A 57,671-nucleotide genomic window follows, 5' to 3' on the forward strand; every position below is an offset into this window, starting at 1 on the left:
GGCACCGCGTGAATGGGTGAACCGGGTAACGCCACTTACAGCCGCTGCCCAGCAGGTCGTGGTATCCTTTGCCGTTGCCGGTATGACCGGTTACCTGACCAGTCAAATTGCAGTTCATATGGGAAAAATGGCCGCAGGCGCTAACCCTCTGTCCGTTATGGTTCTCGGATTCAATGATGTGTTCTTCTTCTCAGCCTGCATCGCTGTGGCAGGTGTGGTGATCAGCCTGATTCTCCGCAAACCAAAGGTAGCTGCGACTCCGGCCTCACCGGATGCTGAAGCTGCTGCTGATCCAGCGATGATGATGGGACACTAAACGTATATGATTGAAATTCGTTAGTGGGTAGTATCAAAAGCCGCTACAGCTTTTCGCTGAGCGGCTTTTGCTGTTGATTTAGATTGTTTTATAAATTGACTCGCCGTTTCTTATGCAGCTTGTAGGTGACAGAAGTAAAGTGTGCTTTGCTGAGGAGTTCGGAGGCTACGATTCCCAGAAGCACCAGAGCCGCACCAGTGTAGCCCTGTATCGACAGCTGCTCGCCGGCAAACCAATAACCGAACAGGGCTGCGAAAACTGGCTCCATAGAGAAGATCAATCCGGTACGGGTAGGTGTTGTGTATTTTTGGGCCACGGGTTGCAGGATAAAGCCGCAAGCGCTACAGAAGATGCCAAGTGCCAGAATCGCGATCCAACTGGACAGAGTAGAGGGCAGAGAAGGGGTCTCGAACAAGAATGACAATACCAGTGCGAAACCTCCGGCGAAACCAAGTTGAAGAATGCCGATAGATAGACTGTCACAGGCTTTAACCGCTTTGGATGTAACCAGAATCTGTACGGCATAGAATACAGCGGACAGAATGCATAACAGATCGCCCGGCTGCATGTGCAGGGAAGAATTCAAGGTGAGCAGACCGATCCCGGCTATGGCCAGAACCGCTCCGAAGACTTGAGAGGGAGCGACTTTTTTTCTAAATACAAGCACATCGATCATCGGCACAAAAATAACAGTCAACGCCACAAGAAATCCGGCATTTGAGGTGGTCGTGGTCTTCAAGCCAAAGGTGATGCAGGTGAATACACCCAGCAGTAAAAATCCGAGCAATGCTCCATACTTCAGTGTTCTTACATCTACAGCTCTAAGGCGTTTGTGAAATAGGGTGGCTGCCAGGATAAAGGCAAGTCCGAAGCGCAATGCAATCAGATTGAATTCCCCGAGCGAACCTAGTCCCATCTTCATGAACATATAGGAGGAACCCCAGAACATGGTTACTATAAAGAGCATCAGCTCAGCCTTGAGCGGCTTCATACTGTCATCATCCTTCATCATTTCAAGTGGCGAACCACTATAGTATAATATGGTGAAATACATAAGTTAACTGAATGTTTATCATAGAATACATGAGTATTACTAATGTAAATCCGGAGGTGGCAGGCATTTGAGCATCAGTAAGTATGAAGTGTTCCTCAAAGTCGTTGAGCTGGGCAGTCTGACCCGGGCCGCAGAGGTGATGGGCTTCACCCAATCAGGCATCAGTCATACGATCTCCAGCCTGGAGACGGAATTCGGCTTCACTCTGCTGGTCAGGAACCGTTCCGGAGTCAAACTAACGGTGAACGGTGAGCAGGTGATTCAACCGATCCGTGAAATGATTAAATGGAACGAGCAACTGAAGCAGCAGGTTGCCGATATTCATGGACTGGAGACTGGAACGATCACCATCGGTACATTCACCAGCGTTTCTGTACACTGGCTGCCGGGAATGATCAAGCAGTTCCGCAAGGAGTACCCCTATATCGAGTTTAAGCTGATGGAAGGCGGCTATCTGGAAATTGAGCAGTGGATTGAAGCCGGAGTGGTCGATTGCGGTTTTTTGTCGCTTCCTACCCGGGAGAAATTCGAGGTTATTCCGCTCAAGCAGGACCGTATGCTGGCTATCCTCTCCAAGGAGCACCCCCTAAGCCAGGCACCGTATATGCCGCTAGCTCAAATCGCATATGAGGACTTCATCATCCCGAAGGCGGGTTCGGATTACGATGTCAGACGGGTGCTCGAAAAGGCGGCCATTAAGCCAAATATCAAATTCTCTGCCGGAGATGATTACGCCATTATTGCCATGGTAGAAAACGGACTTGGCATCAGCATTCTGCCGGAGCTGGTCATTCAGCGTCAAAAGCATAATGTTGCTATGCTGGAGCTCGAAGAGCGAAGCTTCCGTTCATTAGGCATCGCCGTTCATTCGCTGAAATATGCTTCTCCGGCGACCAAGCGTTTTTTGAAGCATGTCCAGTCCTGGCTAAAATAAGCTGCCTGATTGTGAAATCTTAGTTTATGGAATCTTATCGAATTACGGTTTTGGTGATTGACGCCAGCCGTTCTTCATGAGAAAATGTACGCGTGTACATTCGACAAAAGGCTATAGAAAGGATGATTGCTATCGCAAGCCGCAAAGAGGTTGCCGAGCTTGCCGGGGTTTCAGAAGCAACGGTCTCCCGTGTACTGAACAATGTCGGTCCGCTCAAAGAAAAGACCAAGGAGCGTGTGATTGCCGCCGCACGGGAGCTTGGTTACACCCCAAGCTCGCTTGCCCGCAGCTTTGCCCGCAAGCGCAGCGGAAATCTGGGTGTCGTCATGCCTTATCTGCCCAAAGCCCGGTTGTTCTCCGCGTACTATTTCTCTGAAATTCTAAGCGGAATTGGAAGCCGGGCAAGAGAAGAGGGCTATGATCTGCTGATGATCTTCCGGGAAGCCGATGAGCCGCTGGATTATTGCGGGCTCTTCCGGATGCGCAAGGTAGATGCGTGTATAGTGCTGGGGGCCAAAGAGGAGGCTGGAGAGCTTGAAGCACTGCGGCAGCTGAAGAAGGACGGGCATCCTTACTGCCTGATTAACCAGCATTATGAAGGGGAATCGTTCCATGAGGTGGATGCCGACCACGTCGAAGGCTGCCAGCTGGCGGTGAAGCATCTGCTTAGTCAAGGCTTCACCCGTATAGCCTTTCTGAATGGTCCGCAGGCTTATTCCAACAGCCGCGACCGGCTGGAGGGGTATATGCAGGCGCTTCAGGAAGAGGGGATTCCTGCAGATGCTTCGCTCATGTTCGAAGGGAATTTCAGCCGCAGAAGCGGAATGGCAGCCGCGCAGGCCATATTGCCTCAACTAGAGCATATCGAGGCGGTGGTGGTAGCCAATGACCGGATGGCTATTGGACTTCAGCAAGGCCTGCGTGAGCTGGGAGTCAACATGGACCGGATGCCTGCGATTGTCGGCTATGACGATTCGGATGCCGCAGAGCTTACAACTCCGGCACTCAGCAGTGTTCGGGTCCCCTTTTATCAGCTGGGGGAAATCGCTGCGGCCAAGGTCCTGGAGCTTCTGGAGAACGGGGGAGTGAATTCCGGAATTGAGATGATCCGCGAGAAGCTTCCTGCCAAGCTTGTGGTTCGTGCTTCATCATTAAGATCAGGAGGGATTCAATGAAACAGCTTCGCATTGGAATGATTGGATACAAGTTCATGGGCAAGGCCCATAGCAATGCTTACCGCAGTCTGCCCATGTTCTTCCCAAAGGCGCTGAAGCCGGAGATGTCTGTGCTATGCGGACGGAATGCCGACGCACTGAAGGAAGCCGCTGACCAGCTTGGCTGGAAGGAGACTGTAACGGATTGGAGAGAACTGGTAGGCCGTGACGATATCGATTGGATCGATATTAACGCCCCCAGTGATGCTCATAAAGAGATTGCGCTGGCTGCCGTGAAAGCAGGCAAGCATGTCTTTTGCGAGAAGCCTCTGGCCTTGACTCTTGCGGATTCCCGCGAAATGCTGAAGGCGGCAGAGGATGCCGAGGTTATGCATATGGTGGGTTTCAACTACCGGTTCTCGCCGGCGGTGCGGCTGGCCAAACGGCTGGTAGAGAGTGGACGGCTGGGTCAAATCTATCATTTCCGTGCCTGGTTTCTGCAGGACTGGATTCTGGACCCCGAGTTTCCGCTGGTATGGAGGCTGCAGAAGGAGATTGCCGGTTCCGGATCACACGGCGATCTCGGAGCTCATCTGATCGATCTTGCCCATTATTTGGTAGGTGACTTGAAAGAGGTTATCGGGATGAGTGAGACCTTCATCAAGGAACGCCCTTTGGCTGCAGAAATGACGGGTCTTAGTGCAAAAGCAAGTGCCGGCGGCCCTAGAGGTCCTGTAACTGTAGATGATGCCACATTGTTTCTGGCGCGTTTTGCAAACGGTGCCATGGGCAGTTTTGAGGCCACACGTTTTGCTGCGGGTCACCGTTCGACCAATTCTTTTGAAATTAACGGCAGTCTCGGGAGTGTGAAGTTTGATTTCGAACGGATGAACGAGCTGGAAGTATATCTGACCTCTGACGATGAGGATGTGCAAGGTTTCCGGCGGGTTCTCGCCACTGATCCGGCTCATGATTATGCTGAGGCCTGGTGGCCGCCGGGGCATACGATAGGTTTTGAGCATACCTTCATTCATGAAATCCTGGAGTTGTCATCCGCAGCAGCTGAAGGCCGTCAGCCCGTGCCGAATTTTCACGATGGGGTGAAATGCCAGGCGGTGCTGGAAGCTGTGGAACGTTCGGTGCAGGAGCGGCGCTGGGTAGAGTTATCCGAAATGTAATGATTCTGTGACTATGATGTTGGAGAAGGAGTGACAATGATGAAGAAAGCATTAATCGTATGGGGCGGCTGGGATGGACATGAGCCGGAGCAGGTCGCCGGAATATTTGCGGAGATTTTGCGTGAAGCACAGTTCGAGATCGAGGTATCCAATACGCTGGAAGCATTCGCTGATAAAGAGAAGCTGCTGGGACTGGATCTGATCGTACCGGTCTGGACCATGGGAGAAATTACTCAGGAGCTGGTTAATAATGTATCGGCTGCTGTTCAGAACGGGACCGGACTTGCGGGATGCCATGGCGGCATGTGCGACTCTTTCCGGACCAATGTAGACTGGCAGTTCATGACAGGCGGGCAATGGGTTGCCCATCCGGGCAATGACGGTGTCCAGTATACCGTTGAAATCAGCCAAGGCTCCAGCCCGCTGACAGCAGGTATTATGGATTTCGAAGTTACCTCAGAGCAGTATTACCTGCATATTGATCCGGCGGTGGAGGTGCTGGCGACAACAAGATTTCCGGTTGTGCAAGGGCCACACGCAACGAACAAAGCGGTAGATATGCCTGTAGTATGGACCAAGCGCTGGGGACACGGTCGGGTCTATTACAATTCGCTTGGCCACCATGCTGATATTGTAGAGCTTCTCCCGGTAAAAGAATTGATGCGCCGGGGACTCCTGTGGGCGGCAGAGGGCAAGGCTGAAGCAGCGGTAAATCTGGAGCAAACGGCAGGCGCCGGATACAGTGGCATGGCGGACAGCCAATTCTAGTGTGGGAGCGATCGTGACATGGATAAAGTAAAGGTTGGCATTATCGGCTGCGGCAAGATCAGCGGCATCTATATGGAGAATTGTCAGAAGTTCGAGATTCTGGAGCTTGCTGCTTGTGCGGATATGGACCCGGACAGAGCAGCAGAGCAGGCGGCCAAATATGGAATTCCTCTCATCTATACCGTGGAGCAGCTTCTGGAAGACCCAGAGATTGAAATCGTAATTAATTTAACTATCCCTGCTGCTCATGCTGCAATTACCTTGCGTGCACTGGAGGCCGGTAAGCATGTCTATGCCGAGAAGCCGCTCACGGTTACCAGAGAGGAAGGACGTAAGGTGCTGGAGGTGGCAAAAGTTAAAGGGCTCCTGGTTGGCAGCGCTCCCGAAACCTTCCTCGGTGCCGGAATTCAGACGGCGCTTAAGCTGATTGAGGATGGAGTGATTGGCCGCCCGGTTGCGGCGACAGCGTTCATGTTAGGCAGGGGGCATGAGCATTGGCATCCCGACCCGGAATTCTATTATGCTGCGGGTGGTGGCCCTATGTTCGATATGGGTCCGTATTATTTAACCGCACTGGTGCAGATCCTGGGGCCTATCCGCACAGTAGCCGGAATGACCGGGAAGGCACTGGAGGAACGTACCATCACAAGCGAGAAGAAGGCGGGACAAAAGATTCCGGTCGATATCCCGACGCATGTTGCCGGAACGCTGCAATTCAGCAGCGGCGCGATTGCTACTCTAATTACCAGCTTTGATGTGTTTGGCGGCAGCGAATTACCGCCGATTGAAATCTATGGCACGGAGGGAACCCTTCAGGTCCCGGATCCGAACACATTCGGCGGCATTGTCAGATACCGTAAGACGGGTGAAAATGAATGGCGCGAGCAGCCGCTCCTGCCGGGCTATGACCAGAATACCCGGGGAATCGGTCCGGCGGATATGGCTTATGCTATCCGCAGCGGACGCCCGCACCGGGCCAGTGGAGAATTGGCGTACCATGTGCTGGAAGCCATGTGGGCTTTTCATGACTCCTCCGATTCGCAGCGGTTCTATGAAATGGAGAGCACCTGTGTTCGTCCGGCACCCCTGCCTCAGGGCCTTGAACCCTATACCCTTGATTAATTTCGATAGCCTTTGTACGGCACCGTTCTCTGAACATGAACGGTGCTTTTTTCTGCAGCCTGATTCGTGAAAACCTGACAGCTGTGAGCTCAGCAATCCCTATTTTCTCGCGGCTGATGGGGTAAGCCCCTTGTACTGCTTGTAGAGTTTCGTGAAGTAATTGGGATTGTCACAGCCGACTTTGCCGGAGATTTCCGTAACCGTGAAGTCCGTTTCCAGCAGGAGCCGTTCGGCCTCATTCACCCGGCAGAGGTTTACGTATTCGACAAAGGTTCGTCCGGTCAGTTTTTTGAAGGTTTTGCAGAAATGATACGGATTGAGATTCACGAATCTGGCGGCATACTCAATCGATATTTTCTCATCATAATGCAGTTCCAGATATTCCAGCAGCGGTTTGAAGCGTTCCTGGTTAATGGATTGGCGTTCACTGTGATACCTGCCTAACATCTGCCGGGGCGGAAAAGTCCGTGAGAGCAGGGTGAAGAACAGATGCAGCTGGTTTTTGACAACCAATTGAAACGCAGGGCCCTTCTCCTGAACCTCTTGTATAACGGAGGCCAGCAAGGGGTAATAGGTGCCGCACACCGGGTTCTGTTCTACAGGCTTGACCGGGAAATGATACAAATTATTCAAGTAGGGGGCCACAAATAACTCATGCTGCGAATCCTGATTCCGGTCTTTGAATAATGAACTATGGAACACTATGGACACGTACTCGATATCCCCTCTGCTCAAACTGTAGCCGACATGAAGACCGCCGGAAGGCACAAGGATCACATCACCCGGTCCGGCTTCATAAGGCTTACTGTCAATATGGAAGATCGCTCTGCCTTGCTGCATCACAATAATCTCGAAATGCTCATGCCAATGTAAAAAAAGAATGTTCTGCTCTGCTTTGGCATCCCGGCATTGATTGAAAAACACGCGGAACGGGTAGGTCTTTTCTTCAAGCTGGGGATATTCCTTCAATTCCTTCGGGTAGGTCACAGCCACGTCAACTCCCACAATATTCAGCTATTATCGCACAAGATAAGAAGAGATTTCGCTACAGATGCGCTATATACTTGGGTTGCTGAACTTACTATAAACCAATATTGGAGTGGTATACAAGATGCATGAAGACATTAGAATCGGAACACTTGTCGGGGCAACGGATGCAGTCCGTGTGATTCCCCAAATCGTTAAGCATGGCTTTGAATCCTTCAGCCTGACATTCTGGCAGACTACAGGAGAAACGGATCTGGTGGAGACGGCAGCACGGGTGCGTGAACTGGCCGCTGAACATCATTTTATGATTTCCTCGGTAGGCATCTTCGGGAATCCGCTGACGGGAACAGGCGACAATGCCGACACCCTGGCGAGCTGGGAACGTCTGATTGACCATGCCCATTTATTCGGTACGGATATGGTCTCCGGATTCACAGGCAGACTGACCGGGCTGCCGATTGATGCATCGATTCCGAAATTCACAGAAGTGTTCGGTGAGCTATCGAAGCGGGCTGCTGACAAAGGGCTCCGAATTGCTTTTGAGAATTGCTCCATGGACGGAAACTGGCAGACGGGAGACTGGAACATCGCCCACAACCCAACAGCCTGGGAAAAAATGTTCAACGCCGTTCCCGCAGATAATCTCGGTCTGGAATGGGAACCGTGCCATCAGATGGTCGCGCTGATTGATCCGATTCCACAGCTGCGTAAATGGACTGACAAAATCTTCCACGTGCATGGCAAGGATGCAACGATTGCTTGGGATATCATCAAAGAATATGGGATTCATGGCCCCAAGTCATATGTATGGCATCGGACTCCTGGTTTCGGAGATACGAATTGGACGGATGTCATCACCATTTTGCGGCAGGCCGGTTACAGGGGCACCATTGACATCGAGGGGTGGCATGATCCCGTGTACCGCGATGAGCTGGAAATGACTGGTCAGGTCCATGCGCTCAATTATTTGAAGCATTGCCGCGGGGGGAGTATCATCCCAAATCCGGTCTAATGCAGAAAGCGGGGAAGCTTCTATGACAGCAACATATCGCGTAGCCGTCGCCGGCTGCGGAGGAATGGCCAATGAGTGGATCAGTTATGCTGTGAGGCGCACAGATGTCCGAATTGTCGCACTGGTGGATATCCGGCTGGAAGCTGCGGCGGCGATGGCGGACAAATATGGTTTGGACTGTCCTGTATTTATGGATATTGAACAGGCGATTGAGGATACTAGGGCAAACTTGGTATTTGATGTGACCATACCGTCCAGCCATTATAGGGTTGCCAGCACAGCACTCACACGTCAATGCGATGTATTCAGTGAAAAACCGCTGGCTGAGACCATGGAACAATGCAATGCCATTGTTGCTTTAGCGGAACGCACCGGCCGGAGTCATTCCGTCATGCAGAACCGGCGGTATGATTCGCGTATACGTTCCCTGCGCCAGCTGATAGAAGATGGGGAAATTGGCCGGATAGGCTATATCGGAGCGAGTTTTTTCCTGGCACCGCATTTTGGCGGCTTCCGGGATGTGATGGAGAGCCCGCTGCTGCTTGATATGGCGATCCACACCTTCGACCAGGCCCGGTTCATCAGTGGTGCTGATCCAGTAAGTGTATACTGTCAGGAGTTCAACCCGGCAGGGTCCTGGTATGCGGGGAATGCCTCAGCAGTATGCATTTTTGAAATGTCGGATGGTTCTGTCTTTTGCTATCAAGGTTCTTGGTGTGCTGAGGGAGCTCCAACTTCCTGGGAAGCCTCATGGCGGATACAGGGAGAACTGGGAACTGCGATCTGGGATGGCGAAGGAATGCCCTATGCCGAAAAGGTAGCAGACGGTGTTGCGGACGGTAAATTCATTCGTGACTATGAACGGGTTGAAGGAGTAGCTGTAGAAATGAAGGATACCTTCCATCACGGATGTCTTGAGGAAATGTTCCAGGCTCTGGCAGAACACCGTCCTGCAGAAACCGATTGCCGGGACAACCGCAACAGTATGTCGATGGTGTTCGGTGCACTGGAGAGTGTGCGGACGGGGAGAAAGGTGGAACTCGCCGGTTTTTTATCCAGTGACGAAGAACACCTCCAGCATAAATAGGGTGACAATACTTAGCGGGTACTGAAACCAACGGATGTATCAAATGCGCTTTGGACAGGAAGCTATTCCTCGCCAAGGCGTTTTTTACTATTGAAATAAAGTCATATAAATCTATGTTTTGTTGATTTCATTCCATTCCAGATAAATATAAAATAGATACAATACATAGGAGGAGGGAATTCCATGTCAAAGAATATAAGAGTCGTGATCGGCAGTGGCGGCGGTACGCATAACAAAGGTTGGCTACATACGGAGGAAGCGAATTTGAACCTGCTGAGGCCAGAGGATTGGGCAAAAAGCTTCACTCCAGGCTCCGTTCAAGCCGTTCTGGCAGAACATGTCTGGGAGCATCTTGATTACGAGGAGGGCATTCGGGCGGCACAAATCTGTTATCCATATTTAACACCTGGCGGGTATATCCGCTGTGCAGTTCCCGATGGGTATTTTCCAGATGAGGCTTATCAGAAGATCGTCCAAATCGGGGGACCGGGTCCACTTAGCCATCCCGCTGCTTCCCACAAAATTGTGCATAATTATGCTACGTTAAAAGCGATGTTTGAGACTGCCGGATATCAGGTCCGACTATTGGAATATTGCGATGAAACCGGCGAGTTTCATGATAACGATTGGGATGAAACCGAAGGCTTCATTTACAGATCCAAACGTTTTGACCACCGGAATCACGATGGGAAGCTAGGGTTTGTCTCCTTGATTGTGGATGCGGTCAAGCCCCAGTGATTGAGGTGACAGCCAGTGTATAAGCTTATCAGATTTCTCAGGCCTTACAGGTTCGTGGCCCTGCTCGCACCACTGTTTATGCTGCTTGAAGTGACCATGGACCTGCTGCAGCCCCGGTTGATGGCAAGTATTGTGAATGATGGTGTAACTGCAGGCAATCTGGGTCATATCACGCATACCGGCATACTGATGCTGTCCGCTGCGGCTGTCGGTTTATTTGGCGGGGTATGCAGTACGATTTTTTCTACTATTGCTTCGCAGAATTTTGGCGGGGATTTGCGGCAGGAGCTCTTTGAAAAAGTGCAATCCTTCTCGATCCGCAGCCTGGAACGCTTCGAATCAGGCTCCATCGTAACCAGACTGACTGGAGATATAGTACAGCTGCAGAATATGGTGATGATGTCGCTGCGCATGTTCCCCAGGCAGATATTTCAGTTCGCCGGCAGTTTGATTATGGCACTGTTGATCAGCCCGAGACTCACTGTGATTTTGCTGGTGATGATACCTGTGGTGCTCCTGCTTTTGGTGGTGTTTACCCGGATGTCCATTCCGCTGTATGGCAATGTTCAGGAGAAGCTGGACCGGGTGAACCTGGCGATGCAGGAGAACCTGTCTGGAATCCGGGTCGTCAAAGCATTTGTGCGCAGTGATTATGAAGAGCAGCGGTTCGGGAGCAGTAATACGCATTTTCTTCAGGCCAGCCTGAAGGCAGCAAGGCTAATGGCGCTGAATACACCACTCATGGCGATGATTCTTAACTTCAGTGTGGTTGCCGCTTTATGGTATGGCGGTATTCTCTCGGAGAAGGGACTGCTATCCGTCGGGGATCTGGCAGCGTTCCTGACCTATATCACCAAGCTGCTCTTCGCCACACTGGGTATGGGCAGCCAGCTGATGACGATTTCCCGTGCCAAGGCTTCGGCTGACCGCATTAATGAAGTGCTTGATACTCCCTCGGATAGTGGGGATAGAGAAATAACAATAAGTCATTCACAGCCACAGATAATTGACGCTATTAATGGCAGATTGGCTTTTGAGGATGTTAGCTTCAGCTATGACAGCAATCTGCGACATGCGGTATTGCGGGATATTGACTTCATCGCAGAGCCTGGGCAGACGGTAGGTATAATCGGTGTAAATGGTGCATGCAAATCAACGTTGGTGAGTCTGATACCAGGGTTTTACCAAGTGACCAAAGGCCGCATTACCATTGACCATGTGGATATTAACAAGCTGGCCCCAGAAAAACTGCATCAGGTGGTGGGGATGGTGCTCCAGCAGGCACTTCTTTTCAGCGGGTCTGTTCTGGATAACATCAGGTATGGCAAACCCGGGGCAACCATGGAAGAGGTCATTGAGGCTGCACGTTTGGCGGAGGCCCATGATTTCATCAGCAGGTTGCCGCAGGGTTACGATACCATTCTGGGGCAACGGGGGGTAAATCTGTCAGGTGGACAAAAGCAGCGGATTTCCATTGCCCGGACTCTGCTGCTGAAACCCGGTATCATTATACTGGATGACTGCACCAGCGCAGTGGATCTGCAGACGGATTACCGGATTCGATCCTCGCTGAAGCACGTGATGAAGAACAGTACCTGCCTGATTATAGCCCAGCGGATCACTTCCATACAGCATGCCGATCTTATTCTCGTATTGGAGGATGGGCAGATTACGGCGCGGGGTAACCACGATTCACTGCTGGCTGCAAGCCGGCTCTACCGGGATATTGCCGCATCCCAGCAGGGAGCGTGACATGAAGACGACTACTTCTACACTCGGAAAATTATCGCGCTACTTGTCCAGACAGCCGCTTCGGCTCATCTCCGTTCTGTTGCTGACGGTTGCTGCTTCAGGGCTAACACTTTTCGGTCCCTATCTGACCGGAGCTGCACTTGACCGATATATTATTCCCGGCCGTTATGCGGGGCTACTGCAGCTCTGTCTGCTTCTGCTGGGCATTTATCTGCTTGGTAGTTTAGTCAGCTGGCTGCAAAGCTATATACTTGCTGATATTTCTCAGCGGACAGTGTGGAGCCTGCGTAGGGACCTGTTCCGGCATTTGCAGCGGTTGCCGGTTCCTTTTTTTGCCGGTAAAAGCCATGGTGAACTCATGAGCCGTACCACCAATGACATTGACAATATCGCAAACTCTCTGAATCAGAGCCTGGTACAGATTATCTCCAGCATCATCATGCTTGGCGGATCCTTGACAATGATGCTGCTGTTGAATGGATGGCTTACACTTATCGCCCTGATTACAGCTCCGCTGATTACCTTGTTCGCCAAGACGGTGGCACGCCGGACCGGTGCCCAATTTAAAGCGCAGCAGCAGGAACTGGGCAAGCTTAACGGATTTATTGAAGAGACTGTATCCGGACACCGGGTGGTAACCCTGTTCAATCAGGAGCAGCGGATCGCTGCACAGTTCAGTGAAACCAACAGCAGGTTGAAGAAATCCGGAATCCGTGCGCAAATCTTCTCCGGAATGATGGGACCTTTTATGAATATGTTCAGTCACATTACGTATTTGCTTATAGCGGTGGTAGGTGGCTGGTTGGCCCTGCGGGATCTTACGACAGTGGGCGTAATTGTCAGCTTTCTGGGTTATTCCAGACAGTTCAGTGATCCTCTGAATGAGGTGGCGAATCAATATAATATGATTCAGGCGGGTGTAGCCGGGGCAGAGCGGGTATTCGAAGTGATGGATGTTCCTTCTGAATACGAAGGGGAGGAATCCCTGCCATCGCTGCGGCCGATCACCGGTAAGGTGGAATTCAGAGAAGTCGGATTTCACTATGACACAGGTAAAGAAATCTTGAAGCAAATTAGTTTTACAGCGAACACAGGAGACACGATAGCTTTGGTAGGACCAACTGGGGCAGGAAAAACGACGATTGTGAATTTGCTGGGCCATTTCTTTGATATTGACTCCGGCCAAATCCTCATCGATGATACGGATATCCGCACAGTGAACAAGAATAGTCTGAGGAAACAGCTCAGTTTAGTGTTGCAGGATGCTCATCTGTTCTCCGGCTCGATAAGTGACAATATCCGCTATGGCCGGTTGGAGGCTACAGATGAAGAGGTGAAGCAGGCAGCGGTGCAGGCGTATGCCCATCCTTTCATTTCCAGACTGCCGCAAGGGTATGAAACGGAGCTGGCTGCAGAGGGCGGTAACCTCAGCCAGGGACAGAAGCAGCTGATTACCATTGCCCGGGCGATCCTTGCCGATCGTGCGATTCTGATTCTGGATGAAGCGACGAGTAGTGTGGACACTCTTGCGGAGATACAGATCCAGAAGGCAATCAGACAACTAATCTCCGGCAGAACAAGTTTTGTCATTGCCCATAGACTAAGCACCATCCGTCATGCCGATACGATTCTGTTTATTCAGGATGGACGGATTGCCGAGCAGGGCACTCATGAACAACTTATCCTTCATAGAGGCCTCTATTATGAGCTGTTGAACAGCGGCAGCGATTTTGCTGAGAACGGTGAGTAACTTTAGGTCAGCAGCTTGTCTCTCTGCGGATCATAGAAATGCAAGACTTAATTAAAAGATGAAAAAGCTGTCACTTAAGTAGCTATTCCTACACAGAGACAGGAATTTATCATCATAATGTGTAAAAGGCAGTAAAACAGCGATCTTCCAAGAACCGGAGGATCGCTGTTTTGCGTTTTTGGTGGTACTTCCATATTACCAAAACGGGCGTTTTCTTTTTAAACGAGTGGATCGATGGGAACAACGTTCCGTTCCCGGAGCGTCCACCCAAGCGATAACAAACCTCTTGTTCCAAAAACTAAGGGGAATCCCAAGCACCATTTCATGACATTTGGGACTCCCACTTTTGCGGATTTCTGAAAAATTAACTTAAAAACCTTTATATTGCGGTTCCTCGTTCTCCAGCTCAGTTACCCGGGATTCTACCTGATTTACGATCTGCTGGGTTTGCTGAGCTGCATTGGTGAACAAGGTCTTGGCTTCCTTATTCTGTGTTTCCATGGCAAACTGCTCCAGGCTGGCCTGGGCACTCTTCAAGGAAGATACACAGGTTTTCACTTGTGAGGCTACTGTCATTTCTTTTCCCTCCTTCGAATGGTGGTGCGTATTACCGCGACATAGTATCTGCTGCGCTCTGATATTGTATTCCTGTTCAAAGGACCAGAAAATATTTCATGGTTAATCCCGCACCTTATGACAAATAATGAAGGTCGACAGACGTGAATAAAGGTGAAACGGGGAGGTTGCAAAATGCCGGAATGGATTGAGGTCATTTGGCGTACAGCTTTTGCTGTGGTCATACTTTTCTTTTTGACGAAGCTGCTCGGTAAAAGACAGGTTTCACAGCTCTCGTTCTTTGAATATATCACAGGGATCACTGTAGGCAGTATTGCCGCGTATATTTCCTTGGACACTGACAAAACATGGCATTTGGGATTGATAGCGCTGGCGGTGTGGGTCTCTTTCTCACTGGGGATTGAATTCCTGCAGATCAAGAGCAAAAAAGCCAGAGACTTCATCGATTTCAAATCGACCGTGCTAATCAAGGACGGGAAAATCCTTGAGGATAATATGAAAAAAGAACGGTTGTCGACTGACGAATTATTGGAGGAACTGAGGAAAAAGGATGTATTCAAGGTCGCTGATGTGGAGTTCGCCATTATGGAATCGGACGGGGCGATTAATGTCCTGCTTACACGGGAGAATCAGCCGTTAACACCTAAGCATTTGGGTGTGAAGGTAGCACCGGAGCAAGTGACTCAAGCCGTTATTATGGATGGCAAGATCATGGATGAGCCGCTGGATACCTTGGGATTGACGCGCGGTTGGCTTCAAGGGGAGCTGGAAAAGCTGAACCTGACAGCGGAAAATGTGTTTCTGGGACAGGTCGATTCGTATGGAGAACTCACCGTGGACTTGTACACAGACAATGTTGAGGTTCCACAGACGCAGGAAAAACCTCAGCTCTACGCACTGCTAAAGAAATGTGAAGCGGATCTTGAGCTGTTCAGCCTGTCTACCCAAAATGAACAGGCAAAGAAGATGTATGGTCAGTGCTCCGAGCAGCTGCAGAGTCTTTTGCAGAAGCTGAAGCCATTTGTCCAAAGCTGAGGTTGGGGTGATAGGATTATGAGAAAAGACCCGATAAAAACATTTTTTGTTTTTGCGGGTCTTTTCCCCGTTTAGCCATGCAAAGTCCGAATAGAATACAGGAAATCTCATGAAAACTTCAACAATTCACATATTTGTAATAATAAACTTAAAAAATATCTATACATTTACAAATATTTACTTATAGTGGAGATTAGATTGGTTACTGCAAAAAAATGAGTTTTGCAGTAATCTGCATATTATTGGTCAAGGGGGAGTGCGATGATCACTATAAGCTGTAGTATGTAAGAGCAGCAACAAGTATACGAGAATGCAATAGCTACAACTTGTTCAAAAAAAATAAAACACTCTGGAGGTAAATGTTAACGTGAAAATTAAAAAGAGATTTTCTTTCACCGCATGGATTGGTCTTTCTGCTGTCCTTGCTTTTGGCGGCTTGCAATGGGGTATTCCTTCTGTACAGGCAGCAAGCATCTTCAGTGATGATTTTGAGTCCGGCAGCGCCGGCAATTGGAACCATACGACAGGCACATGGTCTGTAGTACAGGATGGCAGCTCTCATCTATATTTTCATTCCGGCAGTTCCGAAGGACGTACCTCCGCAGGCAGCAGCTCATGGAGCGATTATAGTGTTCAGGCTGACATAAAGGTCGATAATTTCAACGGCAGTAACCGAACTTATATATGCGGGCGCTATGCGGACGGGAATAACTATTATGCCGCTTCGATCTCCAACTCGAATGGCGGTACACTCGAAATCCGCAAAAAGTCCGGTGGTGTAAGTACTACACTCGCAATGAAAACCGGTTATGCCATCACAACAGGAACCGTATATACGGTCAAACTAGAACTTAGCGGAGATTCGATTAACATGTATGTGAACAATGCTCTGCAACTAAATGCACACGATAACAATTTGGTATCTGGTGGTATCGGATTAATAGCATATAAGACCAATGCAAAGTTCGATAATATTATTGTAAGCGGTACCACTTCAACACCTACCGCTACACCCGTCGTTACAGCTACTGTTGCACCAACAACTAATCCTACAGCAGCACCGACGTCAACGGTAACGCCTTCGCCATCAGCTACGGTAGTACCTACCGCTACACCGACGGCAACACCAACTTCACCACCGGTTTCAGGCACGTTTTATGTTGCGCCTAACGGTTCGGAAGGTAATCCGGGAACGATTGGAAGCCCGACCACCCTCGGATCAGCGCTGACCAAAGTCGCTGCAGGCGGTACAATTTACTTGCGGGGCGGTACGTATTCCTTTGCTTCATCGGTTACTGTTGAGCGGGACAACAGCGGTACTTCCAGCTCTCGCAAAACTATTGCTGCTTACGGAAGTGAAAAGCCGGTGCTCGATTTCTCAGGTGAAAGCTTTGCTTCTACCGAGCGCGGACTGCAAATCTTTGGCCACTATTGGTCTGTAAAAGGTCTTGAAATCAAAGGAGCCGGCGATAACGGAATCTTCATCGGGGGGAACTATAACATCATTGAGAATGTCGAGACTCACCATAACCGGGATTCCGGACTGCAAATCAGCCGCTATGCCTCAACAGCTTCCAGTATGAGCGACTGGCCAAGTTACAACCAAATCATCGGCGTCTATTCTCATGACAATTTCGACCCGGACAACGGGGAAGATGCAGACGGTTTCGCCGCCAAGTTGACCATCGGACCCGGCAATGTATTCGATAAGTGTATTTCGGCCTGGAATACGGATGATGGATGGGATTTGTATGCCAAATCAGAGACAGGTCCTATTGGTGTTGTAACAATAAAGAACAGTGTCGCCTACAAGAATGGCCAAACTTCAGATGGCAATACAACCACCAACAGTGATGGTAACGGCTTCAAGCTGGGTGGGGATAAAATTGCGGTGAATCATATTGTAATGAACAGTGTAGCCTTCCAGAACAAAAAACACGGCTTTACTTATAACAGCAATCCAGGTTCGATTCAATTATCGAATAACACCTCATGGAATAATGGGGAGAGCAACTTTACTTTTGATTCGGGAACCCATGTATTTACGAATAACTTAAGTTTTGCCGGAACCTCTAGTGACAAAACAAGCGGCACCGATGTTTCCAGCACCAATGTATGGTGGAAGAGCAACGCCAGCACCAATGCCAAGGGCCTCGTCGCCAGCAGCGCTGACTTCTTGAGTCTGACTCCTTCGGTTGTCCGGAACTCCGACGGCTCCTTCAGCCTTGGTAATTTCCTTAAGCTTGCCACCGGCAGCGATCTGTTGGGTTCCGGTACTCCGAGCGGCACCAATATTGGCGCCACCAATCATTAGTAAAAGCGGTATACTTGAATAGATTGGTAATTATTATCTTTTCTATTTGGGAGGCGGCTGTCATCTATGGAATATGTAAAGCTTGGTTCTACCGGACTTGAGGTTTCAAGAATTTGCCTGGGCTGTATGAGTTACGGGATTCCAGAACGGGGAAATCACTCATGGACGCTGAATGAGGAAGAGAGCCGGCCTTTTATCCAAAAGGCGCTGGATCTGGGCATTAACTTCTTTGACACGGCCAATGTGTATTCTGACGGAACGAGTGAGGAGATTGTAGGCAGGGCGCTGAAAGATTTCACTGCACGTGATGAGATTGTGCTTGCAACCAAAGTACACGGAACTATGCGTCCGGGTCCCAACGGTGGTGGACTGTCTCGTAAAGCGATTATGAGTGAAATTGACCATAGCCTAAAGCGGCTGAGGACGGATTATGTCGATCTGTATCAGATTCACCGCTGGGACCCGGCCACGCCAATCGAGGAAACCATGGAGGCACTGCATGATGTAGTTAAAGCCGGCAAGGCGCGTTACATTGGGGCATCCTCCATGTACTCCTGGCAATTTCTGAAGGCGCTGCATGTCGCTGAACGCCATGGCTGGACCCGGTTCGTATCCATGCAGAATTACGTGAATCTGCTGTACCGGGAAGAGGAACGTGAAATGCTGCCGCTCTGTGAAGCTGAAGGGATCGGTGTGATTCCCTGGAGTCCGCTTGCCAGGGGACGCCTGACCCGGGATTGGGAAGATACCAGCACCCGGTCGGCATCCGATGAATTCGGCAAGCTCCTATACACCAAGACCGAAGAGGCGGACCGTGCTGTCGCGCTAAGAGTCAAAGAAATCGCCGAAGAACGCGGGATTCCGCGGGCCCAGGTTGCATTGGCCTGGGTGTTGCAGAAGAAGCCGGTAACGGCACCTATTGTAGGAGCGACCAAGATGACACATCTGGAGGATGCGGCTGCGGCGGTCTCGATCCGGCTGACCGAGTCTGAGGTGAAGCGGCTGGAAGAACCGTACATTCCGCATCCGGTAATGGGATTCAGCTGAATTCCAGGACCCTAAATAAAATAACAGAGCAGCGATTCCCCGTTTCATTGGAGAATCGCTGTTTTGCGTTTTGGCATACTTGGCACTCATCCGAGGGGTGTCGCGCATAACTATCCGAATCATTGGCAAACTAACTTGGATTCCCCAGGAGATTTTAGGAGGTGTGTGCGGTGACAGAGCAAAGAATATTGGAGGCTATAAAGGAGCAGCTTACTGACTGCAGCGATGCAGTATATCAGTCTATTCATGTGTACGGCCATGCCTGTATGCTGATCTACATTCCTTCTATTGTCGATACTCTAAGCCTGCAGGAATTTGTCTCCACACCGCTAAAAGCAGAGGCGAATGCAGAACCGGATTGGCCGGGGTTTCTGGAACGGCTGGATCACGGATCGGCTTTTGCTATTCCTTATATAAAGGCATATCAGGTGAACCGGGCAGTTGAGCTCATTGTCAGCGGCAATGCCGTGCTCTCGATCGAAGATCTTCCCTATGTATATTATTTTGAGATCACTCATTATCAGAAAAGAACGGTCTCCGAATCGCAGAATGAGCTGGTGGTTATAGGCCCTCAGGAGGCTTTTATCGAAGATGTGCAGACGAATCTGTCACTGCTGCGGCATAAGATCAAACATTCAGATTTGAAGACCCTCCATTTCTCCATAGGCAGGTATACAAAAACCGATGTGTATCTGGTCTATATTGAAGGGCTGTGTAAGCCGGAAATTGTGGAAGAGTTCAAGAAAAAGCTGGAAGACATCACAGTGGACGGTGTACTGGGGATCAGCGGAATCGCGGATCAAATAAAGAAGGGCCAGTACTCGCCCTTTCCTATATTTCAGTATACAGAACGCCCCGATTCGGTAGCGGCATCCCTGATGGAAGGACGGGTAGGGTTGCTGCAGGACGGGACGCCCTCGGCTTTACTGACGCCGGTAACCTTTTTTTCCATGCTGCAATCCTCGGAAGACTACTATCAGAGCTTTTATGCAGGAAGCTGGATTCGATTAGTCCGTTTCTTTTTCTCTATCGTATCTATGCTGCTCCCGGCATTATATGTGGCCATCACTACTTTTCACAGCCAGATCATTCCCTCTGACCTTTTAATAACCATTGCTGCTGCGAGAGAAAACATCCCATTTTCCGCCTTGACGGAGGCCTTGATTATGGAGCTTACGTTCGAGGCGCTTCGAGAGGCCGGGACCCGGATTCCCAAGCCCGTTGGGCAAACCGTATCCATCATTGGCGGGATCGTAATCGGGCAGGCTGCTGTACAAGCGGGAATTGTTTCGGCTCCCATGGTGATCGTAGTCTCTATTACAGGCATTGCTTCTTATATAATCCCTCACCTTGAGCTCGGTCTGACGTTTCGGCTGCTCCGCTTTGTGCTGTTGATTCTCGGCGGAACGATGGGGCTGCTTGGTGTAATAGTCGCGGCCTTTGCCATTTACGCACATCTGGCCAATCTCAGATCCTTCGGGACTCCTTATCTGCAGCCGGTCGCTCCACTAATATTCCAGGATTGGAAGGACACCCTGCTTCGTGTACCTTCTCCTTTTATGATGAAAAGAAGCACTTCGTTCACGAACACTAAAAATGAAATGAGGCAGAAATCAAAATGAAGCCCTTGAAGCTGGTTCTGAGCGTTCTGCTGCTACTGAATCTGGCCGGCTGCGGGTCCAAAATAGAGCTGGATGAACTTACCTTCATCTTTGGTATTTATATCGATGCCGGGAAAAAACCGGGAACGGTTGAAGTGTCGATCAGCTCCCCACTGCCCAACCGTCTGCTCTCCAGCTCACAGGCGGGGGGCAGGGACGGCAAATCCTATTCCATGGTATCCAAAACGGCCTCAAACATTACGGATGCGATTATTTTAATACAAAAAGACTTGTCCCGGAGGCTGGAAATCTCCCATATCAAGGTGATTGTCCTGGGAGAGGCGTATGCCCGTCAGGGAATAGATGAGGCGCTGGATTGGTTCAAACGGCAGCCGGAATTCCCTCTGGGGACTTATGTGATGACGACTCCGGGCAAAGCGAAGGAGGTCTCCCAACTCTCGGCAATATTTGAACAGCTGCCCGATCAGGTGCTGATGAATTTTTCAGAGGAGAATCTTCTATTTGCGACTACGGTAAGAGATTGCTTGCTGGCAGAGTCATCAAAAATGGGCTATGCCATGAATTATTTGTCATTTGGGCAGAAGAGCGACCTCTCCGATGAAGGTAAGCCAGTTCATTGGGCCGGTATCCAGGGAGCTGCTCTGTTTCAGCAAGCCAGACTTCGCCGTACATTGCATTTTCGCGAGAGCAGGGCGCTCGCTTGGGCTGCCGGACATTTGGCGGGTCATTTGGCATTGCCTGAATACACGATCACTTGGGACGAAGAAGGCTCGGGTAAAGCCACGGGACTATTTTTAAGCAATAAATCTTCAATTCGGTCGGAACTAACGGACGATGGACCTGTTTTCCATGTCAAGCTGAAGGGCAAGATAAGCATCACTAATTACCATGATTCCATGGGAAGGAAGGCTGTCCAACTCAGCTCTGTTATTCTCGAAAAGCTTCAAGCAGCGGTGGTCAAGGATGTTACCAATGCACTTTTAGCTACACAGGAGGCGGGAACAGATATTCTGCAGCTGGGTATGCGTGTGGAATGGAATTATCCAGCAGAATGGAAGAAACTTAAGGGGCGCTGGGAGGATTACTATGCGCATGAAGCAAAGATAAAGGTAACGTCTGCTTTTAACATTCAGGACTTGGGTTCAGTAAAATGAGGATGGGAGGTACTGGAGAATATATGCATACCACAAAATGGCAGTTGTTCAGATTCAGTCTGATCTATTTCAGTTCCCAGACCACTATTTTCCTGATTCCTATTCTCGTGGAAACTTCCGCCTACCAAGGATGGATCGCGCTGATAGGTGGCGGTTTTTTAAGTTTGTGCATTTTGTTCTTTACCATACAAGTAGGCAGATTAAAGCCAGACCAGGGTTGGGTTGACTTTGGCAAAGAGATTATGGGGACGTGGCTGCACCGGCTGATGGTACTCTTACTGCTGTGCTGGTGTATTTATTATGCTTCGTTTGATATTGAGAACTTTGTCCTTTTTTTTGGATCGAACTACATGCGGGGAACTCCCCCCATCTTCATACAAATCGTTATTGGACTGGTTATCATGTATACTGCGACGTTAGGAATAACTACTATCATTTATATGGCCGATGGGATTTTCCTGATTTTTTTCATAGCATCACTGGTTTCCGTATATATGTTTATGCCGTATGCGGATTTTTCGATGCTTCCTGCATTTCTGCATTACCATGATCCCAGGATTGCATTCAAGGACTCTATCTCGGTAACCGCATGGTTTGCGGAATGGATTGTTTTTCTCTTCCTGGCACCGGAGCTTCGAATGGGAAGCAAAATGCTGAAAATACTGGCAGTTTCCAGTATCTCTATCCTTCTGATTGTATTGACAGGCTGGATAATGACTATGCTTAACTTCGGTCCGCATCTGGGCAAAGAACTCCAATACCCGTTTCTGGAGATGATCCGCAGTTCTTCACACCACAATATTCTTGGCAATCTGGACCCTCTTCTTATCGGCATCTGGTCAGCCTCGATGTTTATTCATGCAGCCTTTCTCATCTATATCGCCTGTAAATGCGCTTTGCACTTGAGCAAGCAGAAGGGGAAAAGGCTGATGATCCCGATGTTGACGGTTTGCTCCACGATAATTGCTTATCTGTTTTCGCGCAATATTGTATTGTACTATAGTAATTTCAAATCGGAAATAATTATCGGCTTCTGGTTGTTTATCGAGTGCATTCCCGTATATTACTTCATTGCCGCATTCATCCGCTCCAAAACCGGTCGGGCTCTCAAATGACGGCTGCGACTTATCTATTATAAATTGGATGCGCTTTCTGGTATGATTAAGCTTTAGTACATACCTAAATATGGAACGGATGGTGTTATTCTTCATGATGCTTCAGGAAGCAAACGCACTAATACAAGCAATAAGAGTCAATCTTGGTAAAGTTATTGTCGGCAAAGAGGAAGGGGTGGATCTGCTGTTGACCGCCCTGTTGGCGAATGGGCATGTCCTTCTGGAGGATGTACCCGGCACCGGGAAAACAATGCTAGCCAAAACATTGGCTCGCTCACTGGATTGTTCCTTCAAGCGCATTCAGTTTACGCCGGACCTGTTGCCTTCAGATCTTAGCGGAATCAACTACTATAATCAGAAAACAGGCGAGTTCCAGTTCCGGCCCGGTCCGGTATTTGCCAGTATTCTCCTGGCAGATGAGATCAACCGTGCGACTCCCCGCACTCAGTCCAGCCTGCTGGAATGCATGGAGGAACGCCAGATTACCATTGACGGTCATACGCATGAACTGGAAGCGCCATTTCTTGTCATTGCTACACAGAATCCTATTGACAGCCAGGGGACCTTTCCACTGCCGGAAGCACAGCTGGACCGGTTCCTGATGAGGATCACCACAGGGTATCCAACCTTTGAAGAGGGAGTCCATATTCTTCAAAGATTCCGCGGGAATAATCCTTTACAAGATACAGCTGCAGTGGCTACCGGACGAGATATTCAAGACCTGCAGCGGCTTACCGCAGCCGTCACTGTCAGTGATGACCTTCTGGGCTATATGATTAGCATAGTTGAAGCGACGCGCAAAGCTCCTGCAGTCAAATTAGGCGCAAGCCCCCGTGCAGGCTTCGGGCTGCTTCGTGCTGCCCAGGGCTACGCACTTCTGCGGGAACGGGATTATGTATTGCCTGATGATATCAAGGCAGTAGCGGTTCCTGTACTTGCCCACCGCCTGCTTATGCAGCGCGGACCCGGTTCTCGTGAAGGGCAGGCAGCAGAGCTTGTGCAGCAGGTACTGCGCGAGGTTGAGGTTCCGGCTGAGCCGGTAACACCCGCCAGAGGTGGAAGGGTGGACTAGATCATGACACTGCCCTGGTTTATCATCAGCACGTTTCTGCTGATGCTGTTCATCTCGACGCTGTATCAGCGGAACGCTCTGAAGAAGGTGAACTATACCCGTTATTTCTCTTCGCAAGCGGTGTTTGAGGGGGAATCAGTGGAGATGGTGGAAGAGATCAGCAATGGCAAGCTGCTGCCGCTGCCCTGGCTTCGTCTGGAGTCCAGCATCGCCCAAGGGCTTGAATTTGGAAGTCAGGAGAATCTGGGTATCAGCAGTGGCGAAATCTATCAGAATCATTTGAGCCTGTTCTACCTTCGGGCTTACCGCCATATCAAACGGACACACAAGGTCCGCTGTATGAAGCGGGGGCTGTTCCGGCTGGATACAGCAACCATGACCACCGGTGATTTATTCGGACTCAGCCGCAGCACCCAAACCTTTCCCTTGCAGCTGGAACTGATGGTATATCCGATGATCGTAGACTTATACGATCTGCCGCTTCCTATACACAGCTGGCTGGGCGAGCTGCCCGTCAAGCGTTGGATCGTTCACGACCCGTTCCTAACGGCTGGCACACGTGAATACAGTCCTGGCGATTCGCTTGGGTCATTGAACTGGAAGGCCACGGCCCGTACCGGCCGGATGCAGGTTCACAAGAAGGACTTTACGGCTGATTCCAGACTTGTCATCTGCCTGAACATGGAGATCAGTGATTCCATGTGGAGAACGGTAACGGATGTGGAACGGATTGAGCTCGGCATTCGCTATGCTGCTACAGTAGCGGATTACGCGGTTGGGCATGGCATTGAAACGGGTTTTCTCAGTAACGGTAGGCTGGACGGAGAGGGTGCGAATGATCCGGTAGATGCTAATCCCATGGGACGGCTGGATGACATTCTAGGATTGCTGGCAAGGCTCCATCTGGATCGGACTATGCCAATGAGCAGATTACTGGAGCAGGAAGCGGAGAAAGGAAACACCGATACTGATTACCTGATTATTTCCTGTCACCTCGGCCCAGAACTACAGCAGGCAGCCGAACAACTGCGGCTGTCCGGGAACGGTGTAGAGTGGCTGGAAATTCCGGCCTCAGGGAGGAATAGTGCATGAAACTGCAAGCATCGGAACTCTTGAAATCGACGTATCGTCTCTGGTTGATTTGTATTGTGGAGTGGTTATTATTCCTCCCTGTGTGGATTGTGCTGCAGATGTACTTGCAGTCCGGTGCTGCCGCGCTGCCCTGGATCTATACCCTGCCGTTAATATCCATGGCGGGGGTAATGCTAAGGCAGAGCTGCAACCGGAAGTGGAAGCAGCTCCTGGCGGCACTTCTACTGGGGGGGCTGGCAGGAATTCTGGCTGGTGCATTTTCATTAAGAGAAATCCCATTGTATGCAGGTGCTGTCATATCTGCATATCTGGGTATAACTTCCGGTGGCCACAGCAACAGGCTCAGAATATATATTGCCGGGATTGCTGTATATTTTGTAGCCACTATTGCATTCGCCAGAATTCCGCTGCTTCAGCCTAGTGTTGCTGTATTGACCTGGAGCGGCAGTCTCTGCCTAATTCTGGCCCTTCTGGACTCCAACACCAGCCACTTGCATTACAGCTCATTCACGGGGGACGGTTCTCCGCTTCCGAGGGGAATTCGGCGGCATAACCGTCTGTTTGTGCTGTTGTTCATCGCGGTGGCGGCTTTGCTTGCGGCTGGTGCAGGCCGGGCATTGGGACTGTTTTTCTGGCATGCCGCGCAGGCCTTCTTCGGCTGGGTGAGCCGGCTGTTCTCCGATTCAAGTAGGCCAGAGCCACCGCAGGAAGCTCCACCGCAGGCGATGCCTGAGATGCCGCCGGCTGAAACCCATGAGCCGGGGCTGCTGGCGATGATCCTGGATGTTGCGTTTTATGCCATCGGAGCGGCGGCGCTGATCGTAATCCTGTATTATGGCCTTCGTTGGTTGTATCGCAATTCAGGTGGAGTATGGCGGAGATTCATCGACTCTCTGTTATCCTTGCTCCGCAGAGAATCACCGCAGAACAATACCGCTTATCAGGACGAGGAGAAAAGTATTTTCACCTGGGAGAAGACGGTTCAAGGCGTAAGAGAGTACTGGCGGAGCCGTACAACCTCTGCTTCCAGACGGGACCGCTGGGAAGGAATGAACGGGGGGCGTGAGCAGACCCGCTGGCTGTACCGCCATTGGTTGAAGAACAAACGTGCCCAAGGATACTTGCAGAGGAGCTATCTTACCCCTCAAGAGACTGCGGTGGATGTTGCAGAATGGAATGAGAGCAGGAAACGCCAGCGTAAGACTCAAGTGACTGATGCAGACGCCGCGTCCGCTCAGCTTCTCCGGGTCTATAATCAGGCAAGGTATGGAGGGACTGAGCCTTCGGAAGCTGAAGTCGGGCAGTTGAAGGAAAAGCTGAAATTATAGCCGTTATAGGTTCAGCAAGAGGAGAAGAAGTACATGGTTACCTATTTACGAGGAGAACTGGCAAAGGAAGCGAAAGTCAATATTGAAACGCTGCGGTACTATGAGAAGCATGGCTTGCTTCCCCAGCCGCTGCGGACGACCTCGGGTTACCGTATGTATACAGAGGAGGCACTCACCCGGATCGCTTTTATACAAAACGCCAAAAAATGTGGATTCACCCTGCGTGAAATTAAAAAAGCGTTGGTTAAGTCGGAGAACGGAAGTATAGGCATTTCTGATTTCATTATGGCAATTGAGCGTAAGATGATCGCTGTAGATCTGGAAATAGCGAAACGCGAGACTACCAGACAGCTTCTGAAGGATCTGAAAATAAATCTCGAATCCGCAGAACGGCATCCTGGGGTGAAGGAGACATTACAAATTCTCAGGATGGAAAAATAAACTTTGGCAATGTTCCAAATGCGTTATGGTGTTGTTCCTGCCTTGACTCTGTACCGTAGTACAGGGTTTAGAATACAGGTGTCAAGCCAATACCGGGAGGAATGAAAGATGCCGAGTTCAAAGGAAATGCTTCAAGCGATCAGACAACATTTGCAGCAAAATAATCAGACCGCAGGGAAAACAGCAGCACAAATCCGTCTGGAGATGGCGGAATCCGCCAAACGATTGCCGCTGCTTCCTGAAGTATCCGCCGAAAGGGTTGATATGGACGGGGTGGAAGGAGAATGGCTGAATGTTAAAGGGGAACGCTCCGAAAAGGGGAAGAGGAAGGCCATACTCTATGTGCATGGTGGAGGTTTTATCTCCGGCAATTGTGAGATCTACCGTGATCTGGCAGCAAGAATAGCTGTTGCCAGCGGTGTGAGGGTGTTTACCTTAGAGTATCGTCTTGCACCCGAGTATGTATATCCTGCTGCCAATGAAGATTGTCTTGCTGCATACCGCTGGCTGCTGCGAACAGGCTTCCAACCGGAAGACATCATACTGGGCGGCGATTCTGTAGGTGCCTCTCTTGTACTAATGACGCTGATCACACTGAGGGATGTTGGGGATAAACTGCCCGCAGCTGCATTTCTTCTATCCCCGCATAGTGATCTCATCCATCTGGACGGCGAGTCCTATGACAGCAGGGCTGAACTGGACCCTACGGGAAGCCGGGAGAGGAATCAGAGAATCCTGCGGGATTACCTGGGCGGCTATAACGGTAATATGCCTGTGCTGCTCTCGCCGCTAAGGCTCCGGCTGGATGGACTACCACCCTTATTGATACAGGCCGGAGATCAGGAAGTGCTGCTGAGTGATGCCGAACGGCTCGCAGAGCGTGTACGTGCTGACGGAGGTGAAGCCACACTTGAAATTTGGGAGAACCTGTGGAGCGTCTTTCAGTTGATGTCCGCGTTGCTCCCGGAAGGGCAGGAAGCGATCGGGAATATTGGGAGCTTTGTCAAAAGGATCTGGAGCTTATAGGTGAAAGTTAAGTGAATATGCAGAATATCCAAGGGATAAATTCCCTTATTCCCTAAAATAATGATTTTCAAAAACCGATAATTAATATACTTACTCTTCTGAATCGAGATAGTGATCAATAGAGTAGAATTTATACTGGGGGAATCATTATGCCTTACACAATGGAAGTAAATGTAGCCAAAAATCAAGTGGTTGTAAAAGCATTTGGTCTGACTGAAACGGATGTGCCTGCTTATATTTCTGATTTTGAAGCAGCTATGGAGAAACTGAAACCTGGCTTTACTGGAGTCACCGATGTAACCGAGTCTAAATCGATCCTTACTCCCGAGGTGGCTGCCATGCTCGCACCTACAGGTGATATTGCGGTTGCACATGGAGTGGGCGGATGGGTGTATGTTGCAAACTCTCCCGTGTGGAAGATGCAGATGAACAGACTTTTCGGGAAGTTTGCTGTACACTATCCGACGTATGAAGAAGCAGATGCATATCTGAATAGCTTGGTGAAGTAGTCACTGACATATGATTATTAGAGACGGTTCTTCGGAACGGTCTTTTTTTGATTATTTTATCCAAATAGCAACCGCAGAAGCATCAACGATAGGATTCCCGCAACAACGGTTCCCAGCAGACTGCGGGTTTTGATGGCAATCCATAGGGTTGGCAAAGCTGCTATCCATTCTACATTGGTGGATAAAGTGGTGAAATGACCATCCGTGGTGAACAGTTCCTGGGCGACCAGTGCAGACATGACCGCTACGGGTACATGATTCAGCCAGCGCATGCCCCATTCCGGAAGCGTAATCCGGCTAAGCAGCATCAGCGGCAGCACCCTGGGAATGAAAGTAACCAGAGCCGCTCCTATAACAATGATGAAGATATCCAGCCTTATTTCCATTTCTCGATTAACACTCCTATCGTAGCGGCTGCTGCCGTTGCGAAAATCACACCCATACTGGGTGACCAGAGAACCGATATACCGACGGCAATGAGCATAGCGGCAGCTCCAACGAGAATATCCGTCAGCAGCTTGTTTCTGCTCTGGATGGTGAGTACGAGCAGACCAATGAACATCGCCGGGAGGGCGAAATCAAGCCCCCATTGCTCGGGGTCAGCGATCCATTGGCCCAGAAAAGCACCGGCGATATTGGCCAGAATCCAATTGAGATAAGCGGTAAGGTTCAGACCGTGCATCCATTTTTCACTGATAGCAGAGGAACCCGTACTTCTCTGAATCGCTACTCCAAAGGTTTCATCCGTTAGCAGCGCCCCGATAAGCATGTTGCGAAGCGGGTTTAAATGACGGAAGTAAGGTGAAACCGCCGCGCTGAGCAGCAAATGCCGTAAATTCACAAGCAGGATGGTAACCACAATACTGGTGATTGTACTTCCGGCAGTGATCATGCCGGCAGCGATAAACTGGGCAGAGCCGGCATATAGGATAACAGAGATCATGGCGATTTCGGCAATCGACAGCCCGGCTGTCTTTTCTACAACTCCGGCAGCAAAGCCGATGCTCAAATAACCCAGCAACGTTGGCAGACAGTCTCTAACCCCTTGCAAAAAAGTATCTTGTGTATGCTCCCCGTCTGATTCAACGAATGTTTCGGCCGGGGCATGTTCAAGCTTCAAGAATGATTCCTCCTTGCCCAAAATATAGATTAGCTAAATATCCTACAATTCACAGTGAAGTGCAAGGGGGATTTTTAGAATTGAAGGATCCTATGACTATTAAAGAAACCTTAGAATTAGGCTCTGTTAAGGGTTAATGTTGATAAACAGAGGGATTAGCAACGAACAGGTTTGTGTTCTCGTTGCCAGAGACCGAACAATAGCAACCGTCTCCAAAGTTGCTTGTATGGGGTGTATTATGTAAAGTCAAAAGTGGATAGTATGTCTAACTATTTTAAGGGAGGCGTTAATATGGATGAAAGATTAATTTTGAATTATGAAGAACGACTTCGAGAAGCGATGCTAAATGGCGATATTAATAGCCTTAACAATCTGATTAGTGATAACCTTATCTTTGTGAATCACTTGGGACAAATATTAACGAAGGAAGCCGATATTGAAGCACATCGTTCTGGAGTATTGAATTTTACTGGTATCAAAATTTTAGACCAAAAAGTGATTCTATTAGAAAATTCTGCTGTAACTGTAACACGAACTGCTCTAGAAGGGGTATTTGGTATAGAGCCGATTGATGGTGAAATGTGTTATTCACGAGTTTGGCAAATGAATGGAGATAAATTAACAATCGTGTCAGGTCATTGTAGTTCAGTTCAGAAATAATTTTTTTACGGGTAAGTTTCTTCAAGATGAAGGTCGCCTTTCTTCTTATCCCACTTGAAGGATTGTGAACTATTATACTTCAACTATCGTTAGTTGAAGGAGTATGGGGAACCTAGACAAATGAAGGTTCCCCTAATTACTATATAAAATCAACATTTAAATTGAACAGAGCCTAGTCTTAAAAAGACTCCTCATACGCAGATAACTGCGGTATGTAGGAGTCTTTACTGTCTAAATAAAAGTTGTATGAGCCACTGAAGTAAGATCAGTTACTATACAGCTGTATCCTCAGTAGAGTACCAGTACCCCAAAACCTTCGAGTGTGTACGAACCGGAGAGAGTCGCGCCGGTCAGCAGATCGGTTCTTTGCTCATTGAGCTGGATGGTCGCAGGTTCTTCACTGAAATTCAGCAGGAACGTATAGCTGTTATTCTCATCTTTGCGGACTTGCAGCTCTACTTCTGAAGGAAGCTCCAGCCACTCTGCTACAGGGGAGTGAAGGTGAAGCCTGTCGATGATTTTAAGAGCTGCATCTGCATTAAATACAGCTCCGAAGTACCATACCTCGCCTTTGCCGCGTTTATTTCGGGTGACTGCCGGTTTGCCGGCATAATAATCGGTTGCATAAGTCCCCATAACCTCGACAGTGTCCTCTTCGACATGAAGAATATCATTGAACGCATCAGCACCGGTAAGAGCCTCAGGATCACTGCCCCAGCGGATGGATGTGGGAAGACGGGTGCCTTTGACCATAGTGAATTCCTCAACGCTGATGCCACACAGGTCCCTCGCAGCACCAGGAAAAGGCCGCATATAGCATTGTCCGCGAGTATCCTTGTATCCGGTCCTGCAGCCGAAAATCAGCGTTCCGCCTTGCTGCACATATTGGTCCAGAAGCTCTGCAGTCTCATCGCTCATAATGGCCGGATGCGGATAGACTAGAACCTGATAAGGAATCAGGTCATCTAGAGTGGTTTTGCTGCGCATGTATAGGATGTCGTTCGGGATTTGACGCTTCTGCAGTGCCTTGAACCATTCCTTGTTGCTCTGCCACATAAAAGGTCCGTGCCAGACATCGTATTCACCATCCCATTCATTGTCGTAATCACGCAGAATGGCGATGTCCGCCTTTGAGCGGGTACCCACAATATGTTTGCCTGCTACAGCCAGTTCCCGTCCAATCTGTTCTGCTTCCCTGACTCTGCGGTTCGGTTGATTATGATAGTCATTGAGGCCATGCCAATATATTTCATTGCCCATCGTTGCCGTCCGCCAGCGGAAGTAGAGCAGCTTGTCCGCACCATGTGCAATGGACTGATATGTCCAGAGCCTCATCTGACCAGGCTTGGGTGAAGGCATATCCATGCGGTTCACCCAGCCACCCGGTCCGGATTGCTGCTCCATGATACAGAAATTAGGGCTAATCGAACGAATTGCTGACAACGAGAGACTCCAGCTCCGGTCCAAGAGTGGCTCTGCTTCTTGTGGATCGGTACTTATGCTTGCGAACTGCGGATAGGAGTCATAGCTGAAGAAATCAAGAAGCTGGTCATTCAGCTCATGGCTGTCGAGATGTCCGAACAATCCATTGGTAGTTACCCATTGGGAAGGAGCCAGTTCCCGGATAATATCAGCCTGGATTCTGGCAAAAGATATGGTATTGTCGGAAATGAACCTCTTCTCATCCAGCGCCTGATGCGGATTAGGCTGCATGGGTGACGGCGTGGGACGTGGCAGAAAGATCTGTGACCAGCTATTATAGGACTGATTCCAGAAGACAGTTCCCCAAGCTTCATTCAGCTTCTCCAGCGTTTCATATTTGGCTTGTACCCACTCCCGGAAGGCCCGATGATCGCTCTCCGAATAGAACACATTAATTTCACAATTCAGTTCATTGTCAATTTGCCAGCCAGCCACACCCGGGTGATTACCATAATGCTGCGCAAGCTGCCTGGTGATTCTGGCGCAGAGCTCCCGGTACTTCGGACTGCTGTAATTATAGTGACGGCGCATGCCGTGCTGTAGCGTCACTCCGTCATAGGTAACATTCAACACTTCAGGGTAACGCTCGGTGAGCCAAGCGGGAGGTGTAGCCGTGGGTGTTCCCAGAATCACCTTAAGACCGTAGCTGTGGGCCAGATTGATGGCTCTGTCGAACAGATCGAACTGGAAGACACCTTCCTCAGGCTCAAAAAGGGTCCAGGCAAATTCAGCCATCCGGACAATCGTGAATCCGGTTTCAACCATACGCCGGTAATCGTCGGCCCAGAGTTCCTCCGGCCAGTGCTCAGGATAGTAGCACACGCCAAGCTCAAAGGATTCAGTAGGGGATATAGTATTCATTTTCAACCTCCAAGTGTAAAAATATGCTTTAGGATCGTTATGAATCTATTGTATTATCAGGTATACTGATTCTTATATAACACAATATTGCTATTGTATAACTATATTGCGTGCATGGCTTATATAGAAAGGACCCCCTATGAACAAACAATGGGTTTTACCCGCGCCGGCCTATATGCATTACGTCTGCTATCCGGAATTTATTGGGCATTATTCGGATTTTCCACAGCATGCGGAACGCAGAAGTGAGGGCCTGCTGAATAGCTATAATCTGCATCTTGTTTTTGCAGGAGAAGGATATGTATTCCAAGAAGGTGAACGCATTCCTATGGGACGGGGCAGAGGATTTCTCTTCCCGAAGGGGGCTTACCAGCAGTATGGGGCCGATCCTAATCACCCATGGGAGGTTCGCTGGATCCATTTCGGCACAAGCATCTCTTTGCCTCTGCTGGAGGAGGTGGACCAGTCGCGCGGCTACTTTTTTACGTTTGATCCCGATGCAGGGCTCATCCCTGTTTTTGAAGAGATGTACCGGCTTAGTGAATCCTTCGAGACCTCCTGCGAACCCCGCTTCTCAGCTTTGCTCTATGAAATATTGATTACGCTGCTACAGAATTCCGAGCCGCTGCATGGATCGGTTCCGCTGGAGATCAGGCACTCGATCCGCCGCACTGCCGATATGATCCACCGGGAATGCGAGCGGCCGTGGACGCTGGAGACTATGGCCAAACTTGCGGGCTACAGCAGTTATCATTTCCTCCGCCTGTTTCGTAGCATTATGGGCAAGACTCCGAACCGCTATTTAACCGAATGCCGTCTTGCCAGAGCCAAGCTCCTGCTGGCCTCCACTTCCCTTTCCATTGCTCATATTGCCCTGGAGTCCGGTTTTCGGCAGTCCAGCTACTTCATAAAGGTCTTTAAACAGGTGGAGGGGATTCCGCCTAATCAATACCGGAGAGCTTTTAGCTCATAGAGGTCCTTAGATAACAAATAAGTTACATTTTCCAAGCAAGAGTAACAGTTTGGATACATTTCCCTCTTCAGCTGCTACTATAATGGATTCTAGTAAAACACCTGGAGGGAAAATAATGAGATTGTATAAAAATACATATGCGGCAGTGCTGGCAGGCACATTTGTCATCGGCCAGCTGGCGGCCGGTCTGGCACCTGGAACGGTACAGGCTTCAGCAAGCTCTATGCCTTCTGCCAATATGGCTGCTGCAGTGATGCCCAAGATCAGTTCCATAGTCATCGGCTCGGGAGTAACAGCATCGCTCGAAAATGTAAACATATGGACACAAACGGGCGGCAATATTCTGACGTACACAGTGAAATATTCAAATGCGGGGGGAACAGGCGCCAATCTGCTGCGTTACTTCTCTCGGGTCGTGACCCCTGAAGGTTCAGTGATTCCGGGTACTCCTGTTACAGCAGATGCATTGAAGAAGAAAGTGGGCGCCAATGAAACACTGCAGGTGACGTACTATGTCAATGTAGGCCAGAGCAAGTCTCTTCAAGGAATGAAGATTGCAATGTATGTCTGGGACCCTAAGGCCAAGGGCTATCTGCGGCAGGCAGGTACCTTTGCGGTTCCGGCTAATTATTCCACCACTGTGGCAAGCGGTAAAAGTCTGAGCACACTAATGAACGATATCCCCGTTACAGCAGCAGCAGAATCCCTGCAGATCTTCAAATTCAGCGGCAAGGTATATGCCAAGGTAGGGCTAAGCCTGACCAATAAAGGCAGCAAGGTGCTTGGCGATCCCGGTTACACAGCCTATCTGGTTTCAGCCAGCGGAACCTCATTTGAACTGTCACTCAGCAGCACCCAAGACGGTTATAAGATTCAGCCTCAGGAAAAGAAGAGCATCTACTACTTAGCTGAAATCCCCGCCTATCTCAAAACCGACAACATGAAGCTTCTGTTCACGCAAAAGGATGTAACCCTGAAGCTGGAGCTGCCCGGTGCTTCGTTTAAGCTTCCGGCAGCGACAAGTCCAAATCTGGTTGTGGGCAATGGAGCCATCAAGACCATCATAGTTAACAGTAATACTATCGAAACCAAGCTCAGCAATGCCTCGGTTTATGCCGATAAAGCATCGGCTGCATGGTCTTTTCAGCTTGAACTGAAGAATACAGGGAACAAAGCGGTTACCCTGCCCACCTACGAGCTTGCTGTCAAATCGGCAAAAGGAAGAACGTTCCCGGTCAATGCCAAAGCCTTAAACGGAATAACACTTAGACCGCTTGAGGTAAAAGTAATTCCGCTTACAGCGGCAGTACCGCTGGAGGTTGAACAGGGTACGCTTCAGCTGCAGATGATCGAAGCCGTGGGGCAGGAGGCTCCTGCTCCAACTGCTGGAACGGAAACTGGAGGAACGTCCGGTACACCGGTTGTCAGCGGCAGTGCAGTTGCCAAGCTGACTTTTCCTATTGCTTATTTCACGATCCCTTATACGCTTCGTTACAATATCCAGCAAGGACAGGAATACAGAACCACGAATCCGTACGGAACATTCTCGTATAGTATCCAATCCATTCAGCGCTATCCGTGGAAGGATGATGATATCGTTATCGCCAGGCTGAAGCTGACCAACACGCAATCTGTAACCCTGTCCCTGCCTGAGCTCAAGGGGGCGCTCAAATTGGATAATCTCGATCTGACTTCGTCTACAGAGATTCTCATGGACAAAGAATCTGCAGAGCTTGCTCCGGGCAGCTCCGCCGAAATAGATGTGCTGACCAAGATTCCGTACGCTGAAGAGTTCTCAGCGCTAAATATCAGCTTGTACACCACTGAGAACGAAGAGAAGAAGCCATTCCTTGCACTGAGCACGAGCAGTGCTATGAACGGTGTTACGACTATTGAGCGCGGCGGGAACTATATAGTTGCTGAAAAGGGTAAAAACTCAAAGGTTCAGGAGAACAGAACCACAGTCTATTCGAGCTCAAGTACCTCCAAAATTATCTACACAGAGCTGCTCATGAGCAATGAGGAGAAAAGACAAAGCTCGCTTACGCGGCTGAAAGCCTATTACCGCACTACGGATGGACAGTTCTATGAAGCACAGTCTTCTCAATCTGCCGGCCTTGCCGCTCCAGGCGGGAAGCAGATGGTTACCTTCTGGGCGAAAATTCCGGGGGCCTTGCAGACCAATGACATGTCACTCTACCTCGGAACCGGCATTACAGGCGGTAAGCTGAGTGAAGCTGGGCAGGAAGCGACAGGCTATGTCAATGTTGCATCGCTCAAGCTTAATCCGGTAACGCCTGTACCTGTGCAGAACCTTGGCCAAATCTCTATATTCCCTTACAACTTCTCGGTGATCCGTTCAGAAGGTCAACTTTCGGAGGGTAGCGACATCATGAGCATCGGGGTCGATTACAAGCTCACGCAGGACCACTCTTATGATACAGATGCGCTGGATCACAAGCTGGTTGTCAAGATTACAGATCCATTCGGCCTGACGCAGGAAAAAACATTGACGTTTGGCACGGATCTGACGGAAGGTGACAATAACACGTACACCCTTGCCATCACCAGAGGTCTGTATAAACAGCTTAAAGGCGGCTCCTACAAAATCACCTTGTACGATGAGTTCCAGGGCGGACGGATTGAGCTCGGACAGCAGATTTACTACTTGATCTACAAGCCGCTGCCCGTCATTGTTAAAGACGAAAAATAACGGAACGATCTATCACAGGACAAGAAGGAGCGGCTTCCATGTTGCGAGTCGAAAAAATTACACATTCCTTTAAAACCGGCAACGAGTGGACCAAGGTCCTTCATGAAATCAGCTTTGCTGTGAAGCAGGGAGAAATGGTTGCTCTCCTGGGCAGCTCCGGTTCCGGTAAATCTACGCTGCTGAATTTGATGGCTGGCCTGATGAAGCCTACCGACGGCCATATTTTCATTGCTGATCATGACATCGTACTGATGGGCGAAAACAAGCTCGCCGAATTCCGGCGCAAGCATATCGGATTTATATTTCAAGCCTATGAATTGATTACCAGCCTAACTGTGCGTGAGAATGTGGAGCTGCCGCTGGTTTTCCAGTCGGTGTCACCCTCTATCCGCAAGCAGAAAGCACTGGCTCTGCTGGAGCAGGTCGGATTACCTGACAAGGCTGACCTGTTTCCTTCACAGCTGTCGGGCGGTCAGCAGCAGCGCGTAAGTATCGCCCGGTCTCTGATTACAGAGCCTTCCGTTATTTTTGCCGACGAGCCTACCGGAAATTTGGATTCCAAAACAGAGGAGGAAATTATCAGCATTCTGCTGAAGCTGAATCAGACCATGAAAACGACATTTATTGTGGTAACGCATGAACAAGAAGTGGCTGAGCAGATGCAGCGGACCTTCTCACTCCGGGATGGATTTTTGATTAACGGCCAGCACACGGATGTTCAGCCGGCACCTACAGAGGAGGAGAGTCCGTGAGGATCAGGGATATCTCCCGTATGGCCTGGGATCAGGTCAAACGGCGAAAAGTGGTAACGGGCTTGTGCATGACCGGGATTTCCATTGGTTGTGCGGCCATTATCGTTGCGCTCAGTGTTGGCCAGTCCGCACAGGTCTATGTGACAAATGAAGTGAACCGTAATTTCAAAATGGATGAAATCACCGTATCTCCAGGCGGAGGACTCCCATCTCCAGGCGGAAAGGGAGGTGGAGGCGGTTCATCGTCCGGGACCAATAGCAATCTGGATCCGGGCAAGCTGACATTTCAAAAACTTAAGATCATTCAGGGACTGAACCATGTCGTTGCTGCAGCGCCTTTTGAAGATAATGGGTACAGACAGATGATTACGGTTGACAATAAGATCGCCGATGTTCAGGTTATTGCAACGGATCTGCGCATGCTGAACAAATTCGACAAGACCTTCAAGCAGGGCGGCGCTTCAGATATTCCCGGAATGGTGGTTCTGAACTATGGTGCCACACTCGGTTTGATTGATATAGAGACCCGGCAGAACATTTATGACCGTATGAATTCGGATCCTTTCAATCAAGAGGTGTCAAGCCAGTATAATAATCTGATGCTGATTCCCTCGGAAATGTACCGCCAGCAGGTTCAGTTGCAAGCACAGGATTACAGCGCCAGCGCCCCAAACGGTACAGGGCCCACCAAACTCAGTTCACCGCTCCAGGTAGGCGGGATTTTGGCCAATCCTCCCGGTACCAGTGATGATCGTGCTACTTATGAAAAGGTGATGTATGTGTCACTGGAGACTGCTGCACAGCTGCAGCATGAACTTAGCTTCAATAATGCAAACGGGACCGTTCCAAGTCTGGAAGAGGGCAGCTACAATTCCGTCACGGTGAAGGTCGACAGCGTAGATAACATCAAACCGTTGGAAACATTAATCCAGAAGCTTTCTTTGTCGGCTAACGACAACCTGTACCAGCAGGAACAGTTGAAAGAACAATTCGATACGATTAAAATGGCTGCTCTGGGTATTGGTGTGTTCATCCTGGTTATTGCATCAATCTCCATCATTGTAGCCATGACCATGTCCACACATCAGCGCAGGCGTCAAATCGGGATCATGAAGGTGCTCGGTGCGAATATGGGCCAAATCCGCAATATGTTTATAACAGAAGCCGCCCTGCTCGGACTGCTCGGCGGACTGCTCGGTGTACTATTCTCTTATCTTATTGTAATGGCGTTGAACAAACTTGTGGGTACTGCCGGAGAAGGCCTGACTTTCTTTATTCCGCTTACGACCCTTCCGATTGGGCTTTCGTTTGCGATTATGACTGGTGTACTATCAGGTATCTATCCGGCCATCAGCGCTTCCAGAACCGATGCACTTACAGCTATCAAGCGGGATTAGCCATAAACATATACAATACCGTATTTCCATTTGAAAGGAAGCCAAATCAATGAAGAGGATATTCAAGAGGACGCTGAAGTGGGTTATCATCATTGGCATTATTGCCGCCGCAGGCTATATTCTGTACAGCAAAGTATTAAAAAAGGAACCAGAGGTAGTGATGGAACCTCCTCAAGTAATCAGCTTCCCGGTGACACAAGAGCCGATGACAAGCACGGTTCAGGTCAAGGGGAAATCAAAGTATCAGGAGGAAACGCTGGTATATGCTCCATTTGCCTCCAAAGTCACCGCCTGGAAAGTCGAAAATGGCGGTCAAGTGAGAAAAGGGGATGTCCTGTTCACGCTGGACCAGTCCACCTTGAAGAACGAAATTGCCACGACAGAAGCAACCATCCGCAAAGCAAAGCTGGAATCGGAACTGAATACCTTTGTCAGCCAGCAGGATGAAGATGCAGCCGTTCCGGCAGGGACGGAAGCGGAACGACTGAAGGCACTTGCCGCCCAGGAGACCGCTCGTATAAATGATGAGCTGAATCAAGTGAATGCAGGCATTCAGGAGAAGGAGCTAATCGACAAAAGAGCCAAGCTTAATTCTGCCGTGTACCACGCTCCGGCTACCGGTATCTTTCTCTATGACAGCAGCAGTGAGACTGGTGAACGGCCGCAGATGGTGACAGACAATCAGTACATCGGCAAAATTGTGGACTTAAGCAAGCTGGAGTTCATCGCGCTGGTAGGGGAGCAGGATATCTTCCGCATCAAGCAGGGGATGAAGGTTCAGGTGAAGATGACTGCGATGAAAGATTTGATCCTGAAAGGCGTAGTGAAAGAAGTGTCGAAATTCGCCACAACGACTACCGGCCAGAATACGGCGGGGCAGGTGCCGCAGTTCGAGGTTATGATCTCTCTGCAGCCCGATAAGCACTTGATTGGAGGCCTTAGCCTAAGCGGAGATATTGAGACCTTGCGCAAGGACAAGACCACAGTGGTGTCCAGTATCGCTGTTATTCACGAAGGGAATCAGGCTTTTGTGATGCTGGATAAAGGAAAGGGTCAGTATGAGCGGAAAGAGATCAAGATCGGAATGGAAACCTCTGAGAAGACTGAAGTTCTATCCGGACTGAAACCTGGAGATACTGTAGTTCTGCAATAGGAATGTGAAGCGTGTAAATAGCGTGAATACAAAACAGCAGCAGCCAGTTATAGCGGAAAACACCGCTGCAACTGGCTGCTGCTCTGTTTTCAGACACTCTGAGGGTTACTTTACAAAGGAGGTACGCCAGGCTTTGATATCCTTATTGAGCTGGGTGAGGTCTGGAACGTCAACAGGTGTATCTTTCAACTGATATTTATGTTTCATTGACAGAATCCGATAGACACTCTCATCAATCCTGGCTTCGGAAATCTTGCCGTGCTTCACTGCAGCCAGCAGTGCATTTCGCGTGGTCCGCTCATTGCTGTATTCGTGGGCGACCAATAGTATATCGCTGCCCGCGAGTACTGTATTCACAGCAGCGGCAGCCAGGCTGTAATTCTTCATAATTGCACCCATGGTCAGGTCATCGGTAATGACCACTCCCTTGAAGCCCATTTGTCCCCGTAGAATTTGACTGATGATGACTTTGGACAGGGAAGCAGGCCGGTCAGGGTCCAGGTTCGGATACAGAATGTGGGCAACCATTACTGCGTCTGCCTGCTCCTTAACCGCTGCTTGGAAGGGTCGCCATTCGAGCTTCGCCAGCTGGGCTTCCGTCTTTTTCACTACCGGAAGCTCCAGATGGGAATCGACAGACGTATCTCCATGCCCGGGGAAGTGCTTGACGACAGGTACGATGCCCTCACTCTCAATCCCCTTCATTTCTGCAATGCCAAGCTCGATAACCTTTGCAGAGGTGTTGCCGAAGGAACGGTCCCCGATCACCGGATTGTCCGGGTTGCTGTTGATATCCAGTACCGGGGCAAAATCCATATTGAAGCCAGCGGTTTGCACCTCTCTGGCCAGCAGCTTGCCCATCATGTTTGCTGCCTCCGCATTACTGCTTGCACCAACTGATCCACTCGCCGGAATCTTAGCATACTCGTCCGGCATGCGGCTGACCTTACCGCCTTCCTGATCGACACTGACGAATAGCGGTGCGGGGTTTCCGGCATTGCTGCGTTTCAGTTCATTGGTGAGGCTGACCAGTCCCTTCAGGCTCTTTATATTATCCGCATACAGGATGATGCCGCCAACCTTGTCGTTAGTGATCATGGTATGCGTCTGCGAGCTTACTTCTGTACCGTCAATCCCCACGAGGAGCATTTGGCCGATCTTATCTTCCAGCGGCATGGAAGCAATCTCCTGTTCGATCACATCTACAGGGCCGCTTCCTTCAGAGACGGCAGGCACTGGAGAAGCGGCAGGCACTTGTGGTGTGGACTGAGCCGGAGGTGAGGCAACGTCCGTTTGCCGGGGTGGAGGATTTTCAGAAGAGGAACCTGCTTTTCCGCTGCAGCCGTTACTAAAGAGGAGGCAAGCAATGGTCATAGCTAAAGTAATCCTTTTATAGCTTGGAACAGCAGGGTTACCGTGTTCGTTGAACCGGGTCATTGTACGCTGATCCTCCTTTCTGTTTGCTGGATCACAAGTGCAGATGTTAAGATGAAGTAGACATTTGCTACATAAGCTTAACTACTTTGCACACAAAATTTTTAGGATGAGGTGAATTTGATCATGAAAGAAGAATTGGTAAATGCGCTAAATGAACAAATGAATTTTGAGTTTTATTCTGCACATGTGTACCTCGCGATGGCTGCATATTGCTCCGGTGAAAGTCTCGACGGCTTCGCTAATTTTTTCCTGATCCAGGCGGAAGAAGAACGGTTCCATGCAATGAAAATCTACAAATTCCTGAATGACCGTGACTTCCGGGCCACACTGGCTGCTCTTCCCGAGCCGAAAAATGAGTATACATCCATGCTGGACGCATTTGAGCATGCATTCGCCCATGAACAGCAGAACACCTCTAGATTCTATCATTTGGCTGACTTGGCGCTTGATGAACGTGAACATGCGACCATCTATTTCCTGAAATGGTTCATCGATGAGCAGGTGGAAGAAGAGGCATTATTCAGTAATATTATCGCCAAGCTGAAGCGGATTGAAACCGACAGCAATGCCTTCTACATGCTGGATGCCGAGTTCGCAGGACGCACCTTCACAGCACCGGCTGAATAAGAAACTGCGTAGCTATTGAATCGCAGCAGGCAGCTTGACACCCAGCATCTTCCCTCCGCTGCGGACAATAAGGATATTCCCTGTTTTGAGTGAAGGCTGGAATTCACGGGAAGCGGTTTTGACAGTGAACAACGGCTTCTGGCTGATGAGATCATAAGCATGAAATAATCCGTCGGATTGTCCTGTATACATGGTCCGGCCGAAGATATCCATTTGTACCGAGGGATTTTCCCCCTGCTTCGTGCTGATCACTTGTCCATTTGCGAGCTTCATGGTAATCAGTCTGTTGTCGCTGTAATTGTAATACATCAGACGATCCTGTATCACCTTGTACAGTGGGAATACATTGTCGGAAAGCGGCTGGTTCCATTGCTTCAGAGGTTTCCCATTCTCTGTATAGTTCCAGAAGTTATACTGGGCAACCTTTTGCCCTTGCATAACATACAGGTTGCTGCCATTCAGAAACGCTGAACCATACACCCCTCCGGACCGGAATCCCCCGTCTGGAGGGGTGTTGTTGTCTGTCCAGCGGTAATTGCGTTCGCCTTTGAGCTGACCGGTCTGCAGGTTGAATATAGATACCAGAACTTTACGGTTCACCGGGTCTTCATCCAGCATTTCCAGTGATTTGATGGAATAGACCAGACCATCGCGGATGGTCAACGGAATGCTCTGGCGATATTGCTCCCATAACTTCTTACCCGTCTTTGAGTCATAAGCTATGATCGACGGGAAGGTTAAGACTCCAGCACTGGTATAGAGGCGGATCAGCACTCCATCCACTTCTGTCAGGTCTGTATAGCCCTCATAATTGCTGTTCTCGGCAGTTTTCCATTTGAGCTTCCCGGTGGAAGCATCCACAGCCGCAAGCTGTCTGCCTTGAGTCACATAAATCGTGTCTCCCAGAGGATGTATGCTGGATGCGTTAGAAAAAGACAAAGCAGTATTCCATACTTTCCGTCCTGACTCTGCTACGGCGTATAACGTGCCGGCTTGCGTTACTCCATAAATGATTCCTTTGCTGTAGGTGTACAGCGGCGCCAGGGCGCTGCCGTATTCCCAGAGCTTTTTACCTGTAGCTGCGTTCAGCGCAGCTAATGTGAAGTTCTTCTGGAGCGCAAAAACCTTGCCGTTCTCTGCGAGAGCAGTAATAGATTGGGCCGGGAGACTGCTCTGAATGGTGGCCGTGGAGAAAGACCACAACGGCTTAAGAACTGGGGCTGTGACTAGAGTATAAAAAGGATTTCCGATACTGACCTCTGCCTTCTCAGCCGAAGCGGCTGGGAGGAGGACTCCGGCATACAGGGGCAATGCTACACTAATTCCGGCGAGTACTGAAGTGATTTGTTTAAGCTTAAGTCTGTTCATTTTATCAATGCTCCTTTTGTGCTAGAAGTAGACTCCATTTCTATTGGAACTGAACCTTACTACCTTTAGACTGGAAAAATAGAAAAAAGTTACAGTTATATATGCTGAACTTAGGAATACTAGCCGGCTTGCTTGACGAAACCCTTGCGAATCTAGGCATTTGCCAATACGGCAAGTTATTCTTGAGTTCTGAAGTTGAATAAGGGCAAACATTGTTGCATGCGGCAAAACACTTCCGGTCTGCCAACTCTATTTGGCTGGGCGAACACTTGCGCGGCCCGGCAACACTGTTTCTCTAGACCCACCCGGTTATCAGCGTGTAGTATAGAACGATACGATTCTTTGGAGGTTCTTTGCTTGGAAAACTATAGTGATATCAAACAAAGTGAAAAAGGGGCCTGGCTGAGTCTTTTTGCATATATCCTGCTATCTGCCATCAAGCTATTTATTGGTACAGCTTCAAGCTCTCAGGCACTTCTTGCCGACGGTTTGAACAACAGCACGGATATTATTGCCTCGCTGGCCATTCTGGCAGGGCTTAAGATTTCCAGGCGGCCCCCGGATTCTAATCACAGCTATGGACATTTCAGAGCGGAAACCGTGGCTGCACTGGTCGCTTCTTTCATAATGATCGCTGTAGGGCTTCAAGTCCTGTATCAAGGTGTGAACAAATTCATTCAGCCCGCACTCGAGACACCGGATCTTGTATCCGCATGGACGGCAGCAGGCTGCGCTATAGTAATGTTCGCTGTTTACATGTACAACATCAGACTTGCCCGCAGACTGAACAGCAATGCCATGCTTGCCGTTGCCAAGGATAACCGGTCGGATGCTCTTGTAAGTATTGGCGCTTTTATCGGGATTGTCGGCTCGCAATTCGGCCTGCCTTGGCTGGATCCGTTGACTGCTACTATTGTCGGGGTCTTGATCTGCAAGACGGCCTGGGATATCTTCCGCAAGACAACACATGATCTTACCGACGGTTTTGATGCCAATGAACTTGAGTTGATGAAACAGACGGTTGCCAAGATAGAAGGGGTAGAATCCATCAAGGATATCAAGGCCAGAATCCATGGGAATAATGTGCTGGTGGATACGACAGTGCTGGTTGACTCCAACTTAAATGTAGTCCAGAGCCATGATATTACGGAGGAAATTGAGGATCAGCTGAAGGACCTTCATCAGGTCGCTAATGTTCTGGTACATATAGAACCCATGTAACTGAAGCTCTTCTGTGACGTGGAACTTCAAGTAGTTCGACGCCACCGATTTGTAGTATGCTTAACTCAAACTGGAGGTGGGCTATAGCATGAAGAAGGTAAACCTGGAAGGCCTTACATTACTCGCTGATGACGTTGCCCGATTGGCACGGTTCTATCATGAAGTCCTGGGATTTGCAATCGTTGTAGAAGAGGCGCATTACGTAGAATTCAGCAATTCAGGAGTCCGATTAGCAATTTGTTCCAAATCTCTTATGGCGGAGAACACCAACGATCATTTTTCCTTCAGAGAACAACGAAGCGGACAAGCCGCCGAGCTTAATTTCCAATGTGATTCACCGGATGAAGTTTATACTTTGTACGATGAATTCATTTCAAAAGGAGCCATTGACATCATGACGCCGCAAGTCAAGTCTTGGGGCCATACTACTGCATTCTTTGCCGATCCCGAAGGGAATATTCATTCCTTATTTGCGATAAATCCTGCGTAAGCTGAAGATCGAGAAGCAAGAATAGCGAGAGGCGTAACCAGATTGGGGGTTACGCCTCTTCGCTATGATCATTTTTATGGCCGCCAAAAGGTTGAACAGTCTGCTTTATCCAAAATATTAAAGTCAATTAATGTCTCGAGTAATGAGAAATCAACCGGTTTATCCCACTGAATACGCACCAGCTGCTGGGTGTGATTATAGCCAGCCTGCACAATTGTATCGGAAAAATGATTAATCACTGCCTTTTCAGGAGCAACGGCCAAATGATGTTTGGCGATGCTGAAGCCAATAATAAAGGTGCCGTGATCGGTAAACATAGGCTGATTCCACGCAATCTTTGGCACTAAATTCGGGAATTTCTTAATGACCCAAGTCAAAACCTCTTCCGTTCGGGCCCGATGCTGCGGGTTAGCAATATTCGCTAAATACTCTGCAAATACTTCCATGTTGTTCCCTCCTAAAATTTATATCATGTCATTCTGAGAAATTCCTCAAATCCTGTATGCAGACTAAGTATATCGGTGAAACGCCCGGCTTGCCAGAACCGCGGCTTCACCGGATTGTGTTCATTGTACTTTTCTTTAAGATAAACGCTTGACTTTACTAACGGGATTGGGTATATAATAACACTTAGATAATAACACTTAGATAATATCTAATAAGCTCACATAGTCTCAATTCTAAACAAAAGGAGTATCCACATGCCCAAAGAACCGGTCACTGACCGCAATGGCTTAACCGAGGAACAATTTTTGCAGGGCTATGATGCCGGGATGTATGAGCGCCCGTCCGTAACAGTCGATATGCTGATCTTTACCGTAATGGAGCAGGAGCAGGATAACTACCGCAAGCTCTCCGAAAAATCACTTCAGCTGCTGCTGATTCAGCGCGGCGAACACCCGTACCTGGGCCAATGGGCACTGCCAGGAGGGTTCGTCTCTGTTGAGGAGAGTATTGAGGATGCAGCCCGCCGGGAGCTGTACAGTGAGACAAATATCGATAATGTCTATATGGAGCAGCTGTTTACCTGGGGGGATGTGAATCGTGATCCGCGCTTGCGCGTCATCAGCAGCTCATACATGGCACTCGTTGACCGGACTACGCTAGATGTGCAGGCAGGAGATGATGCTGACGACGCGGGTTGGTTTGAAGTCACATACGATGTTATGGAGTCTAGCCGTAAAGAGCTTGCAGGTGGCTATGAACAGGAAGAACGGATTCGTATTACCCTGCAGAAAGGGGATATTGTCTTAACCGGTGAGGTTATCATTACCGAAACTGCGCATGGACATGTCCGGCGTGTGCAGAGGGAGATTGCAGAAAATCATGGCCTTGCCTTCGATCATCTGAAGATGATCCAGTATGCGATTGAACGCCTTAGGGGGAAGGTGGAATACACTGATATTATTTTCAATCTGATGCCCCCCTTGTTTACACTATCCGAGCTTCAACGGGTCTACGAAATTATACTTGGCAGAGAACTGCTGGCACCCGCCTTCCGACGTAAAATGGCCGACCGTGTGACCGAAACCGAGGAGTTCACCAAAGATGCCGGTCATCGGCCTTCGAAGCTGTACCGGTACAGAGTGGACCGTGATGCAAATTAAATATTGAGTAAATACAGAATGGAGAGTTACAAATGGAGACTTTTACTTACTTTTACCGCAGCGGTTCGCCGTTCTCACAGTGGTATCCTTGCAATTTCACTGTAGATGAGATGAGCTTCAACTGCGCAGAACAATACATGATGTACGGCAAGGCGCTTTTATTCAAGGATGAAGGCACGGCCAGACAGATATTACGCGCAAGAACACCCAGGGAACAAAAGGAGCTGGGACGTAAAGTGAGCGGCTTCAATGACAGCGAATGGAATGCTCACTGCAAAGACATTGTCTACCAGGGGAACAGGGAGAAATTCCTGCAGAATGAAGAGCTACTGCAGCTATTGCTGAATACAAAGGGAACAACACTGGTTGAAGCTAGTCCGACAGACCGCATTTGGGGTGTGGGCTTGGCCGAGGACGACCACCGAATCCGCAGCAGAAGAACCTGGAGGGGCACCAATTGGCTGGGAGAAGTACTTACGCAGCTTCGGGATGACCTGTTACAGGAATAACCAACCCCGGTACTACTCCGGGATAAGGAGTGAACATATAGGATGAACAACCTGAATTCGAGGAATAAAAGAGCAGCAATTGCGCAAGAAACTCTGGATATATTGGAAAAAGAAAATTATGTTAACCGGACGGGCCGGCTTGTTGACATTGCAGAAGGTGTTAGAGCAGCCATCTTAAATACCCGGCTATATGCACCGGAGGAGCTGCCACAGCTTAATGAGACAATGGTGGAACACATGAAGGAAGGTGCCAGGCAGACCGCGAAGCTGGCAGTCACCAGCGAGTCCACTTTGGCTGCTGCCTATCGATTAGTTGTAAAAGAGGGCCATGACCAGACGGTATGCCTGAACTTTGCTTCTGCCAAGAACCCGGGAGGCGGCTTCCTGGGAGGAAGCCAGGCGCAAGAGGAAAGTTTAGCCCGTGCTTCTGCACTTTATCTGTCCATCGCCCCCAAAAATGAAATGTACCAATACAACCGCGGCCGTAAGACCTGTCTGTATTCCCATTACATGATTCATTCTCCACTGGTACCTGTCATCCGTGACAGCCAGGATCAGCTGCTGGACGAACCGTACCTGGTGTCGTTCATTACCGCGCCAGCAGTGAACGCGGGAGTCGTCCGTGAGCGGGAGGCTCAGGAGATTGGAATGATCCCAACCGTTATGCTGGAGCGCATCCGCTATATTCTGACTGTGGCCGCTGAAAATGGACACAAGACTATCGTGCTCGGAGCCTTTGGCTGCGGAGTTTTCCGGAATAATCCGAGTGAGGTGGCGGAATGGTTCAGACAGGTGCTGCTGGATGAAGGCTATCAAAGCCTGTTTGACCAGATCGTATTTGCTGTGTTGGATCACTCTCCGAATCACGGTGTGCTTGGCGCTTTTCAGACAACCTTCAATGTGTAAATAAAGTGTATACAATAATGATTAATAAACCGAGCATTATGAACCAGGCGGCTGGATGATGGGGATTGAGACCCCAGCCAATACCTGAGCTTTTGCGGATAAACAAAGGACGATCCGGTTTCTTTTCTGACCACTTACCCAACATAATAACCCTTCTTTCAGCTTAAGCATTGGCATCTGTCAATGCTTTTTACCAGTTTACTCTTTCATAGGCATGAATGTAAGTACTGTATATGCTGTATGGCGACTTTATCTCTTATTTGATCCAGGGATTCATTCGATATTTGTTACATTGTGTCGTGTGATGTTATTAACAGAACTTTTATGCTGAAAAGTAGAAAATAAAATAGGTTTTTCATTATGTAAAATATGGTAAAAGGTAGGGTGAGTCAATGATTAACTGGAAAGATTCATATGACATCGGAGTGGAGAAGATTGACTGCCAGCACCGACAGTTGCTTGTGAAGCTGAATGAATTTTTTGATGCCTGTACGAACCAGCAGGGCAAAGAGAAGATTGAAGAAACCCTGAAATTTCTCAAGGACTATACGCTTGAGCATTTCAGTGATGAAGAGAAATTAATGCAGGATATTGAATTCCCGGAATTGACCGAGCACCGCAAGACCCATGCCGAGTTTGTCCAGACTGTGCTGGACCTTGAAGAGAGCATTAAGACCAAGGGTGTTTCTGTGCTTTCGACCATCAAGCTGAACCGCACATTAACCGACTGGCTGCTCAATCATATCAACAAATGCGATAAACTGATTGGTCAATGCATGGCCAGCAAAGGGAATCAAGCGATATAGATTACAGCGTGTATATTACATATTGAAGATGAAGATGCCGCAGGGCATTTTCTTTTTTTTGGCCTTTATTTTCATTGCCGGAGCAGAGTTTATACTACTCGAATGCTTTGTGTTATCATTTGAATTAGTGATTCAGATAAACTGCAAGGCAAGGGAGTGGAATGATGAAAATATTGCGTATGCTCGCTTCGGGTCTGGTCATGCTGCTTGTGCTGGGACTTGTAAATTTCTACATTGGGCTGCATCTATGGGTTCTGCTGGTAAAATGGATGCCGGGGATTCACGCAGGGGTATTTTGGCCGCTGTTTCTGCTTATTGCTTTTGCTTATATGATTGGAATGGTTCCTTGGCCTAAAGCTGTGAAGCCGGTTGCCCGGCTGTTCAAAGTGATTGGTTCCTATTATCTCGCCTGCATGGAATTTGCCATTATTGTGCTGCCGCTTACGGATTTGCTCTACTGGGTGCTTGGTCTGATGGGGGTCGAGCGTGCAGCGTTTACTTCGGAGGCGGGTACAACACTGGTTCTCCTGCTGGCTGTCTTCCTAATCTGGGGTTCGCGCAATGCCTGGAGTACAGTTGTGCGAAATCACCCGATCCCAATTGATAAGTCAAACGGAACCCGTGCACCACTGACCATTGCGGTCGCATCCGATCTCCATCTGGGCAACATTGTCGGCAACCGTCATCTGCGCCGCATGGTGGCAGAGATCAACCGGATGCAGCCGGACCTGATTCTGCTCGCAGGGGATGTGCTTGATGACAGTATTGAGCCGTTTATCCGCAACGGGATGAGTGAAGAGATCAGAAAGCTCAAAGCGCGCCACGGCGTATACGCTGTGCTGGGCAATCACGAATATTATGGAGGTTCCATTAAACAATACACAGAGCTGATGGACAGTATCGGGATCAAAGTCCTGCAGGACGATGTAGTAGACACCGCTGGTCTGTATATTGTGGGGCGTAAAGATAAAACCGCCGAGTCTATGGAGGCCGGTGGCCGTAAAAGCGTGGAATCCTTGCTGGAAGGACTTGATCTGTCCCGACCGGTGATTATGATGGATCATCAGCCCACCGGATTTGATATCGCCGCCAAGGCGGGTGTGGACGTATTACTCTCGGGACATACGCACCGGGGTCAAATTGCTCCGAACCACTGGATTACCAGACGGTTATTTGAACTGGACTGGGGCTATCTGCGAAAAGATAAGCTGCATGTGATTGTTTCCTCCGGTTACGGAACATGGGGACCACCCATCCGTTTGGCCAGCCGTTCCGAGCTGATCAAACTTGAGGTTAGACTGGAGGGCAGCAAGCGCTACAGTGAAGAGCCGGTTCACGGAAATCCTGTTCTGATATAATAAAAGATAAGCCCCTGCCTCTCGTATTTTGAGGTGTGGGGGCTTATTTTGTTTTGACTTTTACAGCAGCATCCGTTATGTTAAAAACAGAAATAGTTAAGCCATTAACTAAATGGAGCTGAACAGAAAATATGGACGATCTGCAAGAAGGGAATTTACCGCAAGAGGTACTTCAGGAATATGTGCTGAACCTCCCGTTGCCGAATGAAGCTTTTTTTACATTGGTTGAAGCGACCGCAGGTCTGGTGGCTGTGTCTGAGAAGTACTGGCAGTCTAAGGGATTAAATGGTGCAAGAATCCGTGTACTCGTGGAGATTGCCAAGCAAGGCGGAACGGTGCTCCCTTCGGTGCTTGCCGGGAAAATCGGTGTAACCAAGGCCAATATCAGCCTTTTGTTGACCCCGCTGGAACGGGATGGCTATATCACCAGGACTGAGCATGCCCAGGATGGACGCAAGTCAGTGATTTCACTTACGGATGCCGGCCGTATTCTATTAGCAGAACAGCTTCCCGGTAACCGCGAGGCCGTTGCTGGAAGGATGAGCCGTCTGAACGGAGAGGAACTGCGCCAGTTAACAAAGCTGCTGCAAAAACTGAACCGGCCATGACAGCATGTAGTCAATAAGACACGAAGCTGCATGAACGGTGAAACAGAATTTTGTGGCAAGCTGTAGGCTGAATCGGTACATTCTCGGGATGTCCATCCGTCCCATGCTTCGCCTATATAGTTAATAGCTTAACTATTGTTTCGAAATACATTAGGCCCATTTGAGGAGGATGAATGAAAATGACCATTCTGATTACCGGAGCTACAGGGCAACTTGGCAGCCAGATTATAGAAAACCTGCTATCCCGCCACTCAGCCAGTAACTTCGTTGCGGGGGTACGGAATTTGGATGCAGCCGCGCAATTAACCGGTCGTGGGGTGGAAGTCCGGTGTTTTGATTACGATCGGCCGGAAACACTACAGAATGCTTTGGCCGGAGTGTCCAAGCTGTTGTTAATCTCCAGCTCACATACGGATGATGCTGTAAGGCTGGCAGGGCACAAGAATGTAATCGATGCGGCCAAGACAGCCGGAGTTGCACATATTCTCTACACCAGCTTCGCTTTTCCGCAGGCAGGTCATAAGCATCCAGGCAATGTTCATGCGCTTACTGAACAAGCGATATTGGAGTCGGGGATGGAGTATACCATTTTACGCAACGGGTTGTACATTGATTTCGTAGGAGTGCTCGGATTGAATGAAGCGATCCGCAGCGGTTCGCTGCGGACCCGTCCCGGTGATTGGCGGTTCAATGCTGTAACACGAGGCGACCTAGCACGGGCAACGGCAAATGTTCTTACCGGAACCGGACATGAGCATCGGGTATATGAGCTGGCTGCACCGCAGACCTGGTCTTTTGACGATCTGGCAGAGGTGCTTACTGAGATTGCCGGCAAGCCTGTAACTCATACTGAAGATATGTCTATACAGCACTGGATTTATCATTTTCTTAGCAGTATCGACACCACATCTACCTCAGAGGATCTGGAACACCTAATGGGCCAGCCAGCCGCTTCACTAAAGGAGAGCATTATACCATTTTTAAATTCGAGAGATCTGTAAAATATGGTCCTCCCGCCGCCAAAGTTGTCTAAACTCCTTAATGTTGCTACTATGATGACAGCAAAAGGGAATATCCGGGGAGTGATTGAGTTGAAGAAAATAGTAGTGGCCGATGATGATATGAATATCCGCACCCTATTGCGGCATGTACTGACGAGGGAAGGGTATCAGGTGCTGGAAGCTGCCGACGGCCGCGAGGCGATGGGTCTGATGAAGAAGAGTACAGTAGATCTGGCCGTGGTCGATGTGATGATGCCCTATATGGACGGGCTTGAGTTGTGTGAGTACATCCGGGAGACCTACGATATTCCGGTTATCCTGCTTACCGCGCGCCAGCAGCTCAGCGACAAGGAGCAGGGATATTTGCACGGGACCGATGATTATGTGACAAAGCCGTTTGAACCGGAAGAGCTTTTGTTCCGCATCAAAGCGCTGTTCCGCCGCTACTCCGTGGCTGCAAGCGACAAGATCCGCCTGAACTCATTGGTGATTGACCGCAAGAACTATGAGATTAGTGATGGAAATGATGTGCTTTTACTGCCGGTGAAGGAGTTCGAGCTGCTGGCTCAGCTTGCGCAGTATCCCGGGCGGCTCTTCTCGCGCAGCGAGCTGATCGAGCTGGTATGGGGCGCGGATTACGAGGGGGATGAGCGGACGGTGGATGTGCATATCAAACGCCTGCGCGACCGATTCAGCGGATACAAGAATGACTTCACCATCCGCACGGTCCGCGGCATCGGCTACAAAGTGGAAATGGTGAATCTATGAAATCCCTGTATGTAAGAATGAGTATATTGTTCTGCTCGGTGATTGTGATCAGCAGTGTGCTGGGATTTCTCATGTCCAACGCTTATTATCAGGTCAAAATCAAACCGCAGAACGATGCCAAGCTGACCAAAATGGCCATTGGACTGCAGTCCTTTATAGAAGATCATCCGGATGCTGTGGAGGAATATCTGCTCAGTACGGCCTCCTTGGGATACAAGATGTATCTCTCAAACGATCAAGGAGATGAACGGTTTTATGGTCTGCCTTTCCGTAAAAATGATCTGAAGGAAGGCGAGCTGCAAAAAGTGCTGGCCGGAGGCATCTACCATGGTGTGGCTGACTTTCCCAGTCAAATGTTCGTTACAGGCTTTTTTGATAATCAGCTCAGTAATTCGATAGGCGTTCCCATACATATTCACGGCCAGACCTATGCGCTGTTTATGCGTCCGGATGCCGAAGTGCAGTTTGGCGAGCTTCGGATCTTTTTTGCCGTGCTGATTGCGGTTACGATTCTGTTCAGCCTCTGGTTTGTTCTGATTACTGTCTTTCATGTGGTTAGGCCGATCACCCGGTTGACGGAAGCTACGAAAAAAATCTCCAAGGGCAGATATGACATCAAGCTCTATACGGCACGGCGCGATGAAATCGGCCAGCTGGCATCCCACTTCATGGTCATGAGCCGGGAACTGGAGCGGACGAACCGGTCACGGCAGGAATTTGTCGCCAACGTTTCGCATGAGATCGAGTCGCCATTGACCTCTATCCAGGGGTTCGCCCATGCTCTTAAGGATGCTACGCTCCCGGATGAGCAGCGGATAGAGTACCTGTCCATCATTGATGAGGAGAGCCGGAGGCTGTCGATGCTAAGCAAGCAGCTGCTTACCTTGTCATCGCTCGATTATGACGGGAATGCGCTGGACAAGAGGAGCATAGATCTCCGGGCGCAACTGCGCCAGGTTCTACAGATTATGGAATGGCGGCTGACGGAGAAGGAGCTCGCAGTACGGCTTCATGTGCCGGACATCACCCTTCAGGGCGATTCCAATCTGCTCTATCAGGTATGGATGAATCTGTTGTCCAATGCGGTAAAATATACGCAAGCCGGCGGGTCGATCTCGATTTCGGCGGAAGTCTCTGACCACAGCTGCGTCATAAGCTTTGCGGATAATGGCGAAGGCATTCCGGAGGATCAGCTTCCGATGATATTTGACCGCTTTTATAAAGTGGACCGCGCGCGTACCCGTGACAGTAACAGTACCGGACTTGGATTATCCATTGTGCGTAAAATCATCGATGTACACGGAGGGACCATCGAGGCAGAGAGCCATCCCGGGCAAGGAACGACTTTTACGGTAACGCTGCCGCTTCTGTAATTTTCTATTCATACTCCGTTCATTTTCATCTTCTAAACTGTGGTTATACAGATTAGAAGGAGTGGTTACATGTTTTTGGCATTGAGGGAGATGAGGCACTCCAAAGCACGCTACAGCCTCATTATGGTCATTATGCTCCTGGTCTCATTTCTGGTCTTGTTCGTAACCGGGTTGGCGCGGGGGCTTGCTTATGCCAATATATCCGCTGTGGAGAATATGCCTGCGAACTATTTTGTTGTTCAAAAGGACGCTGACCATACCTTCAGACGTTCTCAATTGAGCGAGACAGAGCTTGCTGCCGCACGTTCGATTGCCGGGGAGCTGAATGCTTCTCCACTGGCGGTGCAGATGAGCACAATTACCTCAGATAAGGCAGATATCAAAGCGGACATTACTTTTTTTGCCATAGATATGGATGGCATGCTGGCGCCCAAAGTGGCCCAAGGGAGCACCATCACCAATGAAACTCAAGGCAGTGTCCTTGCAGATTCGAAGCTTGAAGATTCGGGGGTAACGATCGGCAGTTCAATTAAGGATCAGGCGACCGGGTTGGATTTTAAGGTGGCGGGTTTTGTGAAAAACAACTCCTACAGCCATACGCCTGTTGTTTATATCAATAATCTGGATTGGCAGGCCATGAGGCAGGGAGCCGGTCAGAGCAGCAAGGATGCACAATCCGTTCTTTATAATGTCGTGGCGCTCCAGGCAACCTCCAGTCAGGCTTCTGACATCATGAACAAGCTGGACAATGTGGAAGTCATTACGCAAAAACAGGCGATTGCCAGTATTCCCGGCTACTCTGCCGAACAAAACTCACTACTGATGATGATCGTGTTCCTGTTCGTCATTGCTGCATTTGTTCTTGCTGTTTTCTTCTATGTCATCACGATCCAGAAGACCAGCCAGTTCGGCATCCTGAAGGCGATGGGCACCAAGATGTCCTACTTGGCCTGGAGCGTGGTCGGTCAGGTAATGATTCTCTCGGTAGCCAGCCTTGCGGTCAGTCTGCTGCTGACCTTTGGCATGAATATGGGCCTGCCCGATTCCATGCCGTTCCAGCTCGAAGGCAAAACGATCCTTCTCACCTGTGTGCTGTTCGTCGGGATGTCACTGCTGGGCTCGCTGATCTCAGTAGCCAGAGTGGCCAGAGTAGATGCTTTGGAAGCGATAGGGAGGACTGGAGCATGACTAGTGCCAAGTTAATGATGAAGCAAGTGACGCAAACCTACGGTGACGGTGATGGAGCCATGACCGTTCTGAATCACCTTGACCTTACGGTGAACGAGAGTGAATTTGTGGCTGTGCTGGGACCTTCCGGCTCGGGCAAAAGTACCTTCCTCTCCGCAGCCGGTGCGCTGTTAACTCCGACCAGCGGTGAAATCTTTATTGATGGAGAGCCGCTGGGGAACAAGGATAAACGCGAGCTGACCGAGCTTCGTTTGCAAAAGATCGGTTTTATGTTCCAGAGTGCGCAGCTGCTGCCCTATCTGAAAGTAGAGGAACAACTGCTGTATGTGGCTAAACTGGCGAAGCTCAGTACAAGGGAAGCCAAGGAGCGTTCAGCCTACCTATTGAAGCGGCTGGAGATTTGGGAGCGCCGGAATCATTATCCCGAGAAGCTCTCCGGCGGCGAGAAGCAGCGTGTGGCGATTGCCAGAGCCTGGATGAACAAGCCGGCGATTCTGTTCGCGGATGAGCCGACAGCCAGCCTCGATTTCAGCCGTGGCCGCGAGGTGGTACGGATGATCGCAGACGAGGTGAAGAACGAAGGCAAAGCCGCGGTCATGGTGACCCATGACGAGCGTATGCTGGAATGGTGCGACCGGGTGTATCATTTGCAGGATGGCGTACTGGCCCAGCAGGGGCAGTAAGGTTCCGGATTGTCACCAAGCAATGACAGACTGTAGACTGGGAAAATAAAGTATTAGACTGACAATGCTACATTTAAGCTAATTAGCAGGATAGTTCAGAAAAGGCGTGAACAGTAATGGAAAGTGTAATTAATGAAATCATATCCCCAAGCGGGGTCTATAAAGCGCAGATAATTAAACGCTCTAAGGATGGTTTATTTACATCACAGGTCTTCAAATGGATTGAACATGATGAAGAAATAAGCGAGATAATAGGGGAGAAGGGTTTTTGGGGAGTTCTCTACTCTACAAATTCATTAACAGATACAGTGGAAAGCTGTATGAAAGTTACTATCGAGAATTTAACTAATGCTTCAGCAGAGAAGATCATTATATAACGGGAAACGTTAGCGCAGAAAACACATCATGAGGCCGCCGCAGACCACCTCGGGCGACCTCATTACGAACGGGCAGGATAGTTAAGAACAGATTGTTGATCCTTTCCTGATAGGGTAGTATAATTCTTCCAAATCTGATGAGTGAGGAGATTGAAAATGACTGAACAAACAGTAGCCAGTAGAATAGCAACATTAGGAATCGTACTCCCCAATGCAAGCGAACCAGCAGCTAAGTACGCAAACTTCATAAAAGTAAACGGGTTATTGTTCGTTTCAGGCAAGGGACCTACTGGAACACCTAAAGGTAAGTTAGGTCAGGATTATACAACCGCAGAAGGTTATCAGTTTGCACGACAAACGGGGATTGAAATTTTGGCTGTACTAAAAACTGCTTTAGATACTCTGGATAAAGTGAAACGAGTGGTTAAAATTCAGGGTTTTGTTAATGCGGACGCTAATTTTGAAGAACATCATAAAGTGTTAAATGGTTGTTCTGATCTTATGCTTGATGTTTTCGGAGAAAAAGGTGTCCATGCACGTTCAGTCTTTGGAGCTGTTTCGGTTAGAGACAATCTTCCAATCATAATTGATTCAATATTTGAGGTTGAGGAGTAGAGGAGTTTTTTACGCTAACGGGATACGTTAGTTCAACGACAACAGCAGCAGTCTAAGACTTTATTTATCAAGTCTGGATTCGCTGCTGCTTTTATTTATGGATCAGTCTAAAACTTATTTTTCAAAAGCTAAAGATTCTTTAATTCAAAAACCGCGTTGAATCAATGACTCCAGTCTAATACTTTATTTTCACCGAACAGCGGGTAGATGTCTTCTTTTTTGTCTGAAGGGATACGTAGCTTGCAGCAGGGAAACCCATACAGTACACTTTCTTTATCCAGTACGATCTAAGATCACTTGAGATGAGTATTCTGAAAAAAAGGAAGTGCTAAGTAATGGATGCAGAGATGGTTATGAAGGAACTTGAAGCACTCGGCAAGGAACGGACCAAGAAAATATACTGCTCAAATGGAGCGCAGGAACCGCTTTTTGGCGTGGCTACCGGCGCGATGAAGCCTATTTTCAAGAAAACCAAAATCAATCAGCCTCTGGCTGAGCAGCTTTATGCCACAGGAAATTACGATGCGATGTATTTTGCAGGCATTATTGCCGACCCCAATGCCATGACGGAAGCCGACTATGAACGGTGGATGGATGCGGCTTATTTTTATATGTTGTCTGATTATGTAGTTGCAGTAACCTTGGCAGAAGCGGATATTGCTCAAGAAGTTGCCGATAAATGGATCGCGAGCGGGGAAGAGCTTAGAATGTCAGCGGGCTGGAGTTGTTATTGCTGGCTGCTCGGCAACCGGCCGGACGATGAATTTGCCAACAGCAAAATTGCCGGTATGCTTGAGCGCGTGGAAAATACGATTCATGATTCTCCGGAACGCACCAAATATGCGATGAACAACTTTTTATACACAGTGGCGGTATCCTATTCCCCTCTCCATGATAAGGCGTCCGAGACCGCAAAGACTGTAGGCCAGGTAGAAGTCAATAAGGATAAGGCAAACAGCAAGTTTCTTCACGCTTACGAAAATATTCAAAAGGCAGTCGATAAAGGTAGGGTTGGTTTTAAACGCAAACATGTAAGATGTTGAGCGGTGACAAGCGTTAATAACTCCATCAGAGTCTTTCGACTATGTGGAATTCTACGTTTATCGTACCTTGACTGGTAACCTGCAGCAACGCTAAGAATGATATCTCTAACTTAACGAAGCCTGACTCACTAATTGGTGAATGTCAGGCTTTTTAATAAGTAATCGCTTGAGAATTGCCTTTCAAAATAATCAGGGAACTGAATCCGATGGCCGATGAAATCGTAATGGCTTTATGCATATATGAGGAAGCCACTCGAATTAGGCTCATGCGCTCTGGGTTGGTTTCTTGCGTATGCTAGTAAGTTCAAAAGCCTCTTTAGGAATTCCCATTTCATGAGCCTTCTTCTTTTTAATCACCATAGCCTGTTGTAGGCTTGTGGCTTGAAATTCAA

General features: G+C 49.2%; 55 protein-coding genes and 2 pseudogenes (2 of these 57 cut by a window edge). 47 read left to right on the top strand and 10 right to left on the bottom strand.

Annotated features, from left to right (window positions below):
- Window positions 1-316, top strand: the end of a protein-coding gene (locus ACTJKB_RS20815) for a DHA2 family efflux MFS transporter permease subunit (protein WP_440836273.1). 1,184 nt of this gene lie to the left of the window's left edge; 316 of the gene's 1,500 nt are visible here — the last part of the coding sequence; its start codon lies off the left edge, out of view; the stop codon is at window positions 314-316.
- 88 nt (window positions 317-404) lie between these two features.
- Here ACTJKB_RS20815 and ACTJKB_RS20820 read toward each other — a convergent pair whose 3' ends face one another.
- Window positions 405-1,307, bottom strand: coding sequence for a DMT family transporter (locus ACTJKB_RS20820; RefSeq protein WP_440836274.1), 903 nt, complete (start codon window positions 1,305-1,307; stop codon window positions 405-407).
- Between the two features lie 130 nt (window positions 1,308-1,437).
- Here ACTJKB_RS20820 and ACTJKB_RS20825 point away from each other — a divergent pair, with 130 nt between their 5' ends.
- From ACTJKB_RS20825 to ACTJKB_RS20845, 5 genes are all read left to right on the top strand, one after another.
- The gene (locus tag ACTJKB_RS20825; protein ID WP_440836275.1) at window positions 1,438-2,304 is read left to right on the top strand and encodes a LysR family transcriptional regulator; all 867 of its coding nucleotides are present in this window, start codon (window positions 1,438-1,440) and stop codon (window positions 2,302-2,304) included.
- Window positions 2,305-2,426: 122 nt separating this feature from the next.
- Entirely contained in the window at window positions 2,427-3,479 is a 1,053-nt protein-coding gene (locus ACTJKB_RS20830) for a LacI family DNA-binding transcriptional regulator (protein ID WP_440836276.1), read from the top strand.
- Window positions 3,476-4,636 (top strand): Gfo/Idh/MocA family protein, encoded by a 1,161-nt coding sequence (locus ACTJKB_RS20835; RefSeq protein ID WP_440836277.1) that lies wholly within the window; start codon window positions 3,476-3,478, stop codon window positions 4,634-4,636. Before ACTJKB_RS20830 ends, ACTJKB_RS20835 begins: the two co-directional genes overlap by 4 nt.
- A 39-nt stretch (window positions 4,637-4,675) precedes the next feature.
- Window positions 4,676-5,404, top strand: a complete 729-nt coding sequence (locus ACTJKB_RS20840) for a ThuA domain-containing protein (RefSeq protein WP_440836278.1) — start codon at window positions 4,676-4,678, stop codon at window positions 5,402-5,404.
- 18 nt (window positions 5,405-5,422) lie between these two features.
- On the top strand, window positions 5,423-6,526 hold the full coding sequence (locus tag ACTJKB_RS20845; RefSeq protein ID WP_440836279.1) for a Gfo/Idh/MocA family protein: 1,104 nt from the start codon (window positions 5,423-5,425) through the stop codon (window positions 6,524-6,526).
- 99 nt (window positions 6,527-6,625) lie between these two features.
- On the opposite strand, the gene ACTJKB_RS20850 is transcribed toward ACTJKB_RS20845, so the two are convergent.
- Window positions 6,626-7,513 (bottom strand): helix-turn-helix domain-containing protein, encoded by an 888-nt coding sequence (locus tag ACTJKB_RS20850; protein WP_440836280.1) that lies wholly within the window; start codon window positions 7,511-7,513, stop codon window positions 6,626-6,628.
- A 124-nt stretch (window positions 7,514-7,637) separates the two neighbouring features.
- On the opposite strand from ACTJKB_RS20850, the gene ACTJKB_RS20855 reads away from it, so the two are divergent.
- The 5 genes from ACTJKB_RS20855 to ACTJKB_RS20875 all read left to right on the top strand — a co-directional run bounded on the left by ACTJKB_RS20855 (window position 7,638) and on the right by ACTJKB_RS20875 (window position 13,852).
- Complete coding sequence (locus tag ACTJKB_RS20855; protein WP_440836281.1) at window positions 7,638-8,525, top strand: sugar phosphate isomerase/epimerase family protein; 888 nt, start codon at window positions 7,638-7,640, stop codon at window positions 8,523-8,525.
- A 22-nt stretch (window positions 8,526-8,547) separates the two neighbouring features.
- Window positions 8,548-9,612, top strand: a complete 1,065-nt coding sequence (locus tag ACTJKB_RS20860) for a Gfo/Idh/MocA family protein (protein ID WP_440836282.1) — start codon at window positions 8,548-8,550, stop codon at window positions 9,610-9,612.
- A 183-nt stretch (window positions 9,613-9,795) separates the two neighbouring features.
- Window positions 9,796-10,350, top strand: a complete 555-nt coding sequence (locus ACTJKB_RS20865) for a class I SAM-dependent methyltransferase (protein ID WP_440836283.1) — start codon at window positions 9,796-9,798, stop codon at window positions 10,348-10,350.
- Between the two features lie 15 nt (window positions 10,351-10,365).
- Window positions 10,366-12,102, top strand: a complete 1,737-nt coding sequence (locus tag ACTJKB_RS20870) for an ABC transporter ATP-binding protein (protein WP_440836284.1) — start codon at window positions 10,366-10,368, stop codon at window positions 12,100-12,102.
- Entirely contained in the window at window positions 12,011-13,852 is a 1,842-nt protein-coding gene (locus ACTJKB_RS20875; protein ID WP_440836285.1) for an ABC transporter ATP-binding protein, read from the top strand. The genes ACTJKB_RS20870 and ACTJKB_RS20875 overlap by 92 nt, the downstream gene beginning before the upstream one ends.
- 369 nt (window positions 13,853-14,221) lie before the next feature.
- On the opposite strand, the gene ACTJKB_RS20880 is transcribed toward ACTJKB_RS20875, so the two are convergent.
- The gene (locus ACTJKB_RS20880; protein ID WP_074083512.1) at window positions 14,222-14,428 is read right to left on the bottom strand and encodes a DUF1657 domain-containing protein; all 207 of its coding nucleotides are present in this window, start codon (window positions 14,426-14,428) and stop codon (window positions 14,222-14,224) included.
- 174 nt (window positions 14,429-14,602) lie between these two features.
- On the opposite strand from ACTJKB_RS20880, the gene ACTJKB_RS20885 reads away from it, so the two are divergent.
- The 12 genes and pseudogenes from ACTJKB_RS20885 to ACTJKB_RS20940 all read left to right on the top strand — a co-directional run bounded on the left by ACTJKB_RS20885 (window position 14,603) and on the right by ACTJKB_RS20940 (window position 28,183).
- Entirely contained in the window at window positions 14,603-15,463 is an 861-nt protein-coding gene (locus tag ACTJKB_RS20885) for a DUF421 domain-containing protein (RefSeq protein WP_440836286.1), read from the top strand.
- Between the two features lie 1,084 nt (window positions 15,464-16,547).
- A pseudogene (locus ACTJKB_RS20890) lies at window positions 16,548-17,777 on the top strand (right-handed parallel beta-helix repeat-containing protein); the annotation flags it as partial.
- 66 nt (window positions 17,778-17,843) lie between these two features.
- On the top strand, window positions 17,844-18,824 hold the full coding sequence (locus ACTJKB_RS20895) for an aldo/keto reductase (RefSeq protein ID WP_440836287.1): 981 nt from the start codon (window positions 17,844-17,846) through the stop codon (window positions 18,822-18,824).
- Window positions 18,825-18,985: 161 nt separating this feature from the next.
- The gene (locus tag ACTJKB_RS20900; protein WP_440836288.1) at window positions 18,986-20,446 is read left to right on the top strand and encodes a spore germination protein; all 1,461 of its coding nucleotides are present in this window, start codon (window positions 18,986-18,988) and stop codon (window positions 20,444-20,446) included.
- Entirely contained in the window at window positions 20,443-21,600 is a 1,158-nt protein-coding gene (locus ACTJKB_RS20905; protein ID WP_440836289.1) for a Ger(x)C family spore germination protein, read from the top strand. Before ACTJKB_RS20900 ends, ACTJKB_RS20905 begins: the two co-directional genes overlap by 4 nt.
- A 23-nt stretch (window positions 21,601-21,623) precedes the next feature.
- Entirely contained in the window at window positions 21,624-22,715 is a 1,092-nt protein-coding gene (locus ACTJKB_RS20910) for a GerAB/ArcD/ProY family transporter (protein WP_440836290.1), read from the top strand.
- A 94-nt stretch (window positions 22,716-22,809) separates the two neighbouring features.
- The gene (locus ACTJKB_RS20915; protein ID WP_440836358.1) at window positions 22,810-23,787 is read left to right on the top strand and encodes an AAA family ATPase; all 978 of its coding nucleotides are present in this window, start codon (window positions 22,810-22,812) and stop codon (window positions 23,785-23,787) included.
- A gap of 3 nt (window positions 23,788-23,790) precedes the next feature.
- A complete protein-coding gene (locus ACTJKB_RS20920; protein ID WP_440836291.1) occupies window positions 23,791-24,879 on the top strand; it encodes a DUF58 domain-containing protein in 1,089 nt (362 codons plus the stop codon).
- Entirely contained in the window at window positions 24,876-26,207 is a 1,332-nt protein-coding gene (locus ACTJKB_RS20925; RefSeq protein ID WP_440836292.1) for a DUF4129 domain-containing protein, read from the top strand. Before ACTJKB_RS20920 ends, ACTJKB_RS20925 begins: the two co-directional genes overlap by 4 nt.
- A gap of 33 nt (window positions 26,208-26,240) precedes the next feature.
- Window positions 26,241-26,648 (top strand): MerR family transcriptional regulator, encoded by a 408-nt coding sequence (locus ACTJKB_RS20930; protein WP_440836293.1) that lies wholly within the window; start codon window positions 26,241-26,243, stop codon window positions 26,646-26,648.
- Window positions 26,649-26,756: 108 nt separating this feature from the next.
- Entirely contained in the window at window positions 26,757-27,674 is a 918-nt protein-coding gene (locus ACTJKB_RS20935; RefSeq protein ID WP_440836294.1) for an alpha/beta hydrolase, read from the top strand.
- A 149-nt stretch (window positions 27,675-27,823) separates the two neighbouring features.
- Window positions 27,824-28,183, top strand: coding sequence for a hypothetical protein (locus ACTJKB_RS20940; RefSeq protein ID WP_440836295.1), 360 nt, complete (start codon window positions 27,824-27,826; stop codon window positions 28,181-28,183).
- A 56-nt stretch (window positions 28,184-28,239) separates the two neighbouring features.
- Here the strand turns inward: ACTJKB_RS20940 and ACTJKB_RS20945 are convergent, their stop codons facing one another.
- Window positions 28,240-28,569, bottom strand: a complete 330-nt coding sequence (locus ACTJKB_RS20945) for an AzlD domain-containing protein (RefSeq protein WP_440836296.1) — start codon at window positions 28,567-28,569, stop codon at window positions 28,240-28,242.
- Window positions 28,560-29,303, bottom strand: a complete 744-nt coding sequence (locus ACTJKB_RS20950; RefSeq protein ID WP_440836297.1) for an AzlC family ABC transporter permease — start codon at window positions 29,301-29,303, stop codon at window positions 28,560-28,562. The genes ACTJKB_RS20945 and ACTJKB_RS20950 overlap by 10 nt, the downstream gene beginning before the upstream one ends.
- A 145-nt stretch (window positions 29,304-29,448) precedes the next feature.
- Between ACTJKB_RS20950 and ACTJKB_RS20955 the strand changes: the two are divergent.
- Together ACTJKB_RS20955 and ACTJKB_RS20960 are read left to right on the top strand one after the other, a co-directional pair.
- A pseudogene (locus ACTJKB_RS20955) lies at window positions 29,449-29,567 on the top strand (IS1595 family transposase); the annotation flags it as partial.
- A 27-nt stretch (window positions 29,568-29,594) separates the two neighbouring features.
- Window positions 29,595-29,963, top strand: a complete 369-nt coding sequence (locus tag ACTJKB_RS20960; RefSeq protein ID WP_440836359.1) for a nuclear transport factor 2 family protein — start codon at window positions 29,595-29,597, stop codon at window positions 29,961-29,963.
- Between the two features lie 288 nt (window positions 29,964-30,251).
- Here ACTJKB_RS20960 and ACTJKB_RS20965 read toward each other — a convergent pair whose 3' ends face one another.
- A complete protein-coding gene (locus ACTJKB_RS20965; RefSeq protein ID WP_440836298.1) occupies window positions 30,252-32,306 on the bottom strand; it encodes a beta-galactosidase in 2,055 nt (684 codons plus the stop codon).
- A gap of 139 nt (window positions 32,307-32,445) precedes the next feature.
- Between ACTJKB_RS20965 and ACTJKB_RS20970 the strand changes: the two genes are divergently transcribed.
- The 5 genes from ACTJKB_RS20970 to ACTJKB_RS20990 all read left to right on the top strand — a co-directional run bounded on the left by ACTJKB_RS20970 (window position 32,446) and on the right by ACTJKB_RS20990 (window position 39,294).
- Complete coding sequence (locus ACTJKB_RS20970; RefSeq protein WP_440836299.1) at window positions 32,446-33,279, top strand: AraC family transcriptional regulator; 834 nt, start codon at window positions 32,446-32,448, stop codon at window positions 33,277-33,279.
- A 115-nt stretch (window positions 33,280-33,394) separates the two neighbouring features.
- Window positions 33,395-35,992, top strand: a complete 2,598-nt coding sequence (locus tag ACTJKB_RS20975) for a hypothetical protein (protein WP_440836300.1) — start codon at window positions 33,395-33,397, stop codon at window positions 35,990-35,992.
- A gap of 38 nt (window positions 35,993-36,030) precedes the next feature.
- Window positions 36,031-36,744: an ABC transporter ATP-binding protein gene (locus ACTJKB_RS20980; protein WP_440836301.1), complete on the top strand. Its 714-nt coding sequence runs from the start codon at window positions 36,031-36,033 to the stop codon at window positions 36,742-36,744.
- Window positions 36,741-38,141: an ABC transporter permease gene (locus tag ACTJKB_RS20985; RefSeq protein WP_440836302.1), complete on the top strand. Its 1,401-nt coding sequence runs from the start codon at window positions 36,741-36,743 to the stop codon at window positions 38,139-38,141. The genes ACTJKB_RS20980 and ACTJKB_RS20985 overlap by 4 nt, the downstream gene beginning before the upstream one ends.
- 49 nt (window positions 38,142-38,190) lie before the next feature.
- On the top strand, window positions 38,191-39,294 hold the full coding sequence (locus tag ACTJKB_RS20990; RefSeq protein ID WP_440836303.1) for an efflux RND transporter periplasmic adaptor subunit: 1,104 nt from the start codon (window positions 38,191-38,193) through the stop codon (window positions 39,292-39,294).
- Window positions 39,295-39,399: 105 nt separating this feature from the next.
- Here the strand turns inward: ACTJKB_RS20990 and nagZ are convergent, their stop codons facing one another.
- Window positions 39,400-40,731: a beta-N-acetylhexosaminidase gene (gene nagZ / locus ACTJKB_RS20995; protein ID WP_440836304.1), complete on the bottom strand. Its 1,332-nt coding sequence runs from the start codon at window positions 40,729-40,731 to the stop codon at window positions 39,400-39,402.
- Between the two features lie 123 nt (window positions 40,732-40,854).
- On the opposite strand from nagZ, the gene ACTJKB_RS21000 reads away from it, so the two are divergent.
- Window positions 40,855-41,358 carry a ferritin gene (locus ACTJKB_RS21000; RefSeq protein ID WP_440836305.1) on the top strand — a complete coding sequence of 168 codons (504 nt, stop codon included), beginning with the start codon at window positions 40,855-40,857 and terminating at the stop codon, window positions 41,356-41,358.
- A gap of 12 nt (window positions 41,359-41,370) precedes the next feature.
- On the opposite strand, the gene ACTJKB_RS21005 is transcribed toward ACTJKB_RS21000, so the two are convergent.
- Window positions 41,371-42,726, bottom strand: a complete 1,356-nt coding sequence (locus tag ACTJKB_RS21005; protein ID WP_440836306.1) for an outer membrane protein assembly factor BamB family protein — start codon at window positions 42,724-42,726, stop codon at window positions 41,371-41,373.
- Window positions 42,727-43,083: 357 nt separating this feature from the next.
- On the opposite strand from ACTJKB_RS21005, the gene ACTJKB_RS21010 reads away from it, so the two are divergent.
- Window positions 43,084-43,947 (top strand): cation diffusion facilitator family transporter, encoded by an 864-nt coding sequence (locus ACTJKB_RS21010; protein WP_440836307.1) that lies wholly within the window; start codon window positions 43,084-43,086, stop codon window positions 43,945-43,947.
- 88 nt (window positions 43,948-44,035) lie between these two features.
- Window positions 44,036-44,437, top strand: a complete 402-nt coding sequence (locus ACTJKB_RS21015) for a VOC family protein (RefSeq protein WP_440836308.1) — start codon at window positions 44,036-44,038, stop codon at window positions 44,435-44,437.
- 74 nt (window positions 44,438-44,511) lie between these two features.
- Here the strand turns inward: ACTJKB_RS21015 and ACTJKB_RS21020 are convergent, their stop codons facing one another.
- Complete coding sequence (locus ACTJKB_RS21020; RefSeq protein ID WP_440836309.1) at window positions 44,512-44,883, bottom strand: iron chaperone; 372 nt, start codon at window positions 44,881-44,883, stop codon at window positions 44,512-44,514.
- 255 nt (window positions 44,884-45,138) lie between these two features.
- Between ACTJKB_RS21020 and ACTJKB_RS21025 the strand changes: the two genes are divergently transcribed.
- From ACTJKB_RS21025 to ACTJKB_RS21090, 14 genes are all read left to right on the top strand, one after another.
- The gene (locus ACTJKB_RS21025) at window positions 45,139-46,044 is read left to right on the top strand and encodes an NUDIX hydrolase (protein ID WP_440836310.1); all 906 of its coding nucleotides are present in this window, start codon (window positions 45,139-45,141) and stop codon (window positions 46,042-46,044) included.
- A 32-nt stretch (window positions 46,045-46,076) separates the two neighbouring features.
- Window positions 46,077-46,553: an NADAR family protein gene (locus tag ACTJKB_RS21030; RefSeq protein WP_440836311.1), complete on the top strand. Its 477-nt coding sequence runs from the start codon at window positions 46,077-46,079 to the stop codon at window positions 46,551-46,553.
- 42 nt (window positions 46,554-46,595) lie between these two features.
- Window positions 46,596-47,459, top strand: coding sequence for a TIGR02452 family protein (locus ACTJKB_RS21035; protein ID WP_440836312.1), 864 nt, complete (start codon window positions 46,596-46,598; stop codon window positions 47,457-47,459).
- 392 nt (window positions 47,460-47,851) lie between these two features.
- The gene (locus ACTJKB_RS21040) at window positions 47,852-48,265 is read left to right on the top strand and encodes a bacteriohemerythrin (protein WP_440836313.1); all 414 of its coding nucleotides are present in this window, start codon (window positions 47,852-47,854) and stop codon (window positions 48,263-48,265) included.
- Between the two features lie 164 nt (window positions 48,266-48,429).
- Window positions 48,430-49,623 (top strand): metallophosphoesterase, encoded by a 1,194-nt coding sequence (locus tag ACTJKB_RS21045; protein WP_440836314.1) that lies wholly within the window; start codon window positions 48,430-48,432, stop codon window positions 49,621-49,623.
- Between the two features lie 131 nt (window positions 49,624-49,754).
- Window positions 49,755-50,231: a MarR family winged helix-turn-helix transcriptional regulator gene (locus tag ACTJKB_RS21050; protein WP_440836315.1), complete on the top strand. Its 477-nt coding sequence runs from the start codon at window positions 49,755-49,757 to the stop codon at window positions 50,229-50,231.
- 173 nt (window positions 50,232-50,404) lie between these two features.
- Complete coding sequence (locus ACTJKB_RS21055; RefSeq protein WP_440836316.1) at window positions 50,405-51,232, top strand: SDR family oxidoreductase; 828 nt, start codon at window positions 50,405-50,407, stop codon at window positions 51,230-51,232.
- 90 nt (window positions 51,233-51,322) lie between these two features.
- Window positions 51,323-52,000 carry a response regulator transcription factor gene (locus ACTJKB_RS21060; RefSeq protein ID WP_440836317.1) on the top strand — a complete coding sequence of 226 codons (678 nt, stop codon included), beginning with the start codon at window positions 51,323-51,325 and terminating at the stop codon, window positions 51,998-52,000.
- Entirely contained in the window at window positions 51,997-53,373 is a 1,377-nt protein-coding gene (locus ACTJKB_RS21065) for a sensor histidine kinase (RefSeq protein WP_440836318.1), read from the top strand. Before ACTJKB_RS21060 ends, ACTJKB_RS21065 begins: the two co-directional genes overlap by 4 nt.
- A 69-nt stretch (window positions 53,374-53,442) precedes the next feature.
- Window positions 53,443-54,561: an ABC transporter permease gene (locus ACTJKB_RS21070; protein WP_440836319.1), complete on the top strand. Its 1,119-nt coding sequence runs from the start codon at window positions 53,443-53,445 to the stop codon at window positions 54,559-54,561.
- Window positions 54,558-55,244: an ABC transporter ATP-binding protein gene (locus tag ACTJKB_RS21075; RefSeq protein WP_440836320.1), complete on the top strand. Its 687-nt coding sequence runs from the start codon at window positions 54,558-54,560 to the stop codon at window positions 55,242-55,244. The genes ACTJKB_RS21070 and ACTJKB_RS21075 overlap by 4 nt, the downstream gene beginning before the upstream one ends.
- Before the next feature lie 116 nt (window positions 55,245-55,360).
- Window positions 55,361-55,621 (top strand): hypothetical protein, encoded by a 261-nt coding sequence (locus ACTJKB_RS21080; RefSeq protein WP_440836321.1) that lies wholly within the window; start codon window positions 55,361-55,363, stop codon window positions 55,619-55,621.
- A 156-nt stretch (window positions 55,622-55,777) separates the two neighbouring features.
- Window positions 55,778-56,236, top strand: coding sequence for a RidA family protein (locus tag ACTJKB_RS21085; protein ID WP_440836322.1), 459 nt, complete (start codon window positions 55,778-55,780; stop codon window positions 56,234-56,236).
- Window positions 56,237-56,571: 335 nt separating this feature from the next.
- Window positions 56,572-57,279, top strand: a complete 708-nt coding sequence (locus tag ACTJKB_RS21090) for a DNA alkylation repair protein (RefSeq protein ID WP_440836323.1) — start codon at window positions 56,572-56,574, stop codon at window positions 57,277-57,279.
- Window positions 57,280-57,543: 264 nt separating this feature from the next.
- Here ACTJKB_RS21090 and ACTJKB_RS21095 read toward each other — a convergent pair whose 3' ends face one another.
- A protein-coding gene (locus ACTJKB_RS21095; RefSeq protein ID WP_440836324.1) for a hypothetical protein crosses the window boundary here: on the bottom strand, window positions 57,544-57,671 show its 3' portion. The gene runs 52 nt beyond the window's last position; 128 of the gene's 180 nt are visible here — the last part of the coding sequence; its start codon lies beyond the right edge, outside the window; the stop codon is at window positions 57,544-57,546.

This window comes from Paenibacillus sp. 22594, assembly GCF_052044425.1.
Classification (GTDB): domain Bacteria; phylum Bacillota; class Bacilli; order Paenibacillales; family Paenibacillaceae; genus Paenibacillus_AQ.

Excerpts from the sequence above, each read along its gene's own strand:
- ACTJKB_RS20820 (WP_440836274.1), bottom strand. The coding sequence starts at position 1,307 with ATGAAGCCGCTCAAGGCTGAGCTGATGCTCTTTATAGTAACCATGTTC.
- ACTJKB_RS20830 (WP_440836276.1), top strand. The coding sequence starts at position 2,427 with ATGATTGCTATCGCAAGCCGCAAAGAGGTTGCCGAGCTTGCCGGGGTT.
- ACTJKB_RS20835 (WP_440836277.1), top strand. The coding sequence starts at position 3,476 with ATGAAACAGCTTCGCATTGGAATGATTGGATACAAGTTCATGGGCAAG.
- ACTJKB_RS20840 (WP_440836278.1), top strand. The coding sequence starts at position 4,676 with ATGAAGAAAGCATTAATCGTATGGGGCGGCTGGGATGGACATGAGCCG.
- ACTJKB_RS20845 (WP_440836279.1), top strand. The coding sequence starts at position 5,423 with ATGGATAAAGTAAAGGTTGGCATTATCGGCTGCGGCAAGATCAGCGGC.
- ACTJKB_RS20855 (WP_440836281.1), top strand. The coding sequence starts at position 7,638 with ATGCATGAAGACATTAGAATCGGAACACTTGTCGGGGCAACGGATGCA.
- ACTJKB_RS20860 (WP_440836282.1), top strand. The coding sequence starts at position 8,548 with ATGACAGCAACATATCGCGTAGCCGTCGCCGGCTGCGGAGGAATGGCC.
- ACTJKB_RS20865 (WP_440836283.1), top strand. The coding sequence starts at position 9,796 with ATGTCAAAGAATATAAGAGTCGTGATCGGCAGTGGCGGCGGTACGCAT.
- ACTJKB_RS20875 (WP_440836285.1), top strand. The coding sequence starts at position 12,011 with ATGGGCAGATTACGGCGCGGGGTAACCACGATTCACTGCTGGCTGCAA.
- ACTJKB_RS20880 (WP_074083512.1), bottom strand. The coding sequence starts at position 14,428 with ATGACAGTAGCCTCACAAGTGAAAACCTGTGTATCTTCCTTGAAGAGT.
- ACTJKB_RS20885 (WP_440836286.1), top strand. The coding sequence starts at position 14,603 with ATGCCGGAATGGATTGAGGTCATTTGGCGTACAGCTTTTGCTGTGGTC.
- ACTJKB_RS20895 (WP_440836287.1), top strand. The coding sequence starts at position 17,844 with ATGGAATATGTAAAGCTTGGTTCTACCGGACTTGAGGTTTCAAGAATT.
- ACTJKB_RS20905 (WP_440836289.1), top strand. The coding sequence starts at position 20,443 with ATGAAGCCCTTGAAGCTGGTTCTGAGCGTTCTGCTGCTACTGAATCTG.
- ACTJKB_RS20910 (WP_440836290.1), top strand. The coding sequence starts at position 21,624 with ATGCATACCACAAAATGGCAGTTGTTCAGATTCAGTCTGATCTATTTC.
- ACTJKB_RS20915 (WP_440836358.1), top strand. The coding sequence starts at position 22,810 with ATGATGCTTCAGGAAGCAAACGCACTAATACAAGCAATAAGAGTCAAT.
- ACTJKB_RS20920 (WP_440836291.1), top strand. The coding sequence starts at position 23,791 with ATGACACTGCCCTGGTTTATCATCAGCACGTTTCTGCTGATGCTGTTC.
- ACTJKB_RS20925 (WP_440836292.1), top strand. The coding sequence starts at position 24,876 with ATGAAACTGCAAGCATCGGAACTCTTGAAATCGACGTATCGTCTCTGG.
- ACTJKB_RS20930 (WP_440836293.1), top strand. The coding sequence starts at position 26,241 with ATGGTTACCTATTTACGAGGAGAACTGGCAAAGGAAGCGAAAGTCAAT.
- ACTJKB_RS20935 (WP_440836294.1), top strand. The coding sequence starts at position 26,757 with ATGCCGAGTTCAAAGGAAATGCTTCAAGCGATCAGACAACATTTGCAG.
- ACTJKB_RS20940 (WP_440836295.1), top strand. The coding sequence starts at position 27,824 with ATGCCTTACACAATGGAAGTAAATGTAGCCAAAAATCAAGTGGTTGTA.
- ACTJKB_RS20945 (WP_440836296.1), bottom strand. The coding sequence starts at position 28,569 with ATGGAAATAAGGCTGGATATCTTCATCATTGTTATAGGAGCGGCTCTG.
- ACTJKB_RS20960 (WP_440836359.1), top strand. The coding sequence starts at position 29,595 with ATGGATGAAAGATTAATTTTGAATTATGAAGAACGACTTCGAGAAGCG.
- ACTJKB_RS20965 (WP_440836298.1), bottom strand. The coding sequence starts at position 32,306 with ATGAATACTATATCCCCTACTGAATCCTTTGAGCTTGGCGTGTGCTAC.
- ACTJKB_RS20970 (WP_440836299.1), top strand. The coding sequence starts at position 32,446 with ATGAACAAACAATGGGTTTTACCCGCGCCGGCCTATATGCATTACGTC.
- ACTJKB_RS20975 (WP_440836300.1), top strand. The coding sequence starts at position 33,395 with ATGAGATTGTATAAAAATACATATGCGGCAGTGCTGGCAGGCACATTT.
- ACTJKB_RS20980 (WP_440836301.1), top strand. The coding sequence starts at position 36,031 with ATGTTGCGAGTCGAAAAAATTACACATTCCTTTAAAACCGGCAACGAG.
- ACTJKB_RS20990 (WP_440836303.1), top strand. The coding sequence starts at position 38,191 with ATGAAGAGGATATTCAAGAGGACGCTGAAGTGGGTTATCATCATTGGC.
- nagZ (WP_440836304.1), bottom strand. The coding sequence starts at position 40,731 with ATGACCCGGTTCAACGAACACGGTAACCCTGCTGTTCCAAGCTATAAA.
- ACTJKB_RS21000 (WP_440836305.1), top strand. The coding sequence starts at position 40,855 with ATGAAAGAAGAATTGGTAAATGCGCTAAATGAACAAATGAATTTTGAG.
- ACTJKB_RS21005 (WP_440836306.1), bottom strand. The coding sequence starts at position 42,726 with ATGAACAGACTTAAGCTTAAACAAATCACTTCAGTACTCGCCGGAATT.
- ACTJKB_RS21015 (WP_440836308.1), top strand. The coding sequence starts at position 44,036 with ATGAAGAAGGTAAACCTGGAAGGCCTTACATTACTCGCTGATGACGTT.
- ACTJKB_RS21020 (WP_440836309.1), bottom strand. The coding sequence starts at position 44,883 with ATGGAAGTATTTGCAGAGTATTTAGCGAATATTGCTAACCCGCAGCAT.
- ACTJKB_RS21025 (WP_440836310.1), top strand. The coding sequence starts at position 45,139 with ATGCCCAAAGAACCGGTCACTGACCGCAATGGCTTAACCGAGGAACAA.
- ACTJKB_RS21030 (WP_440836311.1), top strand. The coding sequence starts at position 46,077 with ATGGAGACTTTTACTTACTTTTACCGCAGCGGTTCGCCGTTCTCACAG.
- ACTJKB_RS21035 (WP_440836312.1), top strand. The coding sequence starts at position 46,596 with ATGAACAACCTGAATTCGAGGAATAAAAGAGCAGCAATTGCGCAAGAA.
- ACTJKB_RS21040 (WP_440836313.1), top strand. The coding sequence starts at position 47,852 with ATGATTAACTGGAAAGATTCATATGACATCGGAGTGGAGAAGATTGAC.
- ACTJKB_RS21045 (WP_440836314.1), top strand. The coding sequence starts at position 48,430 with ATGAAAATATTGCGTATGCTCGCTTCGGGTCTGGTCATGCTGCTTGTG.
- ACTJKB_RS21050 (WP_440836315.1), top strand. The coding sequence starts at position 49,755 with ATGGACGATCTGCAAGAAGGGAATTTACCGCAAGAGGTACTTCAGGAA.
- ACTJKB_RS21055 (WP_440836316.1), top strand. The coding sequence starts at position 50,405 with ATGAAAATGACCATTCTGATTACCGGAGCTACAGGGCAACTTGGCAGC.
- ACTJKB_RS21065 (WP_440836318.1), top strand. The coding sequence starts at position 51,997 with ATGAAATCCCTGTATGTAAGAATGAGTATATTGTTCTGCTCGGTGATT.
- ACTJKB_RS21070 (WP_440836319.1), top strand. The coding sequence starts at position 53,443 with ATGTTTTTGGCATTGAGGGAGATGAGGCACTCCAAAGCACGCTACAGC.
- ACTJKB_RS21075 (WP_440836320.1), top strand. The coding sequence starts at position 54,558 with ATGACTAGTGCCAAGTTAATGATGAAGCAAGTGACGCAAACCTACGGT.
- ACTJKB_RS21080 (WP_440836321.1), top strand. The coding sequence starts at position 55,361 with ATGGAAAGTGTAATTAATGAAATCATATCCCCAAGCGGGGTCTATAAA.
- ACTJKB_RS21085 (WP_440836322.1), top strand. The coding sequence starts at position 55,778 with ATGACTGAACAAACAGTAGCCAGTAGAATAGCAACATTAGGAATCGTA.
- ACTJKB_RS21090 (WP_440836323.1), top strand. The coding sequence starts at position 56,572 with ATGGATGCAGAGATGGTTATGAAGGAACTTGAAGCACTCGGCAAGGAA.